Origin of the sequence: Bradyrhizobium sp. WYCCWR 13022 (assembly GCF_030435535.1) — a bacterium.
Classification (GTDB): Bacteria; Pseudomonadota; Alphaproteobacteria; order Rhizobiales; family Xanthobacteraceae; genus Bradyrhizobium.
The window spans coordinates 331,532-386,425 of record NZ_JAUIZJ010000048.1; the positions used below are offsets into that span (position 1 = coordinate 331,532).

At 64.3% G+C, this 54,894-nt stretch carries 46 protein-coding genes, 3 tRNA genes and 1 pseudogene (1 of these 50 running past the window's edge); 27 read left to right on the forward strand and 23 right to left on the reverse strand.

Annotated features, from left to right (window positions below; genetic code table 11):
• Together QY049_RS38600 and QY049_RS38605 are read left to right on the forward strand one after the other, a co-directional pair.
• Positions 1 to 526 carry the 3' end of a trans-acting enoyl reductase family protein gene (locus tag QY049_RS38600; RefSeq protein WP_301270691.1) on the forward strand. 653 nt of this gene lie to the left of the window's left edge, so only the last 526 of its 1,179 coding nucleotides appear in the window; its start codon lies beyond the left edge, outside the window; it ends in the stop codon at positions 524 to 526.
• A 5-nt stretch (positions 527 to 531) separates the two neighbouring features.
• Positions 532 to 1,707: a trans-acting enoyl reductase family protein gene (locus tag QY049_RS38605; protein ID WP_301270692.1), complete on the forward strand. Its 1,176-nt coding sequence runs from the start codon at positions 532 to 534 to the stop codon at positions 1,705 to 1,707.
• 46 nt (positions 1,708 to 1,753) lie between these two features.
• Here the strand turns inward: QY049_RS38605 and QY049_RS38610 are convergent, their stop codons facing one another.
• Positions 1,754 to 2,950 (reverse strand): NAD(P)/FAD-dependent oxidoreductase, encoded by a 1,197-nt coding sequence (locus QY049_RS38610; protein WP_194482522.1) that lies wholly within the window; start codon positions 2,948 to 2,950, stop codon positions 1,754 to 1,756.
• A gap of 148 nt (positions 2,951 to 3,098) precedes the next feature.
• On the opposite strand from QY049_RS38610, the gene QY049_RS38615 reads away from it, so the two are divergent.
• Positions 3,099 to 3,566, forward strand: coding sequence for a MarR family transcriptional regulator (locus QY049_RS38615; protein ID WP_301270693.1), 468 nt, complete (start codon positions 3,099 to 3,101; stop codon positions 3,564 to 3,566).
• Here the strand turns inward: QY049_RS38615 and QY049_RS38620 are convergent.
• From QY049_RS38620 to QY049_RS38630, 3 genes are all read right to left on the reverse strand, one after another.
• Positions 3,550 to 4,791 carry an O-antigen ligase gene (locus tag QY049_RS38620; protein ID WP_301270694.1) on the reverse strand — a complete coding sequence of 414 codons (1,242 nt, stop codon included), beginning with the start codon at positions 4,789 to 4,791 and terminating at the stop codon, positions 3,550 to 3,552. The genes QY049_RS38615 and QY049_RS38620 overlap by 17 nt on opposite strands.
• Before the next feature lie 73 nt (positions 4,792 to 4,864).
• A complete protein-coding gene (locus QY049_RS38625) occupies positions 4,865 to 6,412 on the reverse strand; it encodes an undecaprenyl-phosphate glucose phosphotransferase (RefSeq protein WP_301270695.1) in 1,548 nt (515 codons plus the stop codon).
• A gap of 117 nt (positions 6,413 to 6,529) precedes the next feature.
• Positions 6,530 to 7,663 (reverse strand): glycosyltransferase family 4 protein, encoded by a 1,134-nt coding sequence (locus QY049_RS38630; RefSeq protein WP_301270696.1) that lies wholly within the window; start codon positions 7,661 to 7,663, stop codon positions 6,530 to 6,532.
• Between the two features lie 203 nt (positions 7,664 to 7,866).
• On the opposite strand from QY049_RS38630, the gene QY049_RS38635 reads away from it, so the two are divergent.
• On the forward strand, positions 7,867 to 10,128 hold the full coding sequence (locus tag QY049_RS38635; protein ID WP_301270697.1) for an exopolysaccharide transport family protein: 2,262 nt from the start codon (positions 7,867 to 7,869) through the stop codon (positions 10,126 to 10,128).
• 39 nt (positions 10,129 to 10,167) lie between these two features.
• On the opposite strand, the gene QY049_RS38640 is transcribed toward QY049_RS38635, so the two are convergent.
• Positions 10,168 to 11,349 (reverse strand): GNAT family N-acetyltransferase, encoded by a 1,182-nt coding sequence (locus tag QY049_RS38640; protein WP_301270698.1) that lies wholly within the window; start codon positions 11,347 to 11,349, stop codon positions 10,168 to 10,170.
• Between the two features lie 129 nt (positions 11,350 to 11,478).
• Here QY049_RS38640 and QY049_RS38645 point away from each other — a divergent pair, with 129 nt between their 5' ends.
• Positions 11,479 to 12,522, forward strand: coding sequence for a polysaccharide deacetylase family protein (locus QY049_RS38645; RefSeq protein ID WP_301270699.1), 1,044 nt, complete (start codon positions 11,479 to 11,481; stop codon positions 12,520 to 12,522).
• Here QY049_RS38645 and QY049_RS38650 read toward each other — a convergent pair.
• Positions 12,512 to 12,733 (reverse strand): DUF2842 domain-containing protein, encoded by a 222-nt coding sequence (locus QY049_RS38650; RefSeq protein ID WP_045003154.1) that lies wholly within the window; start codon positions 12,731 to 12,733, stop codon positions 12,512 to 12,514. The genes QY049_RS38645 and QY049_RS38650 overlap by 11 nt on opposite strands.
• 96 nt (positions 12,734 to 12,829) lie before the next feature.
• Between QY049_RS38650 and QY049_RS38655 the strand changes: the two genes are divergently transcribed.
• Positions 12,830 to 13,912 (forward strand): COX15/CtaA family protein, encoded by a 1,083-nt coding sequence (locus QY049_RS38655; protein WP_301270700.1) that lies wholly within the window; start codon positions 12,830 to 12,832, stop codon positions 13,910 to 13,912.
• On the opposite strand, the gene QY049_RS38660 is transcribed toward QY049_RS38655, so the two are convergent.
• The 4 genes from QY049_RS38660 to QY049_RS38675 form a co-directional block, all read right to left on the reverse strand.
• Positions 13,913 to 14,257: a hypothetical protein gene (locus QY049_RS38660; protein ID WP_258766686.1), complete on the reverse strand. Its 345-nt coding sequence runs from the start codon at positions 14,255 to 14,257 to the stop codon at positions 13,913 to 13,915.
• A 184-nt stretch (positions 14,258 to 14,441) separates the two neighbouring features.
• A complete protein-coding gene (locus QY049_RS38665) occupies positions 14,442 to 15,722 on the reverse strand; it encodes an O-acetylhomoserine aminocarboxypropyltransferase (RefSeq protein ID WP_301270701.1) in 1,281 nt (426 codons plus the stop codon).
• A 138-nt stretch (positions 15,723 to 15,860) separates the two neighbouring features.
• Positions 15,861 to 16,445, reverse strand: coding sequence for a CoA-binding protein (locus tag QY049_RS38670; RefSeq protein WP_301270702.1), 585 nt, complete (start codon positions 16,443 to 16,445; stop codon positions 15,861 to 15,863).
• A 19-nt stretch (positions 16,446 to 16,464) separates the two neighbouring features.
• Positions 16,465 to 17,289: an enoyl-CoA hydratase gene (locus QY049_RS38675; RefSeq protein ID WP_301270703.1), complete on the reverse strand. Its 825-nt coding sequence runs from the start codon at positions 17,287 to 17,289 to the stop codon at positions 16,465 to 16,467.
• 86 nt (positions 17,290 to 17,375) lie between these two features.
• Between QY049_RS38675 and QY049_RS38680 the strand changes: the two genes are divergently transcribed.
• The 6 genes from QY049_RS38680 to QY049_RS38705 all read left to right on the forward strand — a co-directional run bounded on the left by QY049_RS38680 (position 17,376) and on the right by QY049_RS38705 (position 21,051).
• On the forward strand, positions 17,376 to 17,804 hold the full coding sequence (locus tag QY049_RS38680; protein WP_188099763.1) for a PaaI family thioesterase: 429 nt from the start codon (positions 17,376 to 17,378) through the stop codon (positions 17,802 to 17,804).
• 158 nt (positions 17,805 to 17,962) lie between these two features.
• A complete protein-coding gene (rplM, locus tag QY049_RS38685; RefSeq protein WP_015685724.1) occupies positions 17,963 to 18,427 on the forward strand; it encodes a 50S ribosomal protein L13 in 465 nt (154 codons plus the stop codon).
• 2 nt (positions 18,428 to 18,429) lie between these two features.
• Positions 18,430 to 18,912 (forward strand): 30S ribosomal protein S9, encoded by a 483-nt coding sequence (rpsI, locus tag QY049_RS38690; protein ID WP_057756279.1) that lies wholly within the window; start codon positions 18,430 to 18,432, stop codon positions 18,910 to 18,912.
• A 229-nt stretch (positions 18,913 to 19,141) separates the two neighbouring features.
• The gene (locus QY049_RS38695; protein WP_194482535.1) at positions 19,142 to 20,362 is read left to right on the forward strand and encodes a GGDEF domain-containing protein; all 1,221 of its coding nucleotides are present in this window, start codon (positions 19,142 to 19,144) and stop codon (positions 20,360 to 20,362) included.
• A 57-nt stretch (positions 20,363 to 20,419) separates the two neighbouring features.
• Positions 20,420 to 20,656, forward strand: a complete 237-nt coding sequence (locus QY049_RS38700) for a hypothetical protein (protein ID WP_194482536.1) — start codon at positions 20,420 to 20,422, stop codon at positions 20,654 to 20,656.
• A 98-nt stretch (positions 20,657 to 20,754) separates the two neighbouring features.
• A complete protein-coding gene (locus QY049_RS38705; protein ID WP_301270704.1) occupies positions 20,755 to 21,051 on the forward strand; it encodes an antibiotic biosynthesis monooxygenase in 297 nt (98 codons plus the stop codon).
• Between the two features lie 3 nt (positions 21,052 to 21,054).
• On the opposite strand, the gene QY049_RS38710 is transcribed toward QY049_RS38705, so the two are convergent.
• Entirely contained in the window at positions 21,055 to 22,119 is a 1,065-nt protein-coding gene (locus tag QY049_RS38710) for an AI-2E family transporter (RefSeq protein WP_301270726.1), read from the reverse strand.
• Between QY049_RS38710 and QY049_RS38715 the strand changes: the two genes are divergently transcribed.
• The 4 genes and pseudogenes from QY049_RS38715 to QY049_RS38730 all read left to right on the forward strand — a co-directional run bounded on the left by QY049_RS38715 (position 22,000) and on the right by QY049_RS38730 (position 26,490).
• A complete protein-coding gene (locus QY049_RS38715; protein WP_301270729.1) occupies positions 22,000 to 23,040 on the forward strand; it encodes a hypothetical protein in 1,041 nt (346 codons plus the stop codon). The genes QY049_RS38710 and QY049_RS38715 overlap by 120 nt on opposite strands.
• Positions 23,041 to 23,131: 91 nt before the next feature.
• Positions 23,132 to 23,905, forward strand: a complete 774-nt coding sequence (locus QY049_RS38720; RefSeq protein ID WP_194482540.1) for a gamma-glutamyl-gamma-aminobutyrate hydrolase family protein — start codon at positions 23,132 to 23,134, stop codon at positions 23,903 to 23,905.
• Between the two features lie 453 nt (positions 23,906 to 24,358).
• A pseudogene (locus QY049_RS38725) lies at positions 24,359 to 25,732 on the forward strand (nodulation protein NfeD).
• Positions 25,729 to 26,490, forward strand: a complete 762-nt coding sequence (locus tag QY049_RS38730) for a slipin family protein (RefSeq protein WP_301270727.1) — start codon at positions 25,729 to 25,731, stop codon at positions 26,488 to 26,490. Before QY049_RS38725 ends, QY049_RS38730 begins: the two are co-directional and overlap by 4 nt.
• A gap of 144 nt (positions 26,491 to 26,634) precedes the next feature.
• Here the strand turns inward: QY049_RS38730 and glnA are convergent, their stop codons facing one another.
• Both glnA and QY049_RS38740 read right to left on the reverse strand, forming a co-directional pair.
• Positions 26,635 to 28,044 carry a type I glutamate--ammonia ligase gene (gene glnA, locus QY049_RS38735; protein ID WP_194475560.1) on the reverse strand — a complete coding sequence of 470 codons (1,410 nt, stop codon included), beginning with the start codon at positions 28,042 to 28,044 and terminating at the stop codon, positions 26,635 to 26,637.
• A 151-nt stretch (positions 28,045 to 28,195) separates the two neighbouring features.
• Positions 28,196 to 28,534, reverse strand: a complete 339-nt coding sequence (locus QY049_RS38740) for a P-II family nitrogen regulator (RefSeq protein ID WP_007603495.1) — start codon at positions 28,532 to 28,534, stop codon at positions 28,196 to 28,198.
• A gap of 378 nt (positions 28,535 to 28,912) precedes the next feature.
• Here QY049_RS38740 and QY049_RS38745 point away from each other — a divergent pair, with 378 nt between their 5' ends.
• A complete protein-coding gene (locus tag QY049_RS38745; RefSeq protein WP_301270705.1) occupies positions 28,913 to 30,412 on the forward strand; it encodes an NAD(P)H-hydrate dehydratase in 1,500 nt (499 codons plus the stop codon).
• 62 nt (positions 30,413 to 30,474) lie between these two features.
• Here QY049_RS38745 and QY049_RS38750 read toward each other — a convergent pair whose 3' ends face one another.
• Positions 30,475 to 31,779 carry a multicopper oxidase family protein gene (locus QY049_RS38750; protein WP_301270706.1) on the reverse strand — a complete coding sequence of 435 codons (1,305 nt, stop codon included), beginning with the start codon at positions 31,777 to 31,779 and terminating at the stop codon, positions 30,475 to 30,477.
• 153 nt (positions 31,780 to 31,932) lie between these two features.
• Between QY049_RS38750 and QY049_RS38755 the strand changes: the two genes are divergently transcribed.
• The 6 genes from QY049_RS38755 to QY049_RS38780 all read left to right on the forward strand — a co-directional run bounded on the left by QY049_RS38755 (position 31,933) and on the right by QY049_RS38780 (position 39,446).
• A tRNA-Leu gene (locus QY049_RS38755) sits at positions 31,933 to 32,017 on the forward strand.
• Positions 32,018 to 32,199: 182 nt separating this feature from the next.
• The gene (gene tig, locus QY049_RS38760; RefSeq protein WP_194475563.1) at positions 32,200 to 33,558 is read left to right on the forward strand and encodes a trigger factor; all 1,359 of its coding nucleotides are present in this window, start codon (positions 32,200 to 32,202) and stop codon (positions 33,556 to 33,558) included.
• 305 nt (positions 33,559 to 33,863) lie between these two features.
• Positions 33,864 to 34,499, forward strand: coding sequence for an ATP-dependent Clp protease proteolytic subunit (locus QY049_RS38765; protein ID WP_194475564.1), 636 nt, complete (start codon positions 33,864 to 33,866; stop codon positions 34,497 to 34,499).
• Between the two features lie 449 nt (positions 34,500 to 34,948).
• Positions 34,949 to 36,220 (forward strand): ATP-dependent Clp protease ATP-binding subunit ClpX, encoded by a 1,272-nt coding sequence (gene clpX / locus QY049_RS38770; protein WP_018642420.1) that lies wholly within the window; start codon positions 34,949 to 34,951, stop codon positions 36,218 to 36,220.
• 323 nt (positions 36,221 to 36,543) lie between these two features.
• Positions 36,544 to 38,967: an endopeptidase La gene (gene lon / locus QY049_RS38775; protein ID WP_301270707.1), complete on the forward strand. Its 2,424-nt coding sequence runs from the start codon at positions 36,544 to 36,546 to the stop codon at positions 38,965 to 38,967.
• Between the two features lie 74 nt (positions 38,968 to 39,041).
• Positions 39,042 to 39,446, forward strand: a complete 405-nt coding sequence (locus tag QY049_RS38780) for a GFA family protein (RefSeq protein ID WP_301270708.1) — start codon at positions 39,042 to 39,044, stop codon at positions 39,444 to 39,446.
• Between the two features lie 38 nt (positions 39,447 to 39,484).
• Here QY049_RS38780 and QY049_RS38785 read toward each other — a convergent pair.
• A tRNA-Val gene (locus tag QY049_RS38785) sits at positions 39,485 to 39,561 on the reverse strand.
• Between the two features lie 281 nt (positions 39,562 to 39,842).
• On the opposite strand from QY049_RS38785, the gene QY049_RS38790 reads away from it, so the two are divergent.
• Positions 39,843 to 41,198, forward strand: coding sequence for a cytochrome P450 (locus QY049_RS38790; protein ID WP_301270709.1), 1,356 nt, complete (start codon positions 39,843 to 39,845; stop codon positions 41,196 to 41,198).
• Between the two features lie 8 nt (positions 41,199 to 41,206).
• Positions 41,207 to 42,067, forward strand: a complete 861-nt coding sequence (locus tag QY049_RS38795; RefSeq protein WP_301270710.1) for a class I SAM-dependent methyltransferase — start codon at positions 41,207 to 41,209, stop codon at positions 42,065 to 42,067.
• A gap of 129 nt (positions 42,068 to 42,196) precedes the next feature.
• Here QY049_RS38795 and QY049_RS38800 read toward each other — a convergent pair whose 3' ends face one another.
• The 5 genes from QY049_RS38800 to QY049_RS38820 are packed head-to-tail and all read right to left on the reverse strand — an operon-like array spanning position 42,197 to position 49,112.
• On the reverse strand, positions 42,197 to 43,168 hold the full coding sequence (locus QY049_RS38800; RefSeq protein ID WP_194475569.1) for a cation diffusion facilitator family transporter: 972 nt from the start codon (positions 43,166 to 43,168) through the stop codon (positions 42,197 to 42,199).
• Between the two features lie 2 nt (positions 43,169 to 43,170).
• Positions 43,171 to 46,383 (reverse strand): efflux RND transporter permease subunit, encoded by a 3,213-nt coding sequence (locus QY049_RS38805; RefSeq protein WP_301270711.1) that lies wholly within the window; start codon positions 46,381 to 46,383, stop codon positions 43,171 to 43,173.
• The gene (gene ihpB, locus QY049_RS38810; RefSeq protein ID WP_301270712.1) at positions 46,376 to 47,353 is read right to left on the reverse strand and encodes a divalent metal ion exporter adaptor subunit IhpB; all 978 of its coding nucleotides are present in this window, start codon (positions 47,351 to 47,353) and stop codon (positions 46,376 to 46,378) included. Before ihpB ends, QY049_RS38805 begins: the two co-directional genes overlap by 8 nt.
• A complete protein-coding gene (gene ihpA / locus QY049_RS38815) occupies positions 47,350 to 48,624 on the reverse strand; it encodes a divalent metal ion exporter subunit IhpA (protein ID WP_194475572.1) in 1,275 nt (424 codons plus the stop codon). Before ihpA ends, ihpB begins: the two co-directional genes overlap by 4 nt.
• A gap of 56 nt (positions 48,625 to 48,680) precedes the next feature.
• Complete coding sequence (locus tag QY049_RS38820; RefSeq protein WP_367401212.1) at positions 48,681 to 49,112, reverse strand: hypothetical protein; 432 nt, start codon at positions 49,110 to 49,112, stop codon at positions 48,681 to 48,683.
• 301 nt (positions 49,113 to 49,413) lie between these two features.
• Between QY049_RS38820 and QY049_RS38825 the strand changes: the two genes are divergently transcribed.
• Positions 49,414 to 50,307, forward strand: coding sequence for a hypothetical protein (locus QY049_RS38825; protein ID WP_301270713.1), 894 nt, complete (start codon positions 49,414 to 49,416; stop codon positions 50,305 to 50,307).
• 15 nt (positions 50,308 to 50,322) lie between these two features.
• Here the strand turns inward: QY049_RS38825 and pepT are convergent, their stop codons facing one another.
• The 3 genes from pepT to QY049_RS38840 form a co-directional block, all read right to left on the reverse strand.
• Positions 50,323 to 51,573, reverse strand: a complete 1,251-nt coding sequence (gene pepT / locus QY049_RS38830) for a peptidase T (RefSeq protein WP_301270714.1) — start codon at positions 51,571 to 51,573, stop codon at positions 50,323 to 50,325.
• Between the two features lie 104 nt (positions 51,574 to 51,677).
• Positions 51,678 to 51,992 carry an HU family DNA-binding protein gene (locus QY049_RS38835; protein WP_018642395.1) on the reverse strand — a complete coding sequence of 105 codons (315 nt, stop codon included), beginning with the start codon at positions 51,990 to 51,992 and terminating at the stop codon, positions 51,678 to 51,680.
• A gap of 235 nt (positions 51,993 to 52,227) precedes the next feature.
• Positions 52,228 to 52,304: transfer RNA gene (locus QY049_RS38840), tRNA-Asp, on the reverse strand.
• A 201-nt stretch (positions 52,305 to 52,505) separates the two neighbouring features.
• Between QY049_RS38840 and QY049_RS38845 the strand changes: the two genes are divergently transcribed.
• Positions 52,506 to 54,731, forward strand: coding sequence for a glycosyltransferase family 41 protein (locus QY049_RS38845; RefSeq protein WP_301270715.1), 2,226 nt, complete (start codon positions 52,506 to 52,508; stop codon positions 54,729 to 54,731).
• Positions 54,732 to 54,894 lie beyond the last annotated feature (163 nt).

The following is a 54,894-nucleotide window of genomic DNA, read 5'->3' on the forward strand; positions in this document are numbered from 1 at the left end:
GAAGCAGCCGAGGGGTAACAAGCCGCTGCTCGAGGACGACCTGCTATCCTGGGCCGCGCCGTTCATGATGGCGCTGATCAATACCCGCAATGTCCATCGCTCCAACATGCTGATGGGCTTTCCCTACGGCCAGGACTTCGTCTACGACGAGATGGTCTTGACCGGTCCCGGCGAGAAGGGCGAGGCCAACGCCAGGCGCGTGATGGCCGCCAACGCCGAGAAGACCGGCCCGAGTGCGCCGAAACCGGGTGAGGGGCCCTCGAAGGAAGAGCGCGAGAACGGGCTGTTCAACCTGCTCTATGTCGCGGTTGCGCCCGACGGGCGCATGGTCCGCGCCGGCGTCACCGGCGATCGCGATCCCGGCTACGGCTCGACCTCGAAGATGATCTCGGAATGCGCGATCTGCCTGCTGCGCGATGCGACTGACGTCGCCGCCGGCTTCTGGACGCCGGGCGCAGCGATGCAGCACAAGCTGATCAAGCGGCTGCGGGACAATGCCGGCCTGACGTTCGAGGTGGAAGCGTAAGGTCCGTGCCCTCGAAGTTCGACATCGTCGTCTACGGCGCAACCGGATACACCGGCCAGCTCGTGGCCGAATATCTCGCTGCGAACCATGTCGGCGACGGGGCGCCGACATGGGCGCTTGCCGGGCGCAGCAGAGACAAGCTCGTCTCGGTGCGCGACGCGATCGGCGCGCCCGCGGAGACGCCGCTGATCGTCGCCGACGCAGCCGATCCCGCGTCGCTGCGGGCGATGGTTGCTCAAGCCAAGCTGGTCGTCACCACGGTCGGTCCCTACCAGCTCTATGGCTCCGATCTGCTTGCCGCCTGCGTCGCTGATGGCACCGACTACATGGACCTCTGCGGTGAGCCGATCTGGCTGAAGCAGATGATCGACATGCATGAGGCGGCAGCCAAGGCCAGCGGCGCGCGCATCATGTTCTCCTGCGGCTTCGATTCCATGCCGTTCGAGCTCGGTGCGTTCTTCGTGCAGGAGGAAGCAAGGCGCGTGTTCGGAGCGCCAGTGCCGCGCGTCAAAGGGCGCGTCCGCGATCTCAGCTGGAAATTCTCCGGCGGCACCTCGGCGAGCGCGAGGGTCACCTTTGAAGCGGTGGCGCAGGATCTCAGCCTCGTGTCGATCCTCAAAGACCCCTTCGCCCTCACGCCCGGCTTCGAAGGGCCAAAGCAGCCGCGTGGCAACAAGCCTGTGTTCGAGGAGGACCTGCAATCCTGGTCCGCCCCGTTCGCGATGGCGACGCTGAACACGCGCAACGTTCACCGCTCCAACATGCTGATGGGATTCCCCTATGGCAGGGACTTCGTCTACGACGAAATGGTGCTGACGGGGGCGGGGGACGAAGGGCAGGCCAATGCGAAGCTCGTCATGGCCGCCAACAGCGAAAAGACGGGCCCCGAAGCGCTCAAGCCTGGCGAGGGACCGTCGAAAGAAGAGCGAGACGCCGGCCATTACGACCTGCTCTATGTCGCCATTGCGCCTGACGGCCGTCAGGTGCGCGCGGCAGTGAAGGGCGATCTCGATCCCGGTTACGCATCAACGGCAAAGATGGTTTCCGAATGCGCGATCTGTCTGCTGCGCGACGCGCCCGATGTGCCGGCCGGCCTCTGGACGCCGGGTGCGGCGATGCAGCACAAGCTGATCAGGCGACTGGTCGATCACGCCGGTCTGAGGTTTGAGGTCGAGACATAGCGTTTCCTGCGCCTCCCCCCGCGTGCGGGGAGAGGAGAGGAGGAAGTCACGCCGCGCGCGCGTCATACGCATACATGAAATCCATGCTCTTCGACCCCAGCGGCAGCAGCCATTTGATCATCTGATTGCGGATGAAGGCGCCGGCGGCGCCGAGTTCGCGCTTGTTGTTGCCGTTGCGGCGGGCGATGGCGACGATCTTTTCCGCACGGGGGCGCCGCTCGGCCTCGAAGGCCTGGAAGGTGGCGCTGAGTTCCTGGCCTTCCTGCATCAGGCGGGCGAGCCGCATGGCATCTTCCAGCGCGAGCGAGGCGCCCTGGCCGGCATGAGGGCTGGTTGCATGCGCAGCATCGCCGATCAGCAGCGAGCGCTTGCGCGACCAGGTCGGCAGGGTCGCGACGTCGAGCGTGTCGGTGACTACGATGTTCTCGGCAGCCTCGATGATGGCCGGGATCGGATCGTGCCAGCCCTGATGGAAACCGCGCAAATGTTGCTTCAGCGTTTGCTCGTCGAGCGCTCGGAACATCGCGGCGTCCATGCCGTGCGCGGGCTGGGTGCTCCACCACATCACGCCGTCCTTCGGATCGGAGCTGCAATAGCCGTAGCCGAAGAAGCCGCTTTGTCCAAACGTGGTCTCGACATGCCGGCCGATCGCCCTTCCGTCGAGCACGGCATGCGGTACGAAGCCGCCGAAGCCGATCAGGCCGGTGTTGAAGGGTTTGGGACCATCAGGCACCACCTGGCGCCGCGTGATCGAATGCACGCCGTCGGCGCCGATCAGGAAGTCGCCCTCGGCGGTGGTGCCGTCGGCGAAATAGGCGATAACAGGCTGGTCGCCCCGGTCCTCGATCTTGATCAGGCGCTTGTCGAAATAAAGCGAGACGCAGGCGCACCAGGCCTTGTCGATCAGGATCTCGTTCAGCGTGGCGCGGCAGACATTGACCGCGGGCTGGCCGAAGCGCCGCGCCATGTCGCGGTTGATAGAGCCGAGCCGTCGACCTTCTTGCGAATAGAAGTCGAAGGACTCCGCGATCGAGCCGCGGCTGATCAACTCTTCCGCGAGCCCGATCTCGTCCATCACATGCATGCCGTTCGGCGCGATCTGGAGGCCGCCGCCGATGCCTTTGGAGTAGGGCCATGCTTCGTAGATCGCCGATTCGATGCCGGCGCGGCGCAGCAGGATCGCGGTCACGGGCCCGGCGATGCCGGCGCCGATGATCAGGGCCTTGCGGGGACGATGAGGCATTGGCTTGCTCCGGACGTTTCCGTGGTGCTAGGAGAAATTACGGTCGCTAAATCTCTTAGCAACTAAGATATACATCGAGTAAGATATGAGGTGAGCCTTGTCAAGGACAAAGGCGCGCGCGGCGTTGCTGGGGGAATTGGAGGAGGCGATGCGTCGGTCGTCCGCGCAGGGCGTCCTCTATGGCCAGACCGTTGCGAACGTTGCCGGAATTGCCAATTCCGACCTCGAATGCATGGACATTCTCTATCTCGAGGGCCGCGTGACGGCGGGCCGGCTTGCCGAGGTGACGGGGCTGACGACGGGCGCCATCACTGGCGTGGTGGATCGGCTCGAGAAGGCGGGGTTGGTGCGCCGCGAGCGGGACGAGGCCGATCGCCGCAAGGTCTACATTGCCGTCGTACCGGAGACCGCGATGAAGATCGGCCAGCTCTACGTGCCGATGCAGCAGGCGATGGAGAAGGTGTTCAGCACCTATACCGACGAAGAGCTGCGCCTGCTGCTGCGTTTCGCCAATGAGGGCTACAAGAGCATCCTGGCTGCGACCGCGACGTTGAAGGGCCTGCTCGACACGCCGCCGGAGAAGCGGCCCGATCTCAAGCTTAAGCAGCCTCGTTAGTCTTGTAGGCCTGTGCGGCTGCGATCATGCCCCACATCGCGCCCAGCATCATCCAGAAGTGGCGCCAGTGGTCGGTGTCGATCACGAAGCTTTCGCCGACAGTGCCGACGAAGGCCGAGAACACCGCCAGGTAAGCGCGCTGCCAGGGCACGCGGACGAAGATGTGGCGGAAGCCCATGACGACGGTGGTGAAGACCAGCGCGGGATAGCATACGCCGGAAAGCCAGCCGCCGGACATGAACGCGTTCAGATAGGAATTGTGGGTGTCCTCGGGGAAGAAGCGGTGGAATTGCAAGGGGCCGATGCCGAACGGCAGGTCGAGCGCCATCTCCGCACCAAGGATGTGCCGGCCGAACCGGCCGAAGCGGCCCTCGTCGTAGCTCTGGTCGAAGCTCGCGCGCTGCTTGAACATCTCGGCGACGGAGTCGAACGACAGCAGCACTGCGATCAACGCGAGGCCCAGCACCACCGCGACGATGGCCATGATGATGATGCGCGAGCGCTGCGCATTGGTGCGGCTGGTCAGCACCATCAGCGCCAGCATGAAGGCTGACGTCAGGATCAGTCCACCCCAGGCGGCGCGGGAGAAGGCGAGCAGGATCGCCAGTGACATGATGCCGAAGGCGATGACGTTCCGGAAAGCCTTGGCGAGCTTGTCCGAGACCACGCTCTGGAGCGCAAACAGCGCCGGCAGGATCAGGAAGGCACCCAGCACGTTCGGGTCTTTGAAGGTGCCGCGGGCGCGCTCATAGAGCGTCAGGAGGTCGTGGCCGCCGGGAACCAGATTGAAGTAGCCCGCGATCGCCGAGAGCGAGGCGATCATCGCGCCGACCACGAGGCCGCGGCGCAGCATGTCGAGCCGCGCCGCCGTGTCCTCGGAGGTGACCATGGCGAAGAACACCACTGTTACCGCCATGTACCAGGAGGTCGCGATCCAGCTTGCGACCTCGGACTGGTCGAGCAGCGGGATCGCGCTGATGGTGTAGCCGACATTGAGCAGGACCAGGGCCAACACCAGCGGCATCAGCACGAGCTTGAACCGCAGCCCGGTGGCGAAGAAAGCGACGGTGGCGAGCAACGTCACGATCTCGTAGGGGCTCGGCTCGATGAAGACGATCGCGCCCGATGCGCCGACCAGCCACACCAGCGCGCGCTGGAGAGCCAGCACGCCGGGTGCAGCCGGTGCGGCTGTTGTCATTCCACCGGCTGTCGCCGCATACGCCATCAGATGCTCACGCTACTGGCACGCTACAAATACCGCTGTCATCGCCCGGCCTGACCGGGCATGACGGAGAAACTCAATACGCGTTCTCGTTCTTGGTCAGCAGCGAGAGCGGCGTCTTCAGGAGAATGACGAGGTCGAACAGCACCGACCAGTTCTCGATGTAGTAGAGGTCGAACTCGACGCGCTTCTGGATCTTCTCTTCGTTGTCGATCTCGCCGCGCCAGCCGTTGATCTGGGCCCAGCCGGTGATGCCGGGCTTGACGCGGTGGCGGGCGAAATAGCCGTCGACGGCCTCGTCGAACAGGCGGCTCTGCAGCTTGCCCTGCACCGCGTGCGGACGCGGGCCGACCAGAGACAGATTGCCTGAAAACACCACGTTGAACAGCTGCGGCAGCTCGTCGAAACTGGTCTTGCGGATGAAGCGGCCGACGCGGGTGACGCGTGGATCGTTCTTGGTGACGACCTTCGAGGCGGTCGGGTCGGCCTGATGGTGATACATCGAGCGGAATTTGTAGACATCGATGCGCTCGTTGTTGAAGCCGAACCGCTTCTGGCGGAACAGCACGGGGCCGGGGCTGTCGAGCTTCACGGCCAGCGCAACCAGCGCCATCACCGGAAGGGCCGCGAGCAGTGCGAGGCCACCGACGACGCGGTCGAACAGCCATTTCATCACGAGGTCCCAATCGGTGATCGGAGCCTCGAACACGTCGAGCGTCGGCACCTCGCCGAGATAGGAATAGGAGCGCGGGCGGAAGCGCAGCCTGTTGGTATGCGCGGACAGGCGGATGTCGACCGGCAGCACCCATAGCTTCTTCAGCATCTCCAGGATGCGCGTCTCCGCCGAGATCGGCAATGCGAATAGCACGAGATCGACACGGGTGCGGCGGGCGAACTCGACGATGTCGTCGACCTTGCCGAGTTTGCTTGCGCCGGCGCAGGTGTCGAGTGCGCGGCTGTCATTGCGATCGTCGAACACGCCGAGCACGTGGATGTCGGAATCCTCCTGCGCCTTCAGTGCCTCGACCAGCTCCTCGCCGTTGCTGTCGGAGCCGACGATGATGGTGCGGCGATCGAGCCGGCCCTGACGCGCCCAGCTGCGCACCAGCGAACGCAGGACGAGGCGCTCGGCGATCAGCGCGGCGAGGCCGAGGAAGTAGAAGGCGGCAAGCCACAGCCGCGACATGTCGCTGCCGAACTTGGCGAAGAAGGAGATGCCGATGAACAGGAGGAAGACGAACGACCAGGACGAGATCATTCGCGTCATCTGCTTGAGCTGGCCGCGGAACAGCTGCACCTGGTAGATGTCAGCGGCCTGGAAGCAGACCACGGCGGCGACCGCGACGGCGACGATCTCTGCGGGATAGACCCAGCTGAATCCGATCACCGGCATGACGTAGCCGACATAGACGGCGATGCCGATCATGCTCAGCAGAACGAAATCGACGGCGCGCGCGATCCCGGCGATCACGATCGGCGAATAGGCGCGCGCGACCTTCTGGTTGACGACATCGAGCGCAGCCGGCGTCAGGCGGCGGCGGCGCTCGACAAAAGGCTGTTCAGCAGGTTTGACCGCGGCGCTGGTCGCGGCATCGAGCATCGAGCGTGCGTTGAGCGGTTCCACGGGCTAACGTCCATTCCAAAGACCCGCGGACGCGGCGTTGCGTCCCCGGGCATGCATCCCCTGGCGCTTCGATTATCGGACAAATCGGAAGATTCTCTAAAGCCGGCTTAAGAATGGTTAATGATTGGCAAATGCATCGCGGTATCCCGCGAGCACGCCGTCGACCATCGCATGCTGGGAGAAATGCGCCGAAATGCGCTCGCGCAAGGCGGATGCGCGCTGCGCGGTCGCTCCTGTATCCGCGAGTGCGGCCTTGATCGCCTCGGCCATGGCTTCGGCGTTGCTCGCCGCGAACAGGGCCGGGCTCTCGCTGCCAAATATCTCGGGAATACCGCCGACGCGCGCTGCGATCATGGGAATGCCGGCCGCGCCCGCCTCGATCACGACATAGGGCATGGAATCGCCGCGTGAGGGCACGACCAGCAGCCGGCCCTTGGAGAAGCCGTATCGCGCCTTGACGTGGCCGATGAAGCGGATCGTGTCCGTCAGGCCAAGTCTCTCGACCTGCGCCTTCAGCGCGGCGGTCTCTTCGCCATCGCCGCCGAGCGTCAGCGTGACCTTGTTGCCGCGCTCATGCAGCAGCGCCACCGCGTCGACCAGGAGATCGGCGCCCTTGATGTGCCTGAACTCGCCGACATAGGCGAGGTCGGTGGCGTCGTCGGCGACGACGACCGGCTCGAACTCTTCCGGCGTCACGCCGTTGAAGACGCAACGCACCACGCCCTTGGGCGTGCCGACGATACGCTGATATGTGTCGCGGGCGAAGGCGCTCTCGAACAGGAACAGGTCCGTCGAGTCCATCAGCGTGCGCTCGAGGCGCGCGTAGAATTCGCCCTTCAAGGTGTTGAGGGGATAGTGCAGCGAGCCGCCGTGCGGGGTGTAGATGCGGATCGTCTCGTCGGACCGCCGCCGCATGCGGACAAAGGCGCCGGCCTTGGCGCCGTGGCCGTGCATGACGTCCGGCTTGAGCTGGCCGATCAGGCGCCGCATCCGGAGCCAAACCAGAAAATCGTCCGGCGAAGGTTCGCGGCGGATCGCGAGCCGATGCACGCCGAGCTTCAAGCGCGGCGCGAGCTCGGTCAGCGCCTTCTCGGCGCGCTCGCCGCCGGTGAGGCTGTCGGCGAGAATCCCGACATGATGGCCGCGATCGATCTGGCCGTTGGCCAGGTCGAGAATGTGGCGGAAGATGCCGCCGACGGGCGCGCGCACGGCGTGCAGGATTCGAAGCGGCTGGTCAGGAGAGGGGGGCATTCATCAAAACCAGCGCTCGACTGCGACTGCCGACCAATGTTCTCGAAATATCGAGATGGATTAAGGGCCCTCGTGGTTAACAAACGGTGACGAGCGCGCGTACGCTGCCCGCGAGATGCCCCCAATTAACCCAGCGGCAACCTTAATGGAGTGTAATCGGCCCATCGAGGTACACGAGTGGCGTTGCCCTGCGGGAGTGTTCGATGCGTTTAGCGTTCTGGCGTGCCGGCAAGGACAGGGCCGTCGTCGAGCGGGCCGTTTCGAAGGCCAAGCACGAAGTTAGGCCCGAGGCGAAGTCCCGGGTTGAAGCCCAGTCGGCACCGATAGCCGCAAAACAAGCGCCAGCCGATTCCGGTGACATCGATCTGCACGCGCTCGGTGGCGCGCTCGCGCGCAAACGCGGCTGGATCGTCGTGCCGACGGTGCTGGCGCTCGTCGCGTCGGTCGCCGTCGTCAATCTCGTCACGCCGCGCTACAAGTCGGAAGCCCGCATCCTGATCGACGGCCGCGAGAACGTCTTCCTACGCCCGAGCAGCGACCGCAGCACCGAGGAGCGGCAGGCGCTCGACCCCGAGGCCGTCACCAGCCAGGTGCAACTCGTGCTGTCGCGCGACCTCGCCCGCGAGATCATCAAGAAGAACAAGCTGGCCGAGCGGCCGGAATTCGATCCGGTGCTGCAAGGCGTCTCGCCGCTGAAATCGCTCGCCGCGCTGATCGGCATCGGTCGCGATCCGTTCTCGATGACGCCGGAAGAGCGCGTGCTTGACGCGTATTACGACCGGCTTCAGGCTTACGCCGTCGACAAGTCGCGCGTGATCGTGGTCGAATTCCAGTCGCAGGATCCCGAGCTTGCGGTCCGCGTCGCGAATTCGATCGCCGACGGCTATCTCGTGCTCCAGCAGGCCGCGCGCCAGGATCAGGCGCGCAACGCCAGCCAGTGGCTTGCAGGCGAGATAGAGAATCTGCGCAAGAAGGTCTCCGACGCCGAAGCCAAGGTCGAGGACTTCCGCTCGAAGTCGTCGCTGTTCGTCGGCACCAACAACACCACGCTGTCGAACCAGCAGATGGGCGAGGTCAACACCCAGCTCAACAATGCGCGCGCGCTGAAGGCGGACGCCGAGTCCAAGGCCCGGTTGATTCGCGAGATGCTTCAGAGCGGCAAGCCTATCGAGGCCTCCGAGGTCGTGAACTCCGAGCTGATGCGGCGCTTGTCGGAGCAGCGGGTGACGCTGCGTGCGCAGCTCGCGGAGCAATCGTCCACGCTGCTCGGCAATCATCCGCGCATCAAGGAACTGAAGGCGCAGCTCAGCGACCTCGACGGTCAGATCCGCGACGAGGCGGCCAAGATCTCGCGCTCGCTGGAAAACGACGCGCGGATCGCCAGTGGCCGGGTCGACGGCCTGACCACCAGCCTCGAGCAGCTCAAGAAGCAGGCCACCTCGACCAACGGCCAGGACGTCCAGCTCCGTGCGCTCGAGCGCGAAGCCAAGGCGCAGCGCGACTTGCTTGAAACCTATCTCGCCAAATACCGCGAAGCCAATACCCGCGAGACCATCGATACCGCCCCGACGGAGGGCCGCATCATCTCGCGCGCCATCGTCTCCAATACGCCGGCCTATCCGAAGAAACTGCCGATCGTGCTGATCGCGACACTGGCGACGCTGCTGCTCTCGTCCGGTCTCGTCGTCACCGGCGAGCTTCTGCGCCAGACCGCACCGCGTGCCATCGGCACGCTCGCGCCGGCGGTGGTTCGCCAAGAGCCGGTTGTCCAGGAGCCGGTCGTGCAAGAGCCGATCGCCGATGCGGTCGAGATCGAGCCTGCACCGCTCCAGCCGGAGATGACAGCCAGCGTCAATGTCAGCGAAGTCGCCGAGATCGGGCAGCTGGCCGAAAACCTCAAGGCCGCAGGTCCGGCCGCGAAGAAGGTGACCGTCCTCGGCACCGCGTCCGGCGACGCCATCACGTTGTCCGCGCTGACGCTCGCCCGGCATCTGGCGCGCGACGCGCGTGTTGTCGTGGTCGATCTCGCCGCGTCCTCGCCCACGATCGCCGCAGTGTCCGTCGATCCGACGGCGCCCGGTCTCGCCGAGCTCATGCAGGGGCAGGCTTCGTTTGCGCAGGTCATCACGCGCGACAAGCTCTCGCGGCTGCATCTGGTCATGGCCGGTCGTCCCGGCTTCGATCGCAGCGTGCTCCAGTCGCCGCGGGTGACGCTCGCCATCGACGCGTTGCTGCGTGCTTACGATCATGTGCTGGTCGATGCCGGGAGCGCCGAGGATCTGCCGGCCGAACTGCTGACGGCACATGCCCGCGCCGTCGTGGTACCCGATGTTTCGATGGAGGCCGACGCGCGCGCGCTGATGTGTGAGCAACTCAAGGCGGTCGGTTTCAGCGATGTGACCATGCTGAGCCGGCCGGTGCAGCCGTCGGATGCTGGCGAGGCGCCGCGCGTGGTGGCGGCGTAATCTCCCGCAAGCGAATCGAGTTTTCGAAAGCTTGGTCCGCTAACCGAACGCCTGGCGCAGCCGCCGTGCCAGGTCGAACAGCATCTGGTTCTGCTTCACCAGGCGCTTGCCATGGTTCAGCGAGGACATCGCCATTGCCGCGAGCTTGCCGCGCGAGGTCAAGGGCACGAAGCTGTCGAAGATGTCCTCGTCGCTCTTGCAGAACATGCGCTTGTAGTCGTCCAAGCCGATGCCGAGGTCGAGTGATCGGTAGCCGCGCTCGGCGTAACGGTCGATGATGTAACGCATCAGGATCAGGCCCGGGCTGTAACGGGCATGCTCGGACATCGTGTAAGTGTTGAACATCGAGGAGAAGCGCTGGCCGTCGGCGACGCCGGCGAAGATTGCGATCACTTCCTCCTGGCATTCGAGCACATGGATGTCGATGATCCGGCCTTCGCCGCGCGGCGTGAGGCAGGCCTTGCGGATGAACTGTTCGACCCCAGGCTCGGCAAAGACATCAGGCAGTTTCTGCTCCGCCATCCGCGCCGGTTTGACGCGGAAGAACCAGTCGAGCAGGCGGAGGATGTCGGCGTCCGTTGTCGCAAGGTGATAGCGGTAGCCGGCGAGCGCCTGAAGCTTCTTCTCCTTGCTCTTCAGCCGGCGGCGGAAGGAGTTGCTGATCCGCGAGGCTGGGGGACCGCCCGGCTCGATCGTCAGCAGCGGGCAGCCGTTGATGGCACTCTGCTGCGGCAACAACGCAAACGGGTTTTGCTGGTCGTGCCAGCGCTTGGGCTGCTGCGTCAGCGCGAGCACGTCGACCTGATCACGCAAGGGGGCGAACAGTGCCTCGATATCCGTGGCAACGGCGTGTGCCGCGAACTCGGCGTTCCACAGCCCCATGTTGAAGGTCGTATGCTTGCCGCCCATGAAGCAGGCCGTACGGACGCCGTGGCTTTGGCGGAGTGCGAGCGGCAGCAGCGCGAGCGGCCGCGCCTCGGCGTCGCGCGCAACGACGATGAAGGGGCGGGCGCCCTCGCGTTCTCCGACCGAGCGCTGCCACGAGGCGAGGAAATCGAACCGCTGATAGGGCGTGGAGAGGTGACCGGGCTCTTCGAGCGCACGCCAGGCCGCCTCGGCCTCCGCAAGATCTCGGACGACGTCGACATGCCCGATACGGCTCGCTTTCGACCGTGCTGGCGATTCTGCCGTCCGGCTTTGCACCGCCGCAGCCATGGTCATTCGCGAAACCTGTCGAGAAAACGAAAAATACGTATTTCGGCCTGTGGCCGACCTTTGCAAATAAATGTCAACAAAGGGTAATGACAATGGCTGCGGGAACCGGCCGCCGGCGAACGCGAAGGTGGGGTTTTGGCATCCGACGACAGATGGCTGGAGCGATTGCGATTGGAACTGGCCTGGCTCACCGGCCAGCCCTTGCTGCGCAGCCGTGGTGTCGGCGCGATCCTGCGGTTCGAGCGCGTGCGGCCGCATCAGCGCGGCGCATTTCAGCCGCTGCGCCAAAGCGAGATCACGCCGCAATTTCTCGATCGCGCCATCCGCGCGCTGAAGCGCTGGGACTACGACTTTCTCGGCATGGACGAAGTCTGCCGGCGCGCGGTGACGCTGCCCGAGAAGCGGCGCTTCGTGGCGCTGACCTTCGACGGCGCGTCCAAAGACCTCATCAGTCATGCCTATCCGGTGCTCGCGCGCCACGCGGTGCCGTTCGCGCTCTACGTTCCCACGGCGTTCCCTGACGGCGTCGGCGAGGCATGGTGGCTCGGGCTGGAGCAGGTGATCGCGCGCGAGAGCCGCATCAGCCTGATGATGGGTGACAAGGAGCAGCGCTTCAACGTCACTGGCAATGCCGAGAAGCAGGCGCTGTTTTCGTATCTCGAGAATTGGATGCGCTCGCTGGCACCGGCGGATCTGTCGGCCGCGATCGCCGATCTCTGCACACGCTACCGCATCGATCTTGCCGCACTCTCGCGCGAGGCCTCGATGGATTGGGAGGATCTGGCGAGGTTGGCTGCCGATCCGCAGGTCACGATCGGAAGCGCGACTGTGAACTATCCCAACCTCGCCAACATGAAGGACACGGCTGCGTTGCGCGAGATGACGATGGGCAAGGCGGTGACGGAGGCCTCGTTCCGCCGCGAGATCCGGCATCTGGCCTTTCCGTTCGGTGATCGCTCCTCGTTCCGGCGCGCCCACGTCGTGATGGCGGAGGAGGCGGGTTTCGCCAGTGCGGTGTCGACCATCTCGGGGATTGTCGATGCCGAAGGGCGCACCAATCTGCGCGCGCTGCCGCGGATTTCCTGGGACGGACGACTGCGTTCACTGCGGATGATGCGCGTGCTGGTGTCGGGGGTGGTCTTTGCGCCGGTAAAACCGACGGCGAGCATTACGAGCTAGATTTGGCGCGGTCGGGCCGCTGCATCCAGCTCACGATCGGCATCGCCGGCAGCACCCAGCCCATGCCGACCACCACGTAATAGATCGCCTGCCGCCAGCCGGACTCGGCGATCCACGGCATCTGAGCCGCCGCCATGCCGAGCAGGGCCCAGACAGTGGCCAGCACCAGGAGCAGGATGGCGCCGAGGAACTTGCGGGTGCGGATCGTCATGGCAGGGACTTGCGGCCTTCACGTAACTTGCGCTGCGGGAGCGGGGGACTATAAGGGGCACGCAGCCCGGTTCAAGCCTTGGTTTCAACCCCTCAAATGACAGCGAATTCCGCCTCGACCAACCCGCATCGCGCCGTGCGCTGGTGGCTGATTTCGGTGGCCGCCCTGATCGCGCTGATGGTGCTGGTCGGGGGGGCGACGCGGCTGACGGAATCGGGCCTGTCGATCGTCGAGTGGAAGCCGGTCACCGGCAGTGTTCCGCCGTTGTCGGAGGCGCAGTGGACCGACGCGTTCGAGGCCTACAAGAGGATTCCGCAATATCGCGAGCTCAACGCGGGCATGAGCCTGTCCGAGTTCAAACAGATCTTCTGGTGGGAATGGAGCCACCGGCTGCTCGGTCGCTTCATCGGCGTCGCCTTTCTGCTGCCGTTCCTGTTCTTCCTGTGGCGCGGCGGCCTGTCCGGTGAGTTGAAGCGGCGGCTGTGGCTGCTGTTCGCGCTTGGCGGCCTCCAGGGCGCAGTGGGCTGGTGGATGGTGGCCTCTGGCCTCTCCGAGCGAGTCGAGGTGTCGCAATATCGTCTCGCAACGCATCTGGTGCTGGCGCTGCTGATCTTCGCCGGCATCGTCTGGACGGTGCGCCGGCTCGCCGACCGGCCGCAGCTCGCGGTTCCAGCGCGATTGCGGCTCACCAGCGCAGTGCTGGTGATCCTGACCTTCATCCAGATCTATTTCGGTGCGCTGGTCGCGGGCCTGCGCGCCGGACGCGCCTACAACACCTGGCCGCAGATCGACGGCGCGTTCATTCCGTCGGCGGAGCGGCTGTGGTTCGAGACGCCGTGGTGGCGCAACATGTTCGACAATGTGCTGACGGTGCAGTTCGAACACCGCATGACGGCTTACCTGCTGGCGGCGCTGGCCGTGCTGCACGCGTTCGACGCGGTGCGTTCGCGTGCAGGCTCGGCGGCGAGCGGCGCGCTTTGGCTGCTGGCGGCGGTGAGCCTGCAGGCGCTGCTCGGCATCCTCACGCTGCTCAATCAGGTGCCGATCGATCTGGCGCTTTCGCACCAGGCGGTCGCGATCGTGGTGCTCACGCTTGCGATGATCCAGGCGGAGCGGCTGGCGTCGCGACGATCAGCCGAGCCGCAGCCGCGGGCCGCTCCGCTGGGGCAGCCCGGCTGATCAGCAATAGCCGTAGATGCCGCACGAGTAGGGCAGGCGCCAGAAATAGTCGACCTGCTTCCCGCCATAGTACGAGCCTTGATAGTCGTAGTCCCAGGGGCGGCCGTAATAGCCCGGCAGCGTATGCGAGCCCGGCAGCAGCGGCGTTCCCGGCAGGTTGCTGATGTAGCTGCCGATGCCATAGGCCGGCGAGATCAGCGCATCCGGATCGGTCTCGACGTAGACCTTGGGCGGGTCCTGCGGCGTCGCGGCCGCCCGCCGCTTCGGATGGGCCGACAGGTCGGCGGCATATGCGGCTGAGGCGGTCAGCATCGCTGCCAAAGCAGGTACCATCCAGCGCAGCATCGTCGGCTCCGAATCAAAGGGCGATCCAAGGACGATGTATGCGGCAGGCATGGTTAATGACTGTTAACCGCGGCCCCGCCGGGGCGTGTTTTCGCGCTCGTAGCTGGCCAGGCGGGAAACGGACACGCTTGGCTTCGGCATGGCGCGCCGCCAGATTCCGATGGGTTTGGACGGTGGTGGAGTCTTACGTGCCAAGCGCCTGCTCCAAATCGGCGATCAGGTCTTCCTTGTCCTCGATGCCGATCGAGAGCCGGACCACGTCGGGGCCGGCGCCGGACTTCACCTTGGCGGCGTCGTCGAGCTGGCTGTGCGTGGTCGAGGCCGGGTGAATGACCAGCGAGCGGGTGTCGCCGACATTGGCGAGATGCGAGAACAGCTGCAACTTCGACACCAGGCTGACGCCGGCGTCGTAGCCGCCCTTGAGGCTGAAGGTGAACACGGCGCCTGCGCCCTTCGGCGCGTATTTGCGCGCGAGCTGGTTGTACTTGTCACTCGCAAGGCCCGCATAGCTGACCGAGGCCACCGCCGGATGGCCGGCGAGGAATTCCGCGACCGCCTTGGCGTTGTCGCAGTGCTTCTGCATGCGCAGCGGCAGTGTCTCGATGCCGGTGAGGATCATGAAGGCGTTGAACGGCGACAGCGCCGGTCCGAGGTCGCGCAGGCCGAGCACGCGGCAGGCGATCGCGAAGGCGAAATTGCCGAACGTCTCCTGCAGTCGGATGCCGTGATATTCGGGCCGCGGCTCCGACAGCATCGGGTATTTGCCGCCGGTCGACCAGTCGAACGTGCCGGCATCGACGATGATGCCGCCGAGCGAATTGCCGTGACCGCCCAAAAACTTCGTCAGCGAGTGCACGACGATGTCGGCGCCGTGGTCGATCGGGCGGATCAGATAGGGCGAGGCCAGCGTGTTGTCGACGATCAGCGGCACGCCGGCCTTGCGCGCCACCGTCGATATCGCCTCGATGTCGGTGATGCTGCCGGCAGGATTGGCGATGGATTCGATGAAAATCGCTTTCGTACGCTGCGTCACCGCGCGCTCGAAGCTCGCGATATCATCGGGATCAGCCCACACCACGTTCCAGCCAAAGCTCTTGAACGCATGCGTGAACTGGTTGATCGAGCCGCCGTAGAGCTTTCGCGCGGCGATGAACTCGTCGCCGGGCTGGAGCAGTTGCTGGAGCACCACGACCTGCGCGGCGTGGCCCGAGGCGACGGCAAGCGCAGCAGTGCCGCCTTCGAGCGCGGCGACGCGCTCTTCCAGCACCGCGTTGGTCGGGTTGCCGATGCGGGTATAGATGTTGCCGAACGCCTGCAAGCCGAACAGCGAGGCGGCGTGGTCGGCATCATTGAACACAAATGAGGTCGTTTGATAAATCGGAGTCGCACGCGCACCGGTAGTCGGATCGGGCTGTGCACCGGCATGCACGGCGAGAGTGGAAAATCCCGGAAGGCGATCGCTCATTGATGGCGTCCTGTTCTTGTGGTCTGAAATCGCGCGGCATGCTGATGGGAGCCGTGCCCGGCGTCAAGCCGCGGCTTCACGTCGCAACGATCGTGCTGCGCATCGACGCGCTCGCGAAACGAATCCTTCGCAATTGCGTCAGCTTTGCTCGCTCTTGTTCTTGGCCGCGCGATCGGAAGCCGCAGTGTCGCCGCCGCCGACACTCATCCGATTGAGGGACAGGCGCATGCCCTGTGTCGGCGCCGGCGGTCGCTTGGAACTGAGCGTGCGCGAATTGACGCCCATCCAGGAGATCTCCGACGACAGCCGGCCATATTCGATCTTGGGGCAGCGGTTCATCACGACCTTGATACCGGCGGCCTCGGCCTTTTCCGCCGCCGCGTCGTCGCGCGCGCCGAGCTGCATCCAGATGACCTTCGGCAGCGGATCGAGCGCCAGGGCCTCCTCGACGACTGGCATGATGTGGCTGGAGTTGCGGAAAATGTCGATCATGTCGATGGGGCGGCCGGTGTCGCGCAGCGAGGCGACGAAGGGCTTTCCGAGCAGCTCCTTGCCGACATGGCCGGGATTGATTGGGATCATGTCGTAGCCGCGCTGCGCCAGATATTTGAACGCGAAATAGCTCGGCCGCACGTTGACCGGAGAGGCGCCGACCATCGCGATCGACTTCACGCTGTTGAGGATGCCGCGGATGTAGTTGTCGGGATAGGCGTCGTGGTTCATTGCTGGTCTTTTCTTGTTGTCACTCGTCCCGCCAGGTCGGCGTGCGCTTTTCGATGAAGGCGCCGATGCCTTCTTCGGCATCGCGCGCCATCATGTTCTCGGTCATCACCTCTGCGGCATAGCGATAGGCATCGGCAAGGCTCATCTCGGCCTGGCGGTAGAACGCCTCCTTGCCGAGCTTGACGGTGTAGGCGGATTTCAGTGCGACCTGTTCAGCGAGCGCAATCGCGGCGTCGCGCTCGGTGCCGGCGGCGACCACGCGATTGACGAGGCCGATCTCGCGGGCGCGCGCGGCCGGGACGGGCTCGCCCGTCAGCAGCATCTCCATCGCCTGCTTGCGCGGCACGTTGCGCGACAGCGCCACCATCGGCGTCGAGCAGAACAGGCCGATGTCGACGCCGGGCGTGGCGAAGCTCGCCGCTTCCGATGCGATCGCAAGGTCGCAACTCGCCACGAGCTGACAGCCGGCCGCAGTCGCAATGCCCTGGACGGCGGCGACCACCGGCTTTGGCAGATGCACGATCGCCTGCATCATCGCGCTGCAGGCGTTCATCGTTTCGGCGAAGAAGGCGCGGCCGCGATCTGGGTTGGTGCGGCGTGCGGTCAGCTCCTTCATGTCGTGACCGGCCGAGAAGGCGGGACCGTTGGCCGCCAGCACGACCCCGCGGACGGTCTTGTCGCCGCGGAGATCGTCGAGCGCGGCATGGAGGCTGGCAATCATCGCCGTCGACAGGCTGTTGCGCGCAGACGGCCGGTTGAGGGTCAGCACCGCGATGGGGCCGACCATTTCGCGCAGCAGAACTGGCTGATGCGGGGAGGGGGCACGAGCGGCCTGGGTGGACATGGCGGCGTTTCCGATTGGATTATTACAGTTAGATGATGCAGATAACCTAATGCAGCAGGCGACGTGAAGCGAGGGTGGGGAACAGCATGGCGGCAGCGAAAATGAGCGTGGCGGAGCTCGAGCAGTTTCTCCGCGACGAGTTTCCCCAGGCCTTCAGCGGCGACGACATTACGATCGAGAGTGCGGACGGCCAGACCTGCCTCCTGCGCCAGCGCTACAGCGAACGGATGCTGCGGCCGGGGGGAACCGTATCGGGTCCGACGCTGATGGCGCTCGCCGATTTCGCCATGTACGTGGTGCTGCTGTCGGCGATCGGGCCGATCGGGCTCGCGGTAACGACCAATCTCAACATCAATTTCCTGCGCAAGGGCCAGCCCGGGCAGGACGTGCTGGCGGAGGCCCGGCTACTCAAGCTGGGCAAGCGCCTCGCGGTCGGGGAGGTGAACCTGTTGTCGGGGACCTCGCCCGATCCGATTGCCCATGTCACATCGACCTATTCCATTCCAAATGTTTGATCTTTTTGCAGGTAACATAGTACCATATTTTCAAGATATTGATTTTGCTTCGATAATTTCCCTCTTTGGACATTGACCGTTGCGCGTGTCTTCTCTAGAAACCAGCGCAGTCCGGCGCGGTGTTCGCGCCGATGCTCCCCGTCCACGGAAACTCTGACATGAAAACCTTCTCGGCAAAGCCGGCTGAGGTGACGAAGAAGTGGGTGCTGATCGACGCCAAGGGTCTGGTCGTCGGCCGTCTCGCCACCATCGTTGCCATGCGCCTGCGCGGCAAGCACCTCCCGACCTACACCCCGCACGTTGATTGCGGCGACAACGTCATCATCATCAATGCCCAGCATGCGGTCCTCACCGGCCGCAAGCGCGAGCAGAAGACCTATTACAAGCACACCGGCTATGTCGGTCACGTCAAGGAGCGCACCGCGCGCCAGATCCTCGAGGGCAAGCATCCCGAGCGAGTGCTCGAGAAGGCCGTCGAGCGCATGATCCCGCGTGGTCCGCTCGGTCGCGTCCAGATGGGCAACCTTCGCGTTTACGGCGGTGCCGATCATCCGCACGAGGCCCAGACGCCCGAGAAGCTCGACATCGCCAAGTTGAACCGCAAGAACACGAGGGCCGCATAATCATGGCCGAATCCATTCAGTCGCTCGACCAGCTCTCGCAGCTCAAGACCGCAGCTGTGGCGCCCGATGCGCCCAAGCACGAGAAGAAGGTCGACAAGTTCAACCGCGCCTACGCCACCGGCAAGCGCAAGGACGCGGTCGCCCGCGTCTGGATCAAGCCGGGCGCCGGCAAGGTCACCGTCAATTCGCGCGAGGTCGAGGTCTATTTCGCTCGTCCCGTGCTGCGCATGATGATCGAGCAGCCGTTCTCCGTGGCCCAGCGTTCGGGCCAGTACGACGTGATCTGCACGGTTGCCGGCGGCGGTCTGTCCGGTCAGGCCGGCGCGGTGCGTCACGGCATCTCCAAGGCTCTCACCTATTTCGAGCCCGAACTGCGCTCGGTCCTCAAGAAGGGCGGCTTCCTCACCCGTGACTCGCGCGTGGTCGAGCGTAAGAAGTACGGCAAGGCCAAGGCCCGCCGGTCCTTCCAGTTCTCGAAGCGTTAATCGCTTCGGTCACATTCGCCGCGAAAGCGGCTTCAATGAGATGCAAAAAGGCGCTGATTTCAGCGCCTTTTTTGTTACTCGTTTGTACGCAAATTGAGCGCGTGTTTCCCGAAAACTTGGGCTCGCGTGAAAACCTGAATGGAACCCGCGGGACATAGCGTCGCATTTGGAAGGTCGCGCAAGTCGGCTGGGCCGATCGCGTAACTGCTATGTTTAGAAGGGGGCCGACATGATGTCGCTCGATAGCATCACGCTCTATTTGGTCGCCACGATGGTCGCCGCATTGCTCGGCGCCATGATGGTGTTTTTCGGCAAGCAGGAGAACAGCGCCGCGCTGAAATGGTGGGGCACCGCCTATCTGCTCGGCGCGGCGTCCGTCGCGTTGTGGACGGCGACCGGCGACAAGCTCGGCCCGCACCTCTATCTCGCATTGAACGCCGTCGGCTTCGTCGCCTGCGGCATGGTGTGGAATGCGGCGCGCGTCTTCCACGGCCGCAAGCCGAACTGGCCCGGTCTCGTGCTCGGTGCGATCGCCTGGGTCGCGGCGGTGATGCTGCTCGATCCCGCAGCGTCCATGCTGCGCATGATCATCGGTGCCGGCATCGTTTCGGTCTATGCGGCGCTGACCGCGAGCGAGCTCTGGGTCGAACGGCGCAAGAGCCTGAAACGGCGCTGGCCGGCCTTTGTCGTGCCCGTCATGCACGGCTGCGTGCTGATGCTGCCGATCCTGCTCGGCAGCTTCCTGCGCCCGCACGACGCCGGCTTCTCCACCAGCGTCTGGGTCACCGTGTTCGCGGTCGAGCTCGTGCTCTATGCGGTCGGCACCGTGTTCGTGATCTTCATGCTGGTGTCCGAGCGCACCGTCACCGCACACCGCACCGCGGCGTCGACCGATCCGCTTACCGGCATGCTCAACCGCCGCGGCTTCTCGGAAGCCTGCGCGCGGATGATCGAGCGCGAGGCCAAGGGCGGCCGCCCGGTCACCGTGATGATCTTCGACATCGACCATTTCAAGTCGATCAACGACCGCTTCGGCCATCCCGCCGGCGACGAGATGCTGAAACTGTTCTCGACCGTCGTCGTCAACAATCTGCGCATCTCGGACCTGTCGGGCCGCATCGGCGGCGAGGAGTTCGCTGCGCTGCTGCCTTGCGCACTGGAGGAAGGCGTGCTGGTCGCCGAGCGCGTGCGCGAGGCGTTCGAGACCTCGGGCGTCGTGGTCGATGACGGCGCGGTCGACACCACCGTCAGCATCGGCGTGGCGGGCGGTCCTGCCGGCACCGAGCTCGAGGTGTTGCTGGCCTCGGCAGATACTGCGCTCTACCAGGCCAAGCGCGGCGGCCGTAATCGTGTCGAAGCGGCGGAGGAGCTGCCGTTGTCGCTGGAGAACTGGCGCCGCCAGAGCGCCGCGCGGATCGGTGCGTCCAAGACTCAGCCGGCAACGGCCTGAGACCGGGAGAGATTGCGGTAATCCTCTGTTTACCATTCGATTCCTACCATCGCGGTCATGGAATCGATCGGTCGACAGAACCCGCAAGCCGCCCTGATCTCGCTCGAAGCCGCTGCGGCCTCGGCACGCGGCGGCTTCGCCTGTCTGTTCTCGACTGCGGACGAATACGAGACCGCGCTCATCGCCGAGCGCCGCGCCCAGGGACGTTATTCGCAGGCCCCGAACTATTGGCCGGTCGCATTATTCATCGGCTGCACGCTCATCGTACTCGGCACCGCGCTGCTGTTCGCCTGAGAGCGCCGCATTTTCGGCCGGGCAGGGCGCCGTTTCGGCGCCTTTTTCTTTGCACCCGGCTGCGGTAGACACGGCCACCAACAAAAGGGTGGAAACCGATGATCACCGAGATCGCGCAAATCGACGTCAAGCCGGGCACCGAGAAGGACTTTGAGGCTGCCGTCGCCAAGGCCAAGGCCGCCTTCGGCCGCTCCAAGGGCTTCCACGGCTTTGAACTGCACAAGTCGATCGAGAGGCCGCAGCGCTACCGGCTGATGGTGAAATGGGCGACGCTGGAGAACCACACCGTCGATTTCCGCGGCTCCGAGAATTTCACCGAATGGCGCGGCCTCGTCGGCCAGTATTTCGCCTCGCCCCCGGAGGTCGAGCACACCGAGACCGTGCTGACGACCTGAGGATCAGGCCGTTTCGGCGAGAGGCGGCGCCTCATATGTCTTGAAATGATCGATCATGACCTTGGCGATGGCGACGAGTGGCAGCGCCAGCGCCAGGCCCCAGATGCCGAACACGACGCCGAGCAGGATCTGGAACGCGAACAGCGTGGCCGGCGGGATGTCCAGCGCCTGGCGCTGGAGGATCGGCGTCGGCACATAGCTCTCCATCGCATGCACGCCGAGAAACAACACCAGCGCCGATAGCGCCGGAATCCAGCCCGAAGCGAGGCTCGCCAGCACCACGACGACGCCGGCGATGATGGCGCCGACGGTCGGGATGAAGGCGAGCAGGCCGGCCTGGATCCCCAGGATGAACGAGCCGGGGATGCCGATGATGGCAAGCCCGATCCAGGTCACGACGCCCACCGCAATCATCACGATGATCTGCGCGATCAGCCAGCGCTCCAGCGTCTCGCCGATGCGGTCGATGATCAGCGTCGCGCGCATGCGATGTTTCGCCGGTGTGAGAAACAACAGCCCGTCGTGATAGACGCCGGGTTGCGCGGCGAAGGCGAGCCCGAGGAACAGCACGATGAAGACATTGCCGACCGCGCTGATCGCGCCGAACAGCAGCTTGAAGGTCTGGCTCACGATCGCCCCGCCGCTGGAGGCGAGCGCGCCTGCCCCCGGCAACGGGCCGTGCGAGTTCTGGTTCGAGGCAGTCGTCGCCGGCGTGAGGTCACCCGAGGACGAGGCTGCCGAGCTGGCATTGCCGAGATCGAAGACGCTGGTGTCGATGCCGTGGCTTTCCAGGAAGGACCTCACATGCGAGATCTGCGACTTGATGGTGTTGCTGAGTACTGAAGCCTGGTCGGCGATCGTCGCACCGCCGAGATAGGCGACGCCGGAGAGCAGCACCGCAAGCACGATGCAGACGATCGCAAGCCGCACGGCATGTGGCAGGTGAACGTGGCGGCCCAGCGCATTGGTCAGGGCGTTGAGGCCGACCCCCAGCAGCATACCGGTGAATATCAGGAGCAGAGTGGCCGCAAAATACCAGGTGAAAACCAGAGCTGCAGTGAACAGCACGACCCCGATGCCGCCGACTGCGACAGCCCAAACGAGATCGTCGCGAGTCTGGGCCCGTTCATCTCTGGAGATCGTCACATCAAGTCCTTTTCGGCGGCTGCGGGGCAAGGCACTCTTTCGGCAAACGCGCTTGCGATCAAGACCGCGTCAACGCGCTGGTTTGACGCTGCCGCGCGAACGGTGCAGACCGGTGAGAAAAGAACAGATGGGGGGCGCTTGAGTTTCATCAGCAAATGGGCCGGTCTGCTAGGGCTCCTGGCCGTGATCGTGATCGGCGACCAGATCCGTATCAATCGGCCTGGCCACAAATATCGCCTCACGGTCGAAGTGACGACGCCTGACGGAATCAGGACCGCCTCCGGTATCCTGGCCGTCGTGCCCGACCGCAACTACAACCGCGGCGGCCGCACCACGATCCGCGGGGAGGCTGTGTTCGTCGATCTCGGACAGGGCAGGAATTTGGTGGCGCTGCTGGCGCATCAGCAGGGGACCAAGCTCGACCTCGACGACATCAACTATGTCGCCGTCCGCGCCTACGGCGCTACGCGCGGCAATCGCGTCTCATTCACCGATATCAACAGGCAAGTGGGCATCGTTCCGGTGCAGGGAGAGGTGATCCCTGTGCTCGTGAGCTTTGGCGATGTGAGGGACCCCACCACCGCACGCCTTGTCGCAGCTGATCACGCGGATGTGGTTCTGGGCGACGGTTACGCCATCCGCGGCCTCACCGCCGAGGTGGTGCCCAACGGATTTTGGCCGATCGATTTCGGCGGCGTGCTCGGGGAGCCTGTGACGCGCGGAATCGAGGCGAAATTGCCCTGGCTGGCCGCGCCGGGCGACCAGGCGGCAACCGCGCTGAAGGCGGCCGGCCTGCCTGCCACAGGTGCGGTCGAGGCCCGAGAGGCATTTGCGCGAAAATAGCATTGCCGTCCCGCGATCCCCTCTGTTGAATTTGTTCCATCCGAGGGGCATGTTTCAAGAATCTTCTTCGGCGGGGAGGTCGGAACGAGAGATGAGAAAGCCGGTCGTCGGCGTGATCGGGAACGCCCATCGTGTCGAAAATCGATTTCAGGTCCAGATGGTCGGCGAGCGCAATTTGCGCGCGGTCGCCGAGGTCTCCGGCGGCTTGCCGGTGATGTTCGCGGGCTCGCCCGACATCACCGATATTGCCGCACTCCTCGACACCGTCGACGGGATCGTGCTGACCGGCGCTCGCGCCAACGTGCATCCGACCCGCTTCAACGTCGACCCCTGCGAGAAGCACGAGCCCTACGACATCCACCGTGACGAGGTCGCGCTGGCGCTCTCGGTCGCCTGCGTTTCGCGTGGCATCCCGCTGTTCGGCATCTGCCGGGGCCTCCAGGAGATGAACGTCGCCTTCGGCGGCTCGCTGCATCCCGAGATCCGCGAAATCCCCGGCCGCATGAACCATCGCATGCCAAGGCTCGAGAACGGCGAGATTCATCCAGATCCGACCGTCGTGTTCGCCGACCGTCACGACGTCGACCTCACCCCGGGCGGCGCGTTCGCCAAGCTTCTCGGCTGCGAGAAGATCCGGGTCAATTCGTTGCACGGACAGGGCATCCTCGATCCCGGCAAGCGCGTGCTGATCGAAGGCGTCGCCGAGGACGGCACCATCGAAGCGATCCGCATCGCGGAAGCCCCGACCTTCGCACTCGGTGTGCAATGGCACGCCGAATACGACCCGCAGCGCAATCCCATCAATCGAAAGCTGTTCGAAGCTTTCGGCGAAGCGATGGTGGCGAAGCAGAAGGCCGCAGCGTAGCGGGCGCGGGAGAGAGGCCGTACGGCATGCTCTCGCCCGGCCGTCGTTGCAAGCTCCGCAAGCAATCCAAGTCTTTCCGTGTCGGGATTCTGGATTGCTTCGCTCGAATAAACCAATCGGCAAGAATTGGTTCGCATCAATTTTTGCGATTCCGATTCGTTCTCTGGGAACGAAATGGAGTCAGATGCAGAACGAAAGTTGATGGCTTGCACTCCACCATGCCGCGCGCGCAAGCGCGAGCGCGGAAGCCATCTCAAAACAGAGCATGCGGCCTGATGGATGCCGGGCCTGCATGCTAGTGCGCGCATACAGGAATGACTGGGGACCTGGTCCGCGACAGGGGCGCCGCAATTCGACCGGACCGTTGCATCGCACAATAGCAATTGCGGGCGACGTGCTCCGCATTGAGGTTTGCGTGACGGCCACCATATCTTCGGCAAGGGAGCCCTTGCCGTGAAGATCATGAAGGCGGCCCTCGTTGCGGCGATCGGTATCGTCGCTTGTCTTGCCTGTCTCCGTCCCGGCTCAGCGGAGGATCCTCGCCGTGTTGCGCTCACCGTCACGATCGATGGCGCCATTGGCCCGGCGTCGGCGAGCTATGTGAAGGAGGCCCTGGTCAAGGCCAGCGAACGACGCGCAGAGATCGTGATCCTTCGCATGAATACGCCCGGCGGCCTGAACTCCAGCATGCGCGAGATCATCGCAGACGTGCTCGGCTCGTCCGTTCCCGTCGCCGGCTACGTCGCGCCGGCCGGCGCCCATGCGGCAAGCGCCGGGACCTATATCCTCTATGCGACCCACATCGCCGCGATGGCGCCGGGCACCAATATCGGGGCCGCGACGCCAGTGCAGATTGGCGGACCGCTTCAGGGCCTGCCCAGCGGCACGCCGGACAAAGACAGCAAGGACAGGAAGGACGAGCCGAAGGACGCGATGACGGCGAAGGTGACGAACGACGCCGTTGCCTTCATCCGGAGCCTTGCCGAACTGCGCGGCCGCAATGCCGATTGGGCGGAGAGGGCGGTGCGCGAAGCCGCCACGCTGTCCGCCAATGGCGCCTTGCAGGCGCACGCCATCGACCTCGTCGCACGCGATGAGACCGACCTGCTCAGGCAGATCGATGGTCGCGTGGTCGAGCTTGGCGGCGGCACGACGCAGCATCTGGCCACGCGGGATGCCGTCATCGAAGCCGTCGATCCCGGCTGGATCTCCCGATTCCTGGCGGTCATCACCGATCCCAACGTCGCGTTCATCCTCCTGATGGTCGGCATCTACGGCCTCATCTTCGAGTTCATGTCCCCCGGCGCCGTTGCTCCAGGCGTGGTCGGGACGATCTGCCTGCTGCTCAGCCTCTACGCACTCAATATGCTGCCGATCAATTATGCCGGGCTCGCCCTGATGCTGGTCGGCATCGCGCTCCTCGCCATCGAGGCCTTCAATCCGACCGTCGTGATTGGCCTTGGAGGCGTCGTCGCCTTTGTGCTGGGCGCCATCATGCTGGTCCGGGTCGAATCGCCGAGCTACCGGCTGTCGTGGTCGGTCATCGCCATCGTCGCGGCGATCTTCGCGGGGTTTGTTCTGGTCGTGCTCGGCGCGCTCCGGCGCGCCCGCCGCAGTTCGCCACGGGTCGGCGCGCAAGCCATGCGAGGCCTTATCGCCGAGGTGCTCGACTAGAACGAGAACGAGGGGCACGTCTTCACCCATGGCGAACGCTGGCAAGCGCGCGGCGCCGACACCTTCAAGCCCGGTGAGAGGGTCGAGGTCGCCAATATCGTCGACCTGACCCTGGTGGTCCGGCGGCCGAGCGGCGAGGGAGGTCAAGTCTGATGTTCGAATATTCGCTTTATGTAGCGCTTGCGCTGATCGTCATCCTGTTTCTCACCCAGGCCATTCGCATCCTCCGGGAATACGAGCGCGGCGTGATCTTCACGCTCGGCCGTTTCACCGGGGTGAAGGGGCCGGGCCTCGTCATCCTCATTCCGGTCGTGCAGCAGCTGGTTAAGGTCGACCTCAGGGTTATGGTGCAGGTGGTGCCGCCCCAAGATGTGATTTCGCGCGACAACGTCTCGGTCAAGGTCAACGCGGTTCTCTACTTCCGCATCGTCGATCCCGAGCGCGCCATCATCAAGGTCGGCGACTACATGGCTGCGACCAGTCAGCTCGCCCAGACCACACTGCGCTCGGTGCTTGGCAAGCACGAACTCGACGAGATGCTCGCCGAACGCGACAGGTTGAACGCCGACATCCAGGAAATCCTCGACAAGCAGACCGACGTCTGGGGCATCAAGGTGACCGGCATCGAGATCAAGGACGTCGACCTCAACGAGACCATGGTGCGCGCGATCGCCAAGCAGGCCGAAGCGGAACGGTTGCGGCGCGCCAAAGTGATCAATGCGACGGGCGAACAGCAGGCCGCAGAAAAGCTGGTCGAGGCCGGCCGGATTCTCGCGCAGGAGCCGCAGGCAATGCAGCTGCGCTACTTCGCGGCCCTCCACGACATCGCGGGCGAGCGATCGTCGACCATCGTGTTTCCGCTGCCGACGGGGCTGCTCGACCATTTGATGTCGCCGCGTGAGACGACGTGAGCTTGGATCGACGGAGAATGGGTCGAGCGCAGCGAAACCCATCGTTGTCGCGAGCCTTGAGGCGATGGGTTTCGCAACCCATCCTCGTAAGTAAAAGGCGCCCCTCGCGGAGCGCCTTTTGCCTGTCTTGATCGCTCGAGCCGCTCAGCCCGAATAGTACATGTCGAACTCGACCGGGTGCGGGGTCATCTCGAAACGGGCGACCTCCGTCATCTTCAGCTCGATGTAAGCGTCGATGAAGTCGTCGTCGAACACGCCGCCGGCCTTGAGGAAGCCGCGGTCCTTGTCGAGGTTTTCCAGCGCCTCGCGGAGCGAACCGCAGACGGTCGGGATCTGCTTCAGTTCTTCCTTCGGCAGATCGTAGAGGTCCTTGTCCATCGCCGGACCCGGATCGATCTTGTTCTTGATGCCGTCGAGGCCGGCCATCAGCATCGCGGCGAAGCCGAGATAGGGATTGGCCATCGGATCGGGGAAGCGCACCTCGACACGCTTGGCCTTCGGCGAGGCGGTGTAGGGGATGCGGCAGGAAGCCGAACGGTTGCGCGCGGAGTAGGCGAGCAGCACGGGGGCTTCGTAGCCCGGGACCAGACGCTTGTAGGAGTTGGTCGACGGGTTGGTGAAGGCGTTGATCGCCTTGGCGTGCTTGATGATGCCGCCGATGTAGTGGAGGCAGGTCTCCGACAGGTCGGCATATTTGTTGCCGGCGAACACCGGCTTGCCGTCCTTCCAGATCGACTGGTGCACGTGCATGCCCGAGCCGTTGTCGCCGTAGATCGGCTTCGGCATGAAGGTGGCGGTCTTGCCGTAGATGTGCGCGACCTGGTGGATGCAGTACTTGTAGATCTGCATGTGGTCGGCCATCAGCGTCAGCGTGTCGAACTTCATGCCGAGCTCGTGCTGGGCGGATGCGACCTCGTGGTGATGCTTCTCGACCTTGACGCCCATCTTGGCCATGGCGCCGAGCATTTCCGAGCGCATGTCCTGCACCGAGTCCTGCGGCGGGACCGGGAAGTAGCCGCCCTTGGTGCGGATGCGGTGGCCGAGATTGCCGCCTTCATATTCGGTGTCGGAGTTGGTCGGCAGCTCCGAGGAGTCGAGACGGAAGCCGGTCTTGTAGGGGTCCGCCGAATAGCGCACGTCGTCGAACACGAAGAACTCGGCCTCGGGACCGACGAACACGCTGTCACCCACGCCCATCGACTTCACCATGGCCTCGGCCTTCTTGGCAATGCCGCGAGGGTCGCGATTGTAGGGCTCGCCGGTGGTCGGCTCGAGCACGTCGCAGGTGATGACCATGGTGGTTTCGGCGAAGAACGGATCGATCGTCGCGGTCACCGGATCGGGCATCAGGCACATGTCGGACTCGTTGATCGCCTTCCAGCCGGCGATCGAGGATCCGTCGAACATCGTTCCTTCGGCGAAAATGTCCTCGTCGATCATGCCGACGTCGAACGTCACGTGCTGCCACTTGCCGCGCGGATCGGTGAAGCGCAGGTCGACGTACTTAACGTCGTTGTCCTTGATCGATTTCAGGACGTCTTTGGCGGTCTTCATGCATACCCCTTTTGGCTCTGCGGGTCGGTTTCCAGGTGAGCAGATTCGTTCTCGCTTTCGGCGAGTTTGGCGCAACCGCACAAACGAAATCAGGCCGCCGAAGCAGCCTTTTTTCTTTCAGAGTGTCGCAAAATTCGGGATAGCACCCGGCTCAGATAGCGTCCAGCCCGGATTCGCCGGTTCGGATGCGGATCGCCTCTTCGATGTTGGAGACGAAAATCTTGCCGTCGCCGATGCGCCCTGTTTGCGCAGCGCGGCGGATCGCGTCGATCGCGCGCTCGACCAGGTCGTCGCCGATCACGATCTCGATCTTCACCTTCGGCAGGAAATCGACGATGTATTCTGCGCCGCGGTAAAGCTCGGCGTGACCTTTCTGACGACCAAAACCCTTGGCCTCGGTCACGGTGATACCTTGAAGGCCGACTTCCTGAAGCGCTTCCTTCACCTCGTCGAGCTTGAACGGCTTGATGATGGCTTCGATTTTCTTCACTGCGCGCCTCCCGGCCTTTCGATCAATTAGCAACGTCTTCGTCAGGATGCGCTTGTCTCACGCACGATTTTGTCCTCGTCATGCCAGGACCTGACCAACCCGGCAACAGCGGCCGGCCACACCCAGATAATGCCAGTGAGCACGACGAACCGAAGCGGCTTCCTCGAAAGCAGGGTCTATGCCAAGTTGCAAATGCCCTGGATATTGGAGCGTTATCAGCCTTTTAACGAGCATCTCTGATAGGTTGAGCCGGTCGGCTCAAAATACCGAAGACTACGAAATAGGCAAACGGTTCAATATCTGTGCAAACAGTTGTTCCGGAGGCTGAATCGACACGGAATCTGCCTGTTGAAAGGGCGTTTGGACCAGGGAAGTGGCATGGAAGTACTGACCACCGCCGAGATGCAGCGGGCTGATCAACTCAGCATCACGGCCGGCACGCCCGGCTTCAAGCTGATGCTGAGCGCCGGCCAGGCGGTCGCGGAAGCCGCGGGCACGCTGGTGGAGGAGGGGCCGATCCTTATCGTGGCCGGCCCCGGCAACAATGGCGGCGACGGTTTTGTCGCAGCCGCCGAGTTGGCCGCGCAAGGGCGCGAGGTCTCGGTCATCCTGATGTGCGAACGCGACCAGCTCCAGGGCGATGCGGCCTCGGCTGCGCGCGGCTGGAAGCATCCGGTGCTGCCGTTCAATCCGCAGGCGATTGGAAAGCCGGCGCTGATCATCGATGCGCTGTTCGGCGCGGGCCTCAGCCGCTCCGTCGAAGGTGAGGCGCGCGCGATGATCGAGGCAATCAACGCCAATGGCGCGCCGGTGCTCGCCGTAGATCTGCCGAGCGGCGTCAACGGTACCAGCGCTGCCGTGCTGGCCGTCGCGGTGAATGCCACCGAGACCGTCACCTTCTTCCGCAAGAAGCCCGCGCATCTCCTGCTGCCCGGCCGCATGCATTGCGGCCGCGTGCGCGTCGTCGATATCGGCATCGACGCGCAGGTGCTGGACGAGATCGCGCCGCAGACTTTCGAGAACGATCCGGATTTCTGGGGCGCCGCCTTTCCGGTGCCGCGCATCGACGGCCATAAATACGCTCGCGGTCACGTGCTGGCCGTCTCCGGCGATGCGGCCGCGACCGGCGCTGCGCGGCTCGCTGCCCGTGCGAGCTTGCGTGCCGGTGCAGGCCTTGTAACGCTTGCGACCCCGCGCGACGCGCTCGCGATCAATGCCAGTGCGCTGACGGCCGTGATGGTTCGCCCCGTCGACACTGCGGTCGAGTTCGGCGAGTTGCTCGGCGACGTCAGATACAACACCTGCATGATCGGCCCCGGTGCCGGCGTCGGTGAGCGCACCGGAGATATGGTTCACACCGCGATCTCGGCACGACGCCACGTCGTGCTCGACGCGGATGCGCTGACGAGCTTCGCCGCCAATCCCGAGCGGCTGTTTGAATCGATCAAGTCGTCGCCCGAGGCTCAGGTCGTGCTGACGCCGCACGAGGGTGAGTTTCCGCGGCTGTTCTCCGACCTCAGCAACAAGAATCCAGGTCGCTCGAAGCTCGAGCGCGTGCGCGCCGCCGCCGAACGCTCCGGCGCCGTCGTGCTGCTGAAGGGCCCTGACACCACCGTCGCCGCGCCCGACGGCCGCGCCACCATCGCCGCTAACGCGCCGCCCTGGCTTGCGACCGCCGGCGCCGGCGACGTGCTCGCCGGTATTGTTGCAGGCCTTCTGGCGCAGGGCGTACCGGCCTTCGAAGCCGCCAGCATCGGCGTCTGGATGCACGGTGAAGCGGCCAGCGAAGCAGGGCCGGGCCTGATCGCCGAGGATCTCACCGAGACGCTGCCGGCCGTGCACCGCCGGATCTATGGCGCGCTTGGGATCGAGTACTGAGTTGTTGCTCGGATCGCTAGACTAGGATGGGTCTCGCTTCGCTCTGCCCATCCGACGCATCCTCACTCCACAGCATACCACCGCACCAGCCGCGGCGCCGCCCAGTCCGTCACGACGGACTCGATCAGCCACCGGCCCGGCGAGGTCACGGCGAAGGCGATGCGCTCGGTCTGGCCGGGCTCGATCGCGAGCGTGTCGAGCCAGTAAGGCTTCCAGCCGTCGTCGAGCCGGTCGAGCAGGCGGAAATGGTGGCCGTGGAGGTGGAAAACGGTGGCGATTGGGGCAGGGTTCTTCAGCGTCAGCACGACGGTCCGGCCGGTCCTGGCACGGAAGGCGGGGTCCGAGGCGGTGGAGAAATTGGCCGTCCGGGTCCAGCCGGCCTCGATCGTGCCGAGCGCGACATCGAACCGCAGGGCGCCTTTCAGGTCGAGCTTTTCGGGAAGGTCGTTCGACGGGAGGGGCTCCGGCGACGGGCGCGCTGTGCGCCCCTCCGGCCTGCCGGAAACAACGAGCCGTCCGATCGGGCGAGCCTCCTTGCCGTCATGCAGCATGAGCGCGGCCGATGTGGCCGCGTCCACGAAGACGTCGGCCCGGGCGCCGGGGGCGAGCACCAGAGCTCCGTTGCGGGCCGGGAACGGCTCGGCCGGCTGTCCGTCCAGGGCCATCACCTGGACATCATGACCTCCTAATTTGATTGCCAGAACAGTCCGTTGCGAGCCGTTGATGAAGCGCAGCCGCAGCCGCTCGCCGGCGGACGCTGAGAGCTCGAATGAAGTTCGTCCGTTCAGCGTGTAGAGCGGGGTCGCGTCCGTGGGGTCCCGGCCAGGCGGAAGCGCGGTGCCATCCGGCCGGACGCGCCACTCCTCGATGAGCAGGACCTCGTCATGATCGACGGCGATGCGGCTGGTCTCGTCCGCGATCACGGCGAGCGGACGCGCGGGCTCCTTCAGGCGGTCTTCAAAGAGGCGAAAGTCGGCCACCAGGGTTCCGGCGTTTGGTATTGAAATAATTGAGATTTCGGTCGCGTCGGGGGCGGCGGGCGCGCGTCCCCGCAAAGGGTCGGATACACCGGCACCGTTGAGGCCGTACCAGACTGGCGCAAGTGGCACAGGCAAGGCATTCCGGAAGGCCACCTCGCAGCGGACGCCGCGCCTGAGATGGACATTGCCGAGGTGGCTTGCGGCTGCCAGCTCCCAGATCGGTGAAGGGGTTTGATCCGGTCTCAGAGCGAGGGTCGCCGGGCGGGCCTGGAGGGCGAGCTGGGTGGTCGCCACGGGCGTTGCACCCCCGCCCAGCAGCCCGGTGGCTGCGCCCCCGAGACCGGCCAAAACCTCGCGCCTATTCAGGTCAAAAATCCGCGGTTTCATGGCTCGATCCGGACCACGCGGCGCTGGATAAGTCCAGCCGTCATGCCTACTTGAAGCCTGCCTCCATCAGGCCATTTTTTTGCTGCGAACAGTCGGGCACATGCTATAAGCCCGGCCGCCCGCGGCATCGCGGCCGGTCTTGATGCAATTCACGCGGGCGTGGCGGAACTGGTAGACGCGCTGGATTTAGGTTCCAGTGACGAAAGTTGTGGGGGTTCGAGTCCCTCCGCCCGCACCAAGCGCTACTCGCGTTTGCACGGATTACTGAGGGGCCTTGCTTCGCGCGGATGTTTTTCCGTCTGGGGCCGGGCTCGATGAACCCACCGGCGTCGAGGTGTTTTGCCTCGCGCCGGATCGATTAATGACAGCGTCCCGACGCGGGTAGCGTGCCGGGACCGAACGAGAAGAAGATTGGACGCCATGCAGGTCACAGAAACCCTCTCGGAAGGTTTGAAGCACGAGTTCAAGATCAACGTTCCCGCGTCTGATCTCGACGCCAAGGCTGGCGCAAAGCTCGTCGACCTCAAGGACAAGGTGCGCCTCAACGGCTTCCGTCCAGGCAAGGTGCCGGTCGGTCACCTCAAGAAGGTCTACGGCCGCTCGGTGATGGCCGAGACGATCGACCAGACCATCCGCGACACCAACACCCAGCTTTTCACCGAGCGCGGCTTCAAGCTCGCAACCGAGCCGAAGATCACGATGCCGACCGAGAAGGCCGAGGTCGAAGAGCTGCTCTCGGGCAAGTCCGACCTGACCTACACGGTTGCGATCGAAGTGGTGCCCGCGATCGCGCTCGCAGACTTCAAGACCTTCCAGGTCGAGAAGCCCGTCGCCGACGTCTCCGATTCGGACGTTGACGAGGCGATCAAGCGCATCGCCGACACCAACCGCGGCTACGCCGCCAAGGGTGAGGGCGCCAAGGCTGCTTCCGGCGACCGCGTCACCGTCAACTTCAAGGGCACCATCAACGGCGAAGCCTTCGAGGGCGGCACGGGTGAGGGCATCCAGGTCGTGATCGGCTCCAACACGTTCATCCCGGGCTTCGAGGAGCAGCTCATCGACATCGGCGCGAACGAGACGCGCACACTGAAGGTGTCGTTCCCCAAGAACTACATGAGCGAAAAGCTCGCCGGCCAGCCGGCCGAATTCGAGACGACAGCGACGCTGATCGAGGCACCGCAGGATCTCACCATCGACGACGAGTTCGCCAAGACGCTTGGCCTCGAATCGCTCGACAAGCTCAAGGAAGCCGCGCGTGAACGGCTCACGGCCGAGTACGCCGGTGCAACGCGCCAGCGCGTCAAGCGCTCGCTGCTCGATCGTCTCGACGAGGCGCATCGCTTCGAGGCGCCGCCCTCGCTGGTCGACGAGGAGTTCAATCTGATGTGGAACTCGGTCAAGGCCGAGATGGACTCCGCCGGCAAGACCTTTGCCGATGAGGACACCACCGAGGACAAGGCCAAGGAAGAATACCGCAAGATCGCCGACCGCCGCGTGCGTCTCGGCCTCGTGCTCTCCGAGATCGGCGAGAAGAACAAGATCACCGTGACCGACGACGAGGTCGGCCGCGCCGTGATCGAGCGCGCGCGCCAGATGCCCGGCCGCGAGAAGGAAGTCTGGGACTTCTATCGCAACAACGCCCAGGCCTTGGCCCAGCTTCGTGCACCGATCTATGAGGACAAGGTCGTGGACTTCATCCTCGAACTCGCCAACGTGACCGAGAAGAAGGTCTCGCGCGAGGAGTTGTACAAGGACGAGGAAGAAAAGACTGCCGCCTGAAGGCTTTGAGCAGCTCTCTTGAGAAAGCCTTCCATTAAGGATGATCAGCGAACGGGCCCAGCTAGCCAGATGGCCGGCTGGGCCTTTTTTCGAGAATCAGCTTCAAGTGCCACTCGGTTCGAGTGGATTAAGCCTTAATTCGCTCCGCACTTGTCTGGCGCGAATTGGGCTATATCTGTCGGTACCTACGCGTTCTACCTCTACCAACTTCCTGCATCACGGGGCGTCCATCGGCCTTCCGGCAGATCCAGCCCAGCTGGCAGCCAAGACTGGCGATGTCCGCCTCTAAAAAACCTAGGTGACTCATGCGCGATCCGGTTGAAACCTACATGAACCTCGTGCCCATGGTGGTCGAGCAGACCAATCGTGGCGAGCGCGCCTACGACATTTTCTCGCGTCTGCTGAAAGAGCGCATCATCTTCGTGACCGGACCGGTCGAGGACGGCATGTCGACGCTGATCGTCGCGCAGTTGTTGTTCCTTGAGGCGGAAAATCCGAAGAAGGAAATCTCGATGTACATCAACTCGCCGGGCGGCGTGGTGACGTCGGGCCTTGCGATCTACGACACCATGCAGTTCATTCGTCCGCCGGTCTCGACGCTGTGCACGGGCCAGGCCGCTTCGATGGGCTCGCTGCTGCTCTGCGCCGGCGAGAAGGACATGCGCTTCTCGCTGCCGAACGCGCGCATCATGGTGCATCAACCCTCCGGCGGCTTCCAGGGCCAGGCCACCGATATCATGCTGCACGCGCAGGAAATCCTGAACTTGAAGAAGCGGCTCAACGAGATCTACGTGAAGCACACCGGCCAGACCTACAAGACGATCGAGGACGCTCTGGAACGCGACAAGTTCCTGACCGCCAACGACGCCAAGGAGTTCGGCCTGGTCGACAAGGTCATCGACAAGCGTGCCGAAGAGGCTGCGCCCGCGAAGGCCCCGTAGCATTACCGGAACTGCAACTTTGATCCCTGGGATTGGCGGGGATCGTCGGCTCAGCGTTCATGTTAAGGACGCTTTCGCGAGGGCGCAAAAGCCGTTTTTGCGCCCTGCGACAGGCAGAAAGTTCCGCTTTCGTGCTTGTTTTTCGTGGTAATCCAGCAACGCCGGGGTGATTTCGGTCACTTCGTCCGTGCCAAGATCGGAAATCACGGTATTGTCACGGGTAGCCAGCGACCCCCCGATTAGCGAATTCTTGATAGTCGGGTGACAGCATGGTTGGCTACGAATGATCGGCTATGATCGCTGGAGAATCGAGTGACCGTGATTCGCACGGGATGTAGCGCGTAGGGTCTTTTTTGGTACGGAATTTGCTCTATTTGAATCCCTTACCCGCCAACGTTTCGGGATGGGACGATCGAGCGGACGGGATCGAACCGCGGACGGAGACATGAATGAGTAAGGTCGGCACGAGCGACTCCAAGAACACGCTATATTGCTCGTTCTGCGGCAAGAGCCAGCACGAAGTCCGCAAACTGATCGCGGGTCCCACGGTCTTCATTTGCGACGAGTGCGTCGAGCTCTGCATGGACATCATCCGCGAGGAGAACAAGTCCTCGCTGGTCAAGTCGCGCGACGGCATTCCGACGCCGAAGGAAATCTGCAAGGTCCTGGACGACTATGTCATCGGCCAGAGCCATGCGAAGAAGGTCCTGTCGGTCGCGGTGCACAACCACTACAAGCGCCTCAACCACCAGACCAAGCACAACGACGTCGAGCTTGCGAAGTCGAACATCCTGCTGATCGGTCCGACCGGTTCGGGCAAGACGCTGCTCGCGCAGACGCTCGCCCGCATTCTGGACGTGCCGTTCACGATGGCGGACGCGACCACGCTGACCGAGGCCGGCTATGTCGGTGAGGACGTCGAGAACATCATCCTGAAGCTGCTCCAGGCCGCCGACTACAACGTCGAGCGCGCCCAGCGCGGCATCGTCTACATCGACGAAATCGACAAGATCAGCCGCAAGTCCGACAACCCCTCGATCACGCGCGACGTGTCGGGTGAGGGCGTGCAGCAGGCGCTTTTGAAGATCATGGAAGGCACGGTGGCTTCAGTCCCGCCGCAGGGCGGCCGCAAGCACCCGCAGCAGGAATTCCTGCAAGTGGATACCACCAACATCCTGTTCATCTGCGGCGGTGCGTTCGCCGGCCTCGAGAAGATCATCTCGGCGCGCGGCCGGTCGACCTCGATCGGTTTCGCGGCCCAGGTGATGGCGCCGGAAGATCGCCGGACCGGCGAGATCTTCCGTCACGTCGAGCCTGAGGACTTGCTGAAGTATGGCCTCATCCCCGAATTCGTCGGCCGTCTGCCCGTCGTGGCGACGCTCGAGGACCTGGACGAGACCTCGCTGAAGAAGATCCTCACCGAGCCGAAGAACGCGCTGGTGAAACAGTACCAGCGGCTGTTCGAGATGGAGAACATCGAGCTGACCTTCGCCGACGAGGCGCTTGGCGCGGTTGCCCGCAAGGCGATCGAGCGCAAGACCGGCGCACGTGGTCTGCGTTCGATCCTCGAAGCGATCCTGCTCGAGACCATGTTCGACCTGCCGGGCCTGGAAGGTGTGGAAGAAGTCGTGATTTCCCGCGAAGTTGTGGAAGGCACGGCGCGTCCGCTCTACATCTACGCCGATCGGACCGATCGCGCGGTCGAGAACGCCAGCGCCTGATTTTCCGGCGCTGGAACGCTTCCTGTCGTCATTCATCTCAGCGGCTGCGGATATGTCCTCCGCAGTCGTGTTGCGTCGCTTGTTTGCGTGCGTAAGCGCCTGATGGCGCGTGTTTTTCAATGACTTGACACCCCCCGGGTCGATAGCCACCTAATGTCGGCGGCGAGCGAGAATTCCGTTCAAGATTCGCCTCAGTTCCGATCCGGCAAGCCCGGTCCAACCTTCAAAGGGTAGACCGGTTTTGTGGATCACCTCGGCACCTTGTGGCGGTTGCGCACCAGATGCGGGCTGCGTGCGAGGGGGCAAAGCAAAAGGAAAAGGCCATGACTAGTCCAAAACCCCGGCCAACCATCGTCCATGGCGAGACGCACGCTTATCCCGTGTTGCCGCTGCGCGATATCGTCGTCTTCCCGCACATGATCGTTCCGCTCTTCGTCGGTCGCGAGAAGTCGATCCGCGCGCTCGAAGAGGTGATGAAGAACGATGCGCTGATCATGCTCGCGACGCAGAAGAATGCGTCCGACGATGATCCGGCGCCCGATGCCATTTACGAGACCGGTACGCTCGCCAGCGTGCTGCAGCTCTTGAAGCTCCCCGATGGCACCGTGAAGGTGCTGGTCGAAGGGCTCGAGCGCGCGCGCGTGCAGAAATACACCGATCGCGCCGATTACTACGAAGCCACCGCAATTGCGCTCGCCGACACCGATGCGAAGTCGGTCGAGGCCGAGGCGCTGGCGCGCTCGGTCGTGTCCGACTTCGAGAGCTATGTGAAGCTCAACAAGAAGATCTCGGCCGAGGTCGTCGGTGTCGTGCAGGCGATCACCGATTTCGCCAAGCTCGCCGACACCGTTGCCTCGCATCTCGCCGTCAAGATCGCCGATCGCCAGGGCATCCTGGAGACGCTGTCGGTCACCACGCGCCTGGAGAAGGTGCTTGGCCTGATGGAGAGCGAGATCTCCGTGCTGCAGGTCGAGAAGCGCATCCGCTCGCGCGTCAAGCGCCAGATGGAGAAGACCCAGCGCGAATATTATCTCAACGAGCAGATGAAGGCGATCCAGAAGGAACTCGGCGACGACGATGGTCGCGACGAGCTCGCCGATCTCGAAGAGAAGATCTCCAAGACCAAGCTCTCCAAGGAAGCGCGCGAGAAGGCGCAGCATGAATTGAAGAAGCTGCGCCAGATGTCGCCGATGTCCGCGGAAGCGACCGTCGTGCGCAACTATCTGGATTGGCTGCTGTCGATTCCTTGGAACAAGAAGTCCAAGGTGAAGAAGGATCTGGAATCGGCGCAGGCCATTCTGGACTCCGATCACTACGGTCTCGAGAAGGTCAAGGAACGTATCGTCGAGTATCTCGCGGTGCAGTCGCGCGCCAACAAACTGACGGGTCCGATCCTGTGCCTCGTGGGTCCTCCCGGCGTCGGCAAGACCTCGCTCGGCAAGTCGATCGCGAAGGCTACGGGGCGCGAGTTCGTGCGCGTGTCGCTCGGCGGCGTGCGCGACGAGGCCGAGATCCGCGGTCATCGCCGCACCTATATCGGCTCGATGCCCGGCAAGATCATTCAGTCGATGCGGAAGGCGAAGTCGTCCAATCCGCTGTTCCTGCTGGACGAGATCGACAAGATGGGCGCCGATTTCCGCGGCGATCCGTCCTCGGCCCTGCTCGAGGTGCTCGACCCCGAGCAGAACGGGACGTTTGCCGACCACTATCTGGAGGTCGACTACGACCTGTCGAACGTCATGTTCATCACGACCGCGAATACGCTCAATATTCCCGGGCCCCTGATGGACCGCATGGAGATCATCCGGATCGCAGGTTACACCGAGAACGAGAAGGTCGAGATCGCGCGCAAGCACCTGATCCCGAACGCGGTGTCCAAGCATGGCCTGGACTCCAAGGAGTTCTCGATCGACGACGAAGCGCTGCTGCTTCTGATCCGCCGCTACACCCGCGAAGCGGGCGTGCGTAACCTGGAGCGTGAGCTCTCCACACTCGCCCGCAAGGCGGTGAAGGAGCTGATGATCTCCAAGAAGAAGTCGGTCAAGGTCACCGAGAAGACTCTGGAAGAGCTGCTCGGCGTGCCGAAGTACCGCTTCGGCGAAATCGAGAGCGAGCCGCAGGTCGGCATCGTCACCGGCCTTGCCTGGACCGATGTCGGCGGCGAGTTGCTGACCATCGAAGGCGTCATGATGCCCGGCAAGGGCAAGATGACGGTCACCGGCAATCTGCGTGACGTGATGAAGGAATCGATCTCGGCGGCGGCGTCCTACGTTCGCTCCCGTGCGATCACCTACGGCATCGAGCCGCCGCTGTTCGACCGCCGCGACATCCACGTGCACGTGCCTGAGGGCGCGACGCCGAAGGACGGTCCGTCGGCGGGCGTGGCGATGGCCACCGCGATCATCTCGGTCATGACCGGCATCCCGGTCCGCCACGATGTCGCGATGACCGGCGAGATCACGCTGCGCGGCCGCGTGCTGCCGATCGGCGGTCTCAAGGAGAAGCTCCTGGCTGCCGCGCGCGGCGGCATCAAGACGGTGCTGATCCCCGAGGACAACGCCAAGGATCTCACGGAGATTTCCGATGCGATCAAGGGCGGCATGGAGATCATTCCGGTCTCCCGTCTGGACGACGTTATCGCCAAGGCGCTGGTGAAGAAGCCCGTGCCGATCGTCTGGGAAGAAGACACCAAGGTGACCGTGAAGCCCGACGGGGACGAGGCCGCCGGCGGTCTGACCGCTCACTGAGATCACGATCCGAAAAGATGATAAAACGGCGCCTTCGGGCGCCGTTTTTGTTTTTCGGGAAGGGGACGCGGGCGATGCAGGTCGGTGGGCAGTGCCATTGCGGCAAGATCACCTTCGAGGCCGAGATCGACCCCGATGCCGTCTCGGTCTGTCATTGCCGGGACTGCCAGACCTTGACGGGCTCGCCGTTCAGGGTGACCGCGATCTGCGCGGCTGATGACGTCAAGCTCACCGGCGGCACGCCCAAGGTCTACGGTAAGCGCGGCGACAACGGTCGGATGCGTTTCCAGCATTTTTGCGCCGATTGCGGTTCCCCTCTGTTCACCAGCGGGGAGGGGGACCAGGCCGACGATTGGGGCATCCGCTGGGGCTCGATCCGCCAGCGCGACAAATTGCGCCCGGTCAGGCAGATCTGGTGCCAGTCGGCTGCGGTGTGGATCGACGCCGTGCCGCTGCTGCCGGGCAGGCCGGGGGATTGAGGGCTTGCCGAGCAGGAGCCTGCGAAGCAGGCGAAGGCTGGTGGGCGGTCACGGATTCGAACCGCGGACCCTCTCGGTGTAAACGAGATGCTCTAACCAGCTGAGCTAACCGCCCCACGGCGCCTCTTTAGCGTCCCAACAGGGGCAGGAGCAAGGGGGTGGCAGCAGCCGAAGCCCGTCCCTCTCGGCCGGGCGGTCTCCAGCGAAACGCTGTTCTTCCGCGATCAGGCCTGGATTTTCGTGGTCAGGCTGGACGCCACCGGGAACTCGGGTGACACTCCGGCTTTATTCGGGTTTGTTCCTGGGTTTGTCATCCGTTCGATGCTGCGTATCGATGGTGATGTTGCGCGGACTTATTGCCCACCGGCGCCGCGGGCGCCGGAGGAGCCGCTGCGATTGTTTCGTCTGCTCGCCGCGCTGAAGCGCAATCCCCTGGAATGCTGGAGCGCGGCGTTCTTTCGCGAGCCGATCGCCAAGGTGAGGCTTCCCTTTGCCGACGCCTTTCTGGTGCACGATCCAAACGCCATCAGACACGTTCTGGTCGACAACGCCGACAACTATCGCAAGGACCCGATCCAGCGTCGCATCCTGGCGAACGGCCTCTCCGACGGGCTTTTGAGCGTCGAGGACGCGCGCTGGGAGGCGCAGCGGCGCGTGCTCGCGCCGCTGTTTGCGCGACGCACGGTGATGTCGTTCACGCAAGCGATGCTCACCGCAGTCGACGGCGTGACAAAACGATGGGGGAGCCTGGGACGGGGAGCCATGATCGACGTCGCCGCCGAGATGGCACTGCTGACGCTCAACGTGCTCGCGCTCACCATTTTCTCCGACGGCATTGCCGGCGACTACGACGAATTCCGCGATGCGATGAATGCCTATTTCGCGGTGATAGGACGGATCGGCGTGCTCGATCTTCTCGGTGTTCCTCAATCCGTGCCGCGTCCCGGAGGCGGCCGCCTGCGGCGGACCATGCAGTATTTCGAAGGCATCATCGACCGCATCATCGACACCCGCCGCGGCCGGCTTGCGGCCTTGCCGGCCGACGAAACGCCGGCCGATCTCCTGACGCTGCTGCTGCGTGCGCCCGATCCTTCGACCGGGCAATCGATGTCGATTGCCGAGGTGCGCTCCAACATTCTCACCTTTCTGTCGGCCGGCCACGAGACGACGGCGAATGCGCTGAGCTGGTCGATCTTCCTGCTGTCGCAGTCGCCCGACTGGCGCGCGCGCGTGCGGGAGGAGGCCGCGCGTGAACTCGCGGGGCCCTTGGAAGGCCTTGCCGACCGGCTGGTGGTGACACGGGCGGCGGTCGAGGAGGCGCTGCGGCTCTATCCGCCGATCGCGGCGTTGAGCCGGATGGCAAAGGACGCCGACACGCTCGGCGGTATCGCGGTCAAGCCGCGCGGGTTGATCGTCATCGCGCCCTACGTGCTGCACCGCCACCGCCTGCTGTGGGAGCAGCCCGACGCGTTCGATCCGTCGCGCTTCATGCCGGGACGCCGCGGCACGATCGGGCGCTTTGCCTACCTGCCCTTCGGCATCGGGCCGCGCATCTGCATCGGTGCCTCCTTTGCGTTGCAGGAGGCGACGATCGCGCTTGCCGCGCTCACGCAGCGCTTCGACCTCGAACTCGCGCCGGATGCCAAAGTTTGGCCCCTGCAAAAAATTACGCTACGACCGGAGAACGGCTTGCCGATGCGCGTGACGCCACGCGATTGCGGCGAGGGGCCGCCCGAGCGATTTGAAGAATAGGATGCCCGATGCAACAGCCAAGCGGACATGAGCAGAACGCCGACCAGATCGCCTACTGGAATGGCCCGAGCGGGCAGCGCTGGGCCGATCGCCACAGCGCGCAGGAGAGCCTGCTCGGACCTATCGCCGACGTGCTGATCGATCGCGCCCGGCCGAGGCCGGGCGAGCGCGTTCTCGACGTCGGTTGCGGCTCGGGGGCGACGACCTTTGCATTCGCGAAGGCTGTGGCGCCCGACGGTTTTGCACTCGGCCTCGATGTGTCCGAGCCGATGCTGTCGCAGGCGCGCGCATTCGCGCCGAAAGGGCTGCCGCTCGATTTCGCGCTGGCGGATGCGACGGTGTATCCGTTCGCGCCGGCGAGCTTTGATCTGCTCGCATCGCGCTTCGGTGTGATGTTCTTTGCCGACCCGATCGCGTCCTTCACCAATCTGCGGCGAGCACTGAAGCCGACGGGACGGCTCGCTTTCGTCTGCTGGCGCGAGCCGAAGGAAAATCCGTGGATGATGGCGCCGCTGATGGCGGTGTACAAACACGTACCCAAAATGCCGCCGGTCGGACCGGAAGAACCCGGTCCGTTCGCGTTTGCGTCCGAGGAACGCGTGACACGAATCCTCGAAGGCGCCGGCTTCGTGGATGTCGCGATGGAGCCGCATAACCTTCCGATGGACATCGCCATCGGCGGTGGTCTCGATGCGGCCGTCGACGGCTCGCTCCAGATCGGCCCGGCCAGCCGCGCGCTGCAGGGCCATCCGCCGGAGACGGTAGCGGCCGCAAAAGCCTCGATCCGCGAGACGCTGGCGCCGTTCCTGAAGGGACAGAGCGTGGCGCTGCAGGGCGCGATCTCGATCGTGACGGCGAAGGCTGGATAGGGCGCCCGCGGCTCTCTCGATCGTCATTGCGAGCGCAGCGAAGCCATCCAGTCTGTCACCACGGAAACAGTCCGGATTGATTCGTCGCGAGTGCTCCTAGCAATGACGTAGATGAGCCAGCGCCGGCCTCTACACCACATCATCCGGTGCCAGCGCGCAGCCGTTGTCCGGATGCGTCTCGACCTGGAGCGTGGTGTGGCCGATGCGGAAAGTGCTCTTCAGCAGCTGCGCGGTCTCCATCAGGAACGCATCGACGGTGCCTGATGGCATCACCAGATGACACGTCAGTGCGGTCTCGGTGGTCGAGATCGGCCAGACGTGGAGGTCGTGGATCGCCGAGACGCCCGGCCGCGCCAGCAGGAACCCCTTGATCGCGGCGAGGTCGGTGCCTTTGGGCGCGGCCGCCATCGACATGTCGATGGAGCCGCGCAGCAGGCTGGTGGTGCTCCAGAGGATGGTGACGCAAATCACGAGGCTGGTGACGGGATCGAGCCAGAGCCAGCCGGTCCAGATGATCAGCGCTGCCGAGACGACGACGCCGAGCGAGACTGCGGCATCCGCTGCCATATGCAGATAGGCGCCTTCGATGTTGATGTCGTCCTTGCGGCCGCTCGCGAACAGCATCGCGGTAAAGCCGTTGATGAGGATGCCGATGCCCGCGACCACCATCACGGTCACGCCCGCGATCGGCTCCGGCTCGCGCAGACGCAAAATCGCCTCCCAGCCGATCGCACCGGTGGCGACCAGAAGGAACACCGCATTCGCGAGCGCCGCCAGAATGGTGGAGGCGCGAAAACCGTAGGTGAAACGGCCGGTCGGCGCGCGCCGCGCCGCGATCGAGGCGCCCCAGGCCACGACCAGCCCGAGCACGTCGGACAGATTATGGCCGGCGTCGGCGAGCAACGCTGTGGAATTGCCGAGATAGCCATAGATCGCCTCGGCCAAGACCAACGCGGTGTTCAGCGCGATGCCGATCGCGAACGCCTTGCCGAAATTGGCGGGCGCATGGACATGCGCGTGACCGTGACCATGCGAATGGCCGTGGCCATGATCATGCCCGTGGTCATGGTGGTGATGACCGTGATGGTCGTGATTGCCCAAACCTAGCGCTCCCCGGCTTCAGCCAAATCAGGCGCCATCTTAGGCGTTTCGCCCGCGCCGTCACGCCGGAACAGCACGTAGAGCGCCGGCAGCACCAGCAATGTCAGCACGGTCGAGGAGATGATGCCACCGATCACGACGGTCGCGAGCGGCCGCTGCACCTCGGCGCCGGCGCCGGTCGCAAGCGCCATCGGCACGAATCCGAGCGAAGCGACCAGCGCCGTCATCAGCACCGGGCGCAGGCGCGTCAGCGCACCCTCGCGCACGGCCTCCGCGACGAGGCGGCCCTCGTTGCGGAGACGTTCGATGAAGGCGATGATGACGAGGCCGTTGAGCACGGCGACACCCGAAAGTGCGATGAAGCCGACCCCGGCACTTATCGAAAGCGGAATGCCGCGCATCAAGAGCGCCGCGACGCCGCCGGTCAGCGCCAGCGGCACGCCGGAGAACACCAGCGCTGCGTCTGCCACAGATCCCATGCTCATGAACAGCAGCAAGAACACGAGCGCGAGCGCCACCGGGACGACGATGGTCAGCCGCTTGCTGGCGGAGACCAATTGCTCGAACTGGCCGCCCCAGCCGATCCAGTAGCCCGGCGGCAATTTGACCTTCTCGGCCACTGCATCCTGCGTCTCTGTCACGAAGGAGCGCAAATCGCGCCCGCGAACGTTGGCCATGACAACCACGCGGCGCTTGCCGTTCTCGCGGCTGATCTGGTTCGGGCCGGGCGCGATCTCGATTGCGGCGACGGAGGACAGGGGCACATAACGCAACGCCGTGCCCGATGCACCGGGCCAGGCGGTCTTGGTGACGGTCGCCGCATCCTCGCCCGGCGGCAACGGGATCGGCAGCGACTTGATCGCGTCAGGGTCCGCCCGGAGGCTCTCCGGTAGCCGCACCACGATATCGAAGCGGCGGTCGCCTTCGAACAGCTTTCCAGCCGGCTTGCCGCCGATCGCGATCTCGACGAGGTTTTGCACCTCGTTGAGACTGAGGCCGTAGCGCGACAGCGCCTGGCGGTCGAGCTTGACGGTCAGGATCGGCAGCCCCGCGACCTGCTCGGTCTTGACGTCGGCCGCGCCCTCGATGCCGCGGACGACGCCGTTGACCTGCTGGGCGATATTGGCGAGCACGTCGAGATCGTCGCCGAAGATCTTGATGCCGACGTCACTACGGATGCCCGCGATGAGCTCGTTGAAGCGCATCTGGATCGGCTGGGTCATGCCATAGGCGGTGCCGGGCAGGGTGTTGGCGGCGCCTTCGATCTCCTCGATCACCTCATTCTTCGGCTTGGCGGGATCGGGCCATTCGTCGCGCGGCTTCAGCGTGACATAGGTGTCGGCGACGTTGGGCGGCATCGGATCGTTGGCGATCTCGGCGGTGCCGATCTTGGAGAAGATGGTCGCGACTTCCGGGACCTGTTTGACCGCCTTCTCCAGTCGAAGCTGCATGTCGACGCTCTGGGTCAGGCTGGTGCCGGGAATCCGGATCGTCTCGATGGTGATGTCGCCTTCGTCGAGGCTCGGGATGAACTCGCCGCCCATGCGGGTCGCGGCAAACAGGCTGGCGGCGACGATCAGGACGGCGCCGAGCGCGACGCTGCGGCGATAGCTGATAGCGAGGTCTAGCAGCGGCACATAGATCCGCTTGGCGCCGCGCATGAAGATGTTTTCCGTCTCCGAGACCTTGCCGGTGACGAAGATCGCGACCGCGGCCGGGACGAAGGTGACCGACAGCAGCGCCGCGCCAGTGAGCGCCATCAGCACGGTCAGCGCCATCGGCGTGAACATCTTGCCCTCGGTCCCGGTCAGGGTGAGCACCGGCAGGTAGACCACGGCGATGATCAGCGTGCCGAACAGGCTCGGCTTGATGACTTCGCTGCTGCCGTCGCGAATGGTCTGAAGCCGCTCGTCCAGCGTCAGCAGCCGGCCGCGCCGGTGCTGCTCGGCGGCCAGCAGCCGCAAACAGTTCTCGACGATGATGACCGCGCCGTCGACGATGATGCCGAAATCGATGGCACCTAAGCTCATCAGGTTGGCGCTCACCTTGCTCTCGACCATGCCCGTGATCGTGAACAGCATGGAGAGCGGGATGACGCAGGCTGTGATCAGCGCGGCGCGGATGTTGCCGAGGATCAGGAACAACACCGCGATCACCAGCGCCGCGCCCTCGACGAGATTCTTCTCGACGGTCCTGATGGTCGCTTCCACCAGATGGGTGCGATCGTAGACCGCGCGCGCGATGATCCCGTCGGGCAGCGATTTCGCGATCTCGCCCAGCCTCGCGGCGACGCGCTGGGCAACCGTGCGGCTGTTCTCGCCGATCAGCAGCATCGCGGTGCCGAGCACCGTCTCGCTGCCGTTTGCCGTCGCTGCGCCGGTCCGCAGGTCCTGGCCCTCGCTGACGTCCGCGACGTCGCGAATGCGAACCGGTACGCCGCCGCGCGAGCCGATCACGATGTCGCGGATGTCGGCAATGTTGGCGACCTGGCCGGGGGCGCGGACGAGATATTGCTCGCCGTTGCGCTCGATATAGCCGGCGCCGACATTGGCGTTGTTGGCGGCGAGCGCGGTCATGATGTCGCGGAAGCCGAGCTTGTAGGCCATCAGCCGGCCGGGGATCGGCAGCACGTGGAATTGCCGCTCATAGCCACCGATCGAGTTGACTTCGATGACGCCGGGAATGGTGCGCAGCTGCGGCTTGATGATCCAGTCCTGGATGGTACGGAGCTCCGTCGGCGTGAACTCAGCGCCCGACGGCGACTTCGCGCCCGCCTTGGCTTCGACGGAATAGACATAGATTTCGCCGAGCCCGGTCGAGATCGGCCCCATCGCGACCTCGGTGCCAACAGGCAATTGGTCCTTGGCCTGCTGGATGCGCTCGTTGACGAGCTGGCGCGCGAAATAGATGTCGGTACCGTCCTGGAATACGACGGTGACCTGGCTGAGGCCATAGCGCGAGATCGAGCGGGTGTAATCGAGTCGGGGGAGGCCGCCCATCGCGGTCTCGATCGGGAAGGTGATGCGCTGTTCGGCCTCGAGCGGCGACAGGCCGGGTGCGCGCGTGTTGATCTGGACCTGCACGTTGGTGACGTCAGGCAAGGCGTCGATCGGCAGGCGGGTGAAACTCCAGACACCGAAGGCGCCGGCTGCGAGCGCAAGCAGCACCACCAGCCAGCGCTGGCGGACCGAGAAGGAGAGGAGCGCGTCAATCATGATCGGCGTCTCCCTTGCCCATCTCCGCCTTCACCACAAAACTGTTTTCGGCGACGTACTGCTCGCCGGCGGTGAGGCCGGCCTTGATCTCGGCGAACTTCGGATCGGAGTCTCCGATCTCGACCGGACGCGCCTCGATCTTGTCCTTGTCCTCGCGCACGAACACGATGGTCCTGTTCTCCAGTGTCTGGATCGCGCTGCGGCGCACGGCGACCGCGACGTTGCGGGCGGCGAGGATCAGTCGCGCCGTGACGAACAGGCCCGGACGCAATCGCCCGTCGGGATTCGGCAGCACCACGCGCGCCAGTGCGGTCTGGGTCTCGCTCGAGCCGATCGGAGCGATGTAGGAGATGGTGCCCTTGATCTCGCCGCGGCCATCGTCGGGGTCGATCAGCACCTCGTCGTTGAGGCGGACGCGTTTGAGGTCCTGCCGGTAGATCGACAGGTCGACCCAGATTGTCGAGAGGTCGGCGACGACGAAGGCCGGCTTCTGCTCGGAGGCGTATTCGCCGAGCGAGATCTGCCGCTCGATGATGGTGCCGGCGAGGGGGGCCTTCAGCTCGTAGACGGTGAGGCTCTGGTTGCTCTCGATGCTGGCGAGCAGATCGTCCTTGCCGACCTTGTCGCCGATGCGCTTCTGGATCGATTTCGCCACACCCGGAAAGCGCGGGGTGACTTGAACGACAGCTTCCTGATTGGCGCGCAAGATGCCGTTGAAGGACAGTGTATCGGTCAGCGTGGCGCTCGCGGCCTCCGCCAGCACCACGCCGGCTGCCGCCAGCTTGACGTTGGAGATGCGGATGCGGTCGGCGCCATGCTCGTCCTGCTCGACATGGTCGTTTGGTTTCTCAGGCTTCTTTTCAGCCGTGTGTTCGGTCGATGCAACCTTGGCCGGCGTCAGGATCGAATAGCCATAGGCGCCGAGCGCGGAGGCGACGATGGCAATGATGATAGTGGAGGATGTTTTCATCGCGCGCTCTCCCGGGCCAGCGCAAAGGGATTGCCGACGAGGCCCTCGATGGTGGCGACGCCGGCATGGAAGTTTTGCAGAGCCTCCTGCTCGCGTAGCCGCGCTTGCGTCACACTTGCCTGGGCGTCGAGCACTTCGAGCAGGGTGAAGCGGCCCTGGCCGTAGCCCTGCGAGATCGCATCCGCAGCTTCCGTGGCCTTGGGAATCGCGCTCTCGCGCAACACCGCGAGCTCGCGCAGCGAGCCCTGGAGCGAGTCATAGGCGCGGCCGGCGATCACGATCAGCGTGTTCCGGTTGGCCTCGCGCTCGGCGCGGGTCTTGGCGAGGCTCTCCTGCGCCGAGAGGATGTTGCCCTGGTTCTGGTCGAACACCGGGATCGGCACCGAGACGGAGAGGCGCACGGCGTCGTCATTGGTCTCGTTGAAATGGCGCCAGCCCGCCGCGATCCTGATGTCAGGATACGGTTTGAGCCGCGCCATCAGCAGCTCGGCGTTGCGCTGGGCATAGACGGCGGTCCAGCGCACCAGTTGCGGATTGGCGTCGATCGCGGCGACCACCGACTGGAACGTCGGCGGCCGTCCCGTGGTATCGAGCCGGCCGGAGACCTCACCGAATTTTGCCGCGGGACCGCCCATCAGCACCGCAAGCTCGCGCCGGGCGCTCGCCAGCGTCGCCTTGAATCGCTCGCGGTCTGCTTTCACCAAGGCGGAGGCGACCTCGGCGCGGCCTGTTTCGGCTGGCGAAGAGGCACCGGCCTCGACGCGGCGGCGCAAGAGTGGCGTCAGCTTGTCGATCGCCCCAATTTGCTCGTCGAGGATCTGGATGCGCCGCTGCGCGCCGAGCACGCTGAGGAAGGCGATCGCAGTCTCCGAAAGCACCTCCAGCCTGATGGCTTTGCGCTGGATCGCCGCAACCTCGATGCCGGCTGCTCCGGCCGCGATGCGCGCCTCGCGCTTGCCGAACAGTTCGAAGGCCTGGCTGATCTGGAGCGTGGTCTCGGCCGATTTCGTGCCACGATAGATTCCGGAGCCGAACGAATTGTCCTGCTCATAAGACAGCTCCGGATTGAGGAGGGCGCCGGCCTGGATGCGCTGGCCCGTCGCGATGCCGACATCGCGTTCCGCTGCCGTCAGGCGCGGGCTCGCGGCCAGCGCGCGAGAGAGCGCGGCGCGCATCGTCAGCGTCTGGGCATGAGCATGCTGCGTCAGCCATGGGCTGACGATAACAGCCATCGCGCACGCCACGCGCGCGGTCGTCCGTCTGCAAGACATGAAGGTGACCTGTGAACGAGAGCATCGTGGGCGCACGCAGCGCCCGGCTGATCGGTTCAGGTCAGGGGTTTTGGGGGCCGAGAGTCGGTGTCGGGCGGGACGCCTACAAGCGCAGGCACGCGCTGCATGACCGGCGCTGTAACGATATCAGCCGCCACTTCGGATTGCACGGACTGCGCAACGGCGATCGAGAAGCAGCCGTGGCAATGATGGCCGCCCAGCGCTTTGTGATCGTCGTGGCCGTCAAAACCGGTGTCGAGGAGCGAGGCGATCTCCGAACCGCCCGAGGGGCTGGTGACATCGATATCGTGCGCGCCATGGAGCAGGCCCGAGAACAGGTACATGGTTGCGACCAGCACTGCCACGAGCCCGCGCCAGTTGCGTAGGGACCAAAAGCTTTGGGGGCGGCGGATCGCGGTCACGAGGTCACTCAGTTCCTGATCCGCTTCCGGTAGCACGGCGGCTGGAACAGTGTCGACCCGCAACATTGTTACGTGTGGGGAACTCGATGTCGCACGACAAAAACCAAAAGGCCCCAGCCCGGGGCTGACCGGCTGAGGCCTCTTGTGCTCACAATCTTCATCCGTTGGGACTTGCAGAGACAATTCACGCTCCGCCGGTTCGTTCCCAGGCCCTACCAAAATTAGGAACATTCGCCAGCCCCTCTCATTAGCGCTCCGGAGCCTTTGAGGAGGATGGGACTATGGACGGACTGATCTATCTGATCGGCCTGATCGTCGTGATCATGGCGATCTTGTCGTTCTTCGGCCTGCGTTAGCGAGACGACCGATGGCGATCGAAACGCTCGTACAGGATAATTTGATGGAAGGCGGCTTCACGGCCGCCGAGGAACGGCGGAGCATCCAGTGGAGCTCCGTCATTGCCGGTGCTTTTGCCTCAGGCGCAATGTCGTTCATTCTGGTCAGCTTTGGCGTGGCCATCGGCCTCGGTGTCAGCTCGGCCTCGCCGACCTGGCGCGATGCATCGACGGCGCTCGCGCTGCTGTCGGGGTTGTATCTGATCATTCAGGCGATCGTCAGTTTCGGCTTCGGCGGCTATATTGCCGGCAGGACGGCACGACCGGCGCCTGCGCTGGCAACGATCGAGGATGACGGCGAGCGGCGCGACGGGCTGCACGGGCTGACGTCATGGGCGCTGGCCGTGCTGATCGGTGCCGCGCTGCTGGCGATCATCGGTGCGGCGGCGATCGAACGCTCGCCGATGCGTAGCGCGAGCGGCAACGCGAGCACCGCCGAACCGCTCTTGAGCTACGAGCTCGACAAGCTGTACCGCGCGCCGCGCCGTCCTCCCAACACCGACATGCGGGAAGCTCGCGCGGAGGCTGGACGCATCCTGATGACGTCATCGAGCCATAGCGGCGTCAGCATCGACGATCGCAACTATCTCGTGCAGCAGGTCGGCGCGTTGACGGGACTGTCAGCGCCCGACGCCGAGCGTCGCGTCGATGCTTCGATCGCCGACTCTCACACGGCGATCAGCCGTATCAGACGCAATTCGGTGATCGTCGCCTTCTCGATTGCGGCGGCGGCCCTGATCGGTGCTGCCGTGGCCTGGGCCGCGGCCGTCGCCGGCGGACGTCACCGCGATGGCGAGCCGTTGCCGAACTGGATGGCGAGCTCCAACCGCTTCCATCGCGGCCGGCGCGCGATGCTGGTGCCGTAAGGGGAGAAGGCTCGCTTACGCCTTCTCTTCCCAGATCATCGCAAGATGCACGATGGTCTGCACTGCCTTCTCCATGTCCTGCCGGCTGACCCATTCGAGCCGCGAATGAAACGCGTGCTCGCCGGCAAAGATGTTGGGGCAGGGCAGGCCCATGAAGGACAGGCGCGAGCCGTCGGTGCCGCCGCGGATTGCCGTGCGCATCGGGCGCAGCCCGGCGCGGCGGATCGCCTCGATCGCGTATTCGAGGATGTGCGGGTGACGGTCGATCACCTGCTTCATGTTGCGGTACTGCTCCCTGACCTCGAACTTGTAGGTCGAGCGCGGGTACTCCTTCATGACGTCCTTGACGATGTTTTCGAGCAGAACTTCCTTCTCCTTCAACCCTTCCTCGGTGAAGTCGCGGACGATGAGGGAGAGCGTCGCCTGCTCCAGCGCGCCTTCGATGCCGACGGGATGCAGAAACCCCTGTTTGCCCGACGTGGTCTCCGGCGAGCAGCCTTCCTTGGGCAGACGCTCGACGATTGCCGCCGCGATCTTGATCGCGTGCTCCATCTTGCCCTTGGCATAGCCGGGATGGGCGCTAACGCCGGTGATGGTGATGGTGGCGCCGTCGGCGGAGAACGTTTCGTCTTCGACGCTGCCGGCGCTCTCGCCGTCCATGGTGTAGCCGAAATCCGCGCCAAGTTTCTTGATGTCGACATTGTCGACGCCGCGGCCGATCTCTTCATCGGGTGTGAACAGGATCTTGATGGTGCCGTGCTTCACATCGGGGTTGTTGATGAAGAAGTGCGCGGCATCCATGATCTCCGCGACGCCAGCCTTGTTGTCGGCGCCCAGCAGCGTTGTGCCGTCGGTGGTGATGATGTCGTTGCCGATCTGGTTCTTCAGCGCCGGATGTTCAGTGAAGCGGATCACCTGGCTGGGATCGGCCGGCAGGGTGATGTCGCCGCCGCGATAGTTCTTCAGCACTTGCGGCTTGACGTCCTTGCCGGTGACGTCGGGCGAGGTGTCCATGTGCGAGCAGAAGCAGATCACCGGCACTTTCTTGGGCGTGTTGGCCGCGATCGTTGCGTAGACGTAGCCGTAGTCGTCGAGATGGGCGTCTGCGACGCCCATGGCTTTCAATTCGGTGACGAGAACGCGGCCGAGATCCTTCTGCTTCTCGGTCGAGGGCGAGGCGGGGGAATTTGGATCGGACTGGGTGTCGATGGTGACGTAGCGCAGGAAGCGCTCGGTCACGGTATGCGAAAAGGTGAGGGAGGACATTTCTGGTCAAACCGCCGGTGTCAGGGGGATGCAGGCGGTATATCAGAAAAGCGGGCCGCGTTGCGGCCGGACGTGGGCGGATCAGGCTTAACGAAAGGTAGCGTTCAGATCGCTTCCTTCAGTTCCTTGACCGGGCGGAACGCGACCTTCTTGCTGGCCTTGATGTGGATGGCTTCGCCCGTGGCGGGATTGCGGCCGGTGCGGGCGGCGCGCTTGCGGACCTGGAGGATGCCAAGGCCCACGATGCGGACGCGGTCGCCCTTCTTCAAGTGCTTGGTGATCAGGTCGACCATGTCGGTCAGGACGGCCTCGGCATGCTTCTTGGAGAGGTCCTGGCTTTCGGCGATGTCGGCCGCCAGGTGCTTGAGCGTGATCGTGGCTGGAGCTGCTGCCTTCTTCGCCGAATCTTTCTTAGCCATGTCTGGCCTCCTCGGATGTCGCGTGGAAGCTCGTGAGGCTCCCAAACTGCCAAGTTCCCGCAAGGGCTAGACGATTCGGGATGGGACTGACTATGCCGGTCCTCCGCAGGCCGGGATTTCGCGCGATCCATCAAACAAATCGGGCGTGTTCCCGCCATCTCGCGATCGACAACGATACGGCACCAGCGACTGGGCTGAAGATCTGTTGCTAAGCTTTTGAAGATGTTGCCAAAAATGGCGCGAGAGACGGGGCTCGAACCCGCGACCTCCGGCGTGACAGGCCGGCGCTCTAACCAACTGAGCTACTCCCGCGTGACGCGTTGATGTCCGCGCGGAACGAGGGGGGACTTAAAGGGGGGACATGGTGAAGTCAAGGACGTTGCGTTCACGGGGGGCCAAACGCCTGTTGGAAGCGGAACGGGACCGTATCGCTACGGCCGGGCGACGGCTTCGGGGCTCCGAATCAATCAATGGTGTTACAAGCTCCACAGGCAATTTCCGGGGACATCAGGCTTGACCGTCGGCTCGCGCGCCTTCCAGAACGCAAGGCTCCAGAAGAAATTCAAGAAGGACGCTGATGCCGCGCTGGCGGCGGCCCATCAGGCCTATGCCAACGGGCGGCTCGCCGACGTCGAGACGCTGTGCCGGCGGATCCTCGAGGTGCTTCCGGATCAATTCGACACGCTGCATTTGCTCGGGGTCTGTCTCAGCGCCGATCCGAAGCGGCTCGACGAGGCCGAGCAGGTCCTGCGCGCAGCGATCGCGGTCAGCCCGCGCGCGGCCAACGTTTATTGCGATCTCGGCACGGTGCTGTTCGACCTCAAGCGCTATGAGGACGCCCGGGCCTGCCAGGAGAAGGGGATCGCGCTCAATCCGAACTTCGCAATGGCCCTGACCAATCTCGGCAACACGCTGATGCATCTGGCGCTGCCGCTGGAGGCGATCGGACTGCACGAGCGCGCCATCCGCCTGAAGCCCGACTATGCCGACGCCTATTGCAATCGCGGCATGGTCGAGCTGCGGATCTGGCACTCCGAGCAAGCCTTGCAGAGCTTCGAGCGCGCACTTGCGTTTCAGCCGAACCATCAGGAGGCCCTGGCCGGCCGCGGCATGGCCTTGCTGGAGATGCGCAATTACGCCGACGCGGAAGCTGCCCTGAACACCGCCCTGGCGATGAAGCCGAACAACGCCAAGGTCCTGGCCCATCGGGCGCGGCTCCATCTCCGGCTGATGCGCCTCGAACAGGCCGAACGCGATGTCGAGGCGGCGCTCGCGCTTGCGCCGACGCTCGAACTGGCGCTACGCGAAAAGGCACTCGTCAGTCTCTTGCTGCACAAGCCGACACAGGCGATGGCGGCCTGCCAGAAGCTGCTCGAGCAGAATCCAAAGTCGGAAATCGCCGTCAGCTTGATGGGATCGTGCTTCGCCAGCTTCGGCGAGATTGCGACCGCGCTCGAGCAATTCGATCGGGCGCTGGAGCTCAAGCCCGACTTTGAGGATGCGATCAACAGGAAGATCTTCGCGCTCGACTTCCTGCCCGAAGCTGATTTCGCGATGTTGCAGGCCGCGCGCAAATACTGGTGGGACAACATCGGCGGCAGGATTCCGCCACGAACGCTTCAGCCGCGCAACCTCGATCCCGACAGGCGTCTGGTTGTGGGCTACGTCTCCGCCGATTTCAGGCGCCATTCGGCCGCGTACATCTTCATGCCGGTGCTGCGCCACGGCGACCACGCCCATTTCGAGATCGTCTGCTATTCGTCATCTCCGCTTCAGGACGAGATGACCGACGAATTCCGCTCGTTCGCGGACCGCTGGGTCGATGCGGTATCGATGACCGACGAACAACTGGGGGATCGCATCGAGGCCGATGGGATCGACATCCTGGTCGATCTCTCCGGTCATTCTGCCGGCGCTCGCCTCGGGATGTTCTCGCGCAAGCCAGCGCCGATCCAGGTCTCGGCCTGGGGGGCGCCGACCGGCACGGGCCTGAAGACCATGGACTATATCTTTGCGGACCCGGTCGCGATTCCGGAAAGCGCGCGGCCGGAGTTCGCCGAGCAGATCCACGATCTGCCGTGCATGCTGACGATGTCGGAGCCCGCACCGGCTTTGTACCGTCCGGACTTGCCGATGCTGCGCAATGGCTACGTCACCTTCGGCACCTTCAACCGGATCGACAAGATTTCGAACGAGGTGCTGCCGGTGTGGTCACGGCTGCTGCTGGAGCTGCCGGGATCGAAGCTCGTCATCAAGCACACTGCGCTCGACGACACCGGACTCCGCGACGGCCTGATCGCCCGTTTTGTCGAACAGGGCGTCAGCCCCGATAGCTTGGTCTGCCTCGGGGCGAGTGTTCGCGAGGAGCATCTTGGGGAATATGCAGGGATCGACATCTCGCTCGACCCGTTTCCGCAGAACGGCGGCGCGGGTACCTGGGAATCCCTCCATATGGGCGTGCCCGTGATCGCCAAGCTCGGCCGGACGACCTCGGCGCGGGCGGCCGGCGGCATCGTCAAGGCGATCGGGCTGGACGACTGGGTCGTGGAGAACGACGAAGCCTACATCGGGGTCGCAAAGCGATTTGCGGCAGACCCGGCCGGGCTGGCCGCGCTGCGGCAGGAGCTGCCGGCCCGGATCGCCGCCTCGGCGGCGGGCAATGGCGCCACCTACACCCGCCACGTGGAGGCGGCCTACCGCCAGTTCTGGCGGGACTATTGCGCCGCTCAGGCTCGTTGATTCAATGGCTTGGCCTGAGCTCTTGAGACTCTGGCCAAAAGCAAAAGGCCGCCCCTAGGCGGCCGTTCGTGTCAAACCGGACCTTTTCCCCGCGACTAAAGCGGGATGGGTTTAATCTGAATCGATTTGGGATTCCCAAATCAGCTTGTTTCTGATTCACCAT

Coding starts and splice junctions, on each gene's coding strand:
- QY049_RS38610 (WP_194482522.1), bottom strand. CDS start 2,950: ATGCCTCATCGTCCCCGCAAGGCCCTGATCATCGGCGCCGGCATCGCC.
- QY049_RS38615 (WP_301270693.1), top strand. CDS start 3,099: ATGCGTCGGTCGTCCGCGCAGGGCGTCCTCTATGGCCAGACCGTTGCG.
- QY049_RS38620 (WP_301270694.1), bottom strand. CDS start 4,791: ATGGCGTATGCGGCGACAGCCGGTGGAATGACAACAGCCGCACCGGCT.
- QY049_RS38630 (WP_301270696.1), bottom strand. CDS start 7,663: ATGCCCCCCTCTCCTGACCAGCCGCTTCGAATCCTGCACGCCGTGCGC.
- QY049_RS38635 (WP_301270697.1), top strand. CDS start 7,867: ATGCGTTTAGCGTTCTGGCGTGCCGGCAAGGACAGGGCCGTCGTCGAG.
- QY049_RS38640 (WP_301270698.1), bottom strand. CDS start 11,349: ATGACCATGGCTGCGGCGGTGCAAAGCCGGACGGCAGAATCGCCAGCA.
- QY049_RS38650 (WP_045003154.1), bottom strand. CDS start 12,733: ATGACGATCCGCACCCGCAAGTTCCTCGGCGCCATCCTGCTCCTGGTG.
- QY049_RS38655 (WP_301270700.1), top strand. CDS start 12,830: ATGACAGCGAATTCCGCCTCGACCAACCCGCATCGCGCCGTGCGCTGG.
- QY049_RS38660 (WP_258766686.1), bottom strand. CDS start 14,257: ATGCTGCGCTGGATGGTACCTGCTTTGGCAGCGATGCTGACCGCCTCA.
- QY049_RS38665 (WP_301270701.1), bottom strand. CDS start 15,722: ATGAGCGATCGCCTTCCGGGATTTTCCACTCTCGCCGTGCATGCCGGT.
- QY049_RS38670 (WP_301270702.1), bottom strand. CDS start 16,445: ATGAACCACGACGCCTATCCCGACAACTACATCCGCGGCATCCTCAAC.
- QY049_RS38675 (WP_301270703.1), bottom strand. CDS start 17,289: ATGTCCACCCAGGCCGCTCGTGCCCCCTCCCCGCATCAGCCAGTTCTG.
- QY049_RS38680 (WP_188099763.1), top strand. CDS start 17,376: ATGGCGGCAGCGAAAATGAGCGTGGCGGAGCTCGAGCAGTTTCTCCGC.
- rplM (WP_015685724.1), top strand. CDS start 17,963: ATGAAAACCTTCTCGGCAAAGCCGGCTGAGGTGACGAAGAAGTGGGTG.
- rpsI (WP_057756279.1), top strand. CDS start 18,430: ATGGCCGAATCCATTCAGTCGCTCGACCAGCTCTCGCAGCTCAAGACC.
- QY049_RS38695 (WP_194482535.1), top strand. CDS start 19,142: ATGATGTCGCTCGATAGCATCACGCTCTATTTGGTCGCCACGATGGTC.
- QY049_RS38700 (WP_194482536.1), top strand. CDS start 20,420: ATGGAATCGATCGGTCGACAGAACCCGCAAGCCGCCCTGATCTCGCTC.
- QY049_RS38705 (WP_301270704.1), top strand. CDS start 20,755: ATGATCACCGAGATCGCGCAAATCGACGTCAAGCCGGGCACCGAGAAG.
- QY049_RS38720 (WP_194482540.1), top strand. CDS start 23,132: ATGAGAAAGCCGGTCGTCGGCGTGATCGGGAACGCCCATCGTGTCGAA.
- glnA (WP_194475560.1), bottom strand. CDS start 28,044: ATGAAGACCGCCAAAGACGTCCTGAAATCGATCAAGGACAACGACGTT.
- QY049_RS38745 (WP_301270705.1), top strand. CDS start 28,913: ATGGAAGTACTGACCACCGCCGAGATGCAGCGGGCTGATCAACTCAGC.
- QY049_RS38750 (WP_301270706.1), bottom strand. CDS start 31,779: ATGAAACCGCGGATTTTTGACCTGAATAGGCGCGAGGTTTTGGCCGGT.
- tig (WP_194475563.1), top strand. CDS start 32,200: ATGCAGGTCACAGAAACCCTCTCGGAAGGTTTGAAGCACGAGTTCAAG.
- QY049_RS38765 (WP_194475564.1), top strand. CDS start 33,864: ATGCGCGATCCGGTTGAAACCTACATGAACCTCGTGCCCATGGTGGTC.
- clpX (WP_018642420.1), top strand. CDS start 34,949: ATGAGTAAGGTCGGCACGAGCGACTCCAAGAACACGCTATATTGCTCG.
- lon (WP_301270707.1), top strand. CDS start 36,544: ATGACTAGTCCAAAACCCCGGCCAACCATCGTCCATGGCGAGACGCAC.
- QY049_RS38780 (WP_301270708.1), top strand. CDS start 39,042: ATGCAGGTCGGTGGGCAGTGCCATTGCGGCAAGATCACCTTCGAGGCC.
- QY049_RS38795 (WP_301270710.1), top strand. CDS start 41,207: ATGCAACAGCCAAGCGGACATGAGCAGAACGCCGACCAGATCGCCTAC.
- QY049_RS38805 (WP_301270711.1), bottom strand. CDS start 46,383: ATGATTGACGCGCTCCTCTCCTTCTCGGTCCGCCAGCGCTGGCTGGTG.
- ihpB (WP_301270712.1), bottom strand. CDS start 47,353: ATGAAAACATCCTCCACTATCATCATTGCCATCGTCGCCTCCGCGCTC.
- ihpA (WP_194475572.1), bottom strand. CDS start 48,624: ATGTCTTGCAGACGGACGACCGCGCGCGTGGCGTGCGCGATGGCTGTT.
- QY049_RS38820 (WP_367401212.1), bottom strand. CDS start 49,112: ATGTTGCGGGTCGACACTGTTCCAGCCGCCGTGCTACCGGAAGCGGAT.
- QY049_RS38825 (WP_301270713.1), top strand. CDS start 49,414: ATGGCGATCGAAACGCTCGTACAGGATAATTTGATGGAAGGCGGCTTC.
- pepT (WP_301270714.1), bottom strand. CDS start 51,573: ATGTCCTCCCTCACCTTTTCGCATACCGTGACCGAGCGCTTCCTGCGC.
- QY049_RS38835 (WP_018642395.1), bottom strand. CDS start 51,992: ATGGCTAAGAAAGATTCGGCGAAGAAGGCAGCAGCTCCAGCCACGATC.